The 47,505-nt window shown below is 70.4% G+C and carries 45 protein-coding genes and 1 pseudogene (1 of these 46 running past the window's edge); 18 read left to right on the top strand and 28 right to left on the bottom strand.

Annotation, left to right across the window (positions count from 1 at the left end):
- Window positions 1-138 precede the first annotated feature (138 nt).
- On the bottom strand, window positions 139-2,481 hold the full coding sequence (locus ACWCPN_RS22105; RefSeq protein WP_451208665.1) for a transglycosylase domain-containing protein: 2,343 nt from the start codon (window positions 2,479-2,481) through the stop codon (window positions 139-141).
- A gap of 237 nt (window positions 2,482-2,718) precedes the next feature.
- Here ACWCPN_RS22105 and ACWCPN_RS22100 point away from each other — a divergent pair, with 237 nt between their 5' ends.
- From ACWCPN_RS22100 to ACWCPN_RS22080, 5 genes are all read left to right on the top strand, one after another.
- Entirely contained in the window at window positions 2,719-3,669 is a 951-nt protein-coding gene (locus ACWCPN_RS22100) for an SPFH domain-containing protein (protein WP_451208663.1), read from the top strand.
- On the top strand, window positions 3,666-3,923 hold the full coding sequence (locus tag ACWCPN_RS22095) for a hypothetical protein (RefSeq protein WP_451208660.1): 258 nt from the start codon (window positions 3,666-3,668) through the stop codon (window positions 3,921-3,923). The genes ACWCPN_RS22100 and ACWCPN_RS22095 overlap by 4 nt, the downstream gene beginning before the upstream one ends.
- Before the next feature lie 163 nt (window positions 3,924-4,086).
- Complete coding sequence (locus ACWCPN_RS22090; protein WP_199211829.1) at window positions 4,087-4,611, top strand: PadR family transcriptional regulator; 525 nt, start codon at window positions 4,087-4,089, stop codon at window positions 4,609-4,611.
- On the top strand, window positions 4,608-5,297 hold the full coding sequence (locus ACWCPN_RS22085) for an ABC transporter ATP-binding protein (RefSeq protein ID WP_365120270.1): 690 nt from the start codon (window positions 4,608-4,610) through the stop codon (window positions 5,295-5,297). Before ACWCPN_RS22090 ends, ACWCPN_RS22085 begins: the two co-directional genes overlap by 4 nt.
- Window positions 5,294-7,663 (top strand): ABC transporter permease, encoded by a 2,370-nt coding sequence (locus ACWCPN_RS22080; RefSeq protein WP_451208656.1) that lies wholly within the window; start codon window positions 5,294-5,296, stop codon window positions 7,661-7,663. The genes ACWCPN_RS22085 and ACWCPN_RS22080 overlap by 4 nt, the downstream gene beginning before the upstream one ends.
- A 50-nt stretch (window positions 7,664-7,713) precedes the next feature.
- Here the strand turns inward: ACWCPN_RS22080 and ACWCPN_RS22075 are convergent, their stop codons facing one another.
- Complete coding sequence (locus tag ACWCPN_RS22075; protein ID WP_451208653.1) at window positions 7,714-8,667, bottom strand: LysR substrate-binding domain-containing protein; 954 nt, start codon at window positions 8,665-8,667, stop codon at window positions 7,714-7,716.
- A gap of 133 nt (window positions 8,668-8,800) precedes the next feature.
- Between ACWCPN_RS22075 and ACWCPN_RS22070 the strand changes: the two genes are divergently transcribed.
- The 5 genes from ACWCPN_RS22070 to ACWCPN_RS22050 all read left to right on the top strand — a co-directional run bounded on the left by ACWCPN_RS22070 (window position 8,801) and on the right by ACWCPN_RS22050 (window position 15,523).
- Window positions 8,801-9,355 (top strand): peroxiredoxin, encoded by a 555-nt coding sequence (locus tag ACWCPN_RS22070; protein WP_451208650.1) that lies wholly within the window; start codon window positions 8,801-8,803, stop codon window positions 9,353-9,355.
- A gap of 3 nt (window positions 9,356-9,358) precedes the next feature.
- Window positions 9,359-9,901 carry an alkyl hydroperoxide reductase gene (locus tag ACWCPN_RS22065; protein WP_199211824.1) on the top strand — a complete coding sequence of 181 codons (543 nt, stop codon included), beginning with the start codon at window positions 9,359-9,361 and terminating at the stop codon, window positions 9,899-9,901.
- A 324-nt stretch (window positions 9,902-10,225) separates the two neighbouring features.
- Window positions 10,226-10,765, top strand: a complete 540-nt coding sequence (locus ACWCPN_RS22060; RefSeq protein ID WP_451208646.1) for a hypothetical protein — start codon at window positions 10,226-10,228, stop codon at window positions 10,763-10,765.
- Between the two features lie 177 nt (window positions 10,766-10,942).
- Window positions 10,943-14,971, top strand: a complete 4,029-nt coding sequence (locus ACWCPN_RS22055) for an SGNH/GDSL hydrolase family protein (RefSeq protein ID WP_451208643.1) — start codon at window positions 10,943-10,945, stop codon at window positions 14,969-14,971.
- A gap of 99 nt (window positions 14,972-15,070) precedes the next feature.
- A complete protein-coding gene (locus tag ACWCPN_RS22050; protein WP_451208640.1) occupies window positions 15,071-15,523 on the top strand; it encodes a hypothetical protein in 453 nt (150 codons plus the stop codon).
- Here ACWCPN_RS22050 and ACWCPN_RS22045 read toward each other — a convergent pair.
- The 5 genes from ACWCPN_RS22045 to ACWCPN_RS22025 form a co-directional block, all read right to left on the bottom strand.
- Window positions 15,479-16,864: an AI-2E family transporter gene (locus ACWCPN_RS22045; protein ID WP_451208637.1), complete on the bottom strand. Its 1,386-nt coding sequence runs from the start codon at window positions 16,862-16,864 to the stop codon at window positions 15,479-15,481. The genes ACWCPN_RS22050 and ACWCPN_RS22045 overlap by 45 nt on opposite strands.
- A 158-nt stretch (window positions 16,865-17,022) precedes the next feature.
- A complete protein-coding gene (locus ACWCPN_RS22040) occupies window positions 17,023-17,718 on the bottom strand; it encodes an aggregation-promoting factor C-terminal-like domain-containing protein (RefSeq protein ID WP_199211821.1) in 696 nt (231 codons plus the stop codon).
- 397 nt (window positions 17,719-18,115) lie between these two features.
- Window positions 18,116-19,441 carry a PhoH family protein gene (locus ACWCPN_RS22035; RefSeq protein ID WP_199211820.1) on the bottom strand — a complete coding sequence of 442 codons (1,326 nt, stop codon included), beginning with the start codon at window positions 19,439-19,441 and terminating at the stop codon, window positions 18,116-18,118.
- Between the two features lie 386 nt (window positions 19,442-19,827).
- Window positions 19,828-20,601 carry an isoprenyl transferase gene (locus ACWCPN_RS22030; protein WP_199211819.1) on the bottom strand — a complete coding sequence of 258 codons (774 nt, stop codon included), beginning with the start codon at window positions 20,599-20,601 and terminating at the stop codon, window positions 19,828-19,830.
- A 615-nt stretch (window positions 20,602-21,216) separates the two neighbouring features.
- On the bottom strand, window positions 21,217-22,002 hold the full coding sequence (locus ACWCPN_RS22025; RefSeq protein ID WP_451208633.1) for a class I SAM-dependent methyltransferase: 786 nt from the start codon (window positions 22,000-22,002) through the stop codon (window positions 21,217-21,219).
- Between the two features lie 53 nt (window positions 22,003-22,055).
- Between ACWCPN_RS22025 and ACWCPN_RS22020 the strand changes: the two genes are divergently transcribed.
- Window positions 22,056-22,565 carry a DinB family protein gene (locus tag ACWCPN_RS22020; RefSeq protein ID WP_451208630.1) on the top strand — a complete coding sequence of 170 codons (510 nt, stop codon included), beginning with the start codon at window positions 22,056-22,058 and terminating at the stop codon, window positions 22,563-22,565.
- A gap of 25 nt (window positions 22,566-22,590) precedes the next feature.
- Here ACWCPN_RS22020 and ACWCPN_RS22015 read toward each other — a convergent pair whose 3' ends face one another.
- Together ACWCPN_RS22015 and ACWCPN_RS22010 are read right to left on the bottom strand one after the other, a co-directional pair.
- Window positions 22,591-23,076 carry a GNAT family N-acetyltransferase gene (locus tag ACWCPN_RS22015; RefSeq protein WP_451208627.1) on the bottom strand — a complete coding sequence of 162 codons (486 nt, stop codon included), beginning with the start codon at window positions 23,074-23,076 and terminating at the stop codon, window positions 22,591-22,593.
- Window positions 23,077-23,127: 51 nt separating this feature from the next.
- The gene (locus tag ACWCPN_RS22010; RefSeq protein ID WP_451208624.1) at window positions 23,128-24,000 is read right to left on the bottom strand and encodes an LLM class flavin-dependent oxidoreductase; all 873 of its coding nucleotides are present in this window, start codon (window positions 23,998-24,000) and stop codon (window positions 23,128-23,130) included.
- A 109-nt stretch (window positions 24,001-24,109) separates the two neighbouring features.
- Between ACWCPN_RS22010 and ACWCPN_RS22005 the strand changes: the two genes are divergently transcribed.
- Window positions 24,110-24,490: a DUF192 domain-containing protein gene (locus tag ACWCPN_RS22005; RefSeq protein WP_451208621.1), complete on the top strand. Its 381-nt coding sequence runs from the start codon at window positions 24,110-24,112 to the stop codon at window positions 24,488-24,490.
- Between the two features lie 78 nt (window positions 24,491-24,568).
- On the opposite strand, the gene ACWCPN_RS22000 is transcribed toward ACWCPN_RS22005, so the two are convergent.
- From ACWCPN_RS22000 to ACWCPN_RS21935, 14 genes are all read right to left on the bottom strand, one after another.
- Complete coding sequence (locus ACWCPN_RS22000) at window positions 24,569-25,192, bottom strand: OmpA family protein (protein WP_451208618.1); 624 nt, start codon at window positions 25,190-25,192, stop codon at window positions 24,569-24,571.
- A gap of 7 nt (window positions 25,193-25,199) precedes the next feature.
- Window positions 25,200-25,778, bottom strand: a complete 579-nt coding sequence (locus ACWCPN_RS21995) for a hypothetical protein (RefSeq protein ID WP_451208615.1) — start codon at window positions 25,776-25,778, stop codon at window positions 25,200-25,202.
- Window positions 25,779-25,811: 33 nt separating this feature from the next.
- Window positions 25,812-26,402, bottom strand: a complete 591-nt coding sequence (locus tag ACWCPN_RS21990) for a pilus assembly protein TadG-related protein (RefSeq protein WP_451208701.1) — start codon at window positions 26,400-26,402, stop codon at window positions 25,812-25,814.
- Complete coding sequence (locus ACWCPN_RS21985; protein WP_451208698.1) at window positions 26,399-26,629, bottom strand: hypothetical protein; 231 nt, start codon at window positions 26,627-26,629, stop codon at window positions 26,399-26,401. Before ACWCPN_RS21985 ends, ACWCPN_RS21990 begins: the two co-directional genes overlap by 4 nt.
- A 113-nt stretch (window positions 26,630-26,742) precedes the next feature.
- A complete protein-coding gene (locus tag ACWCPN_RS21980; RefSeq protein WP_451208612.1) occupies window positions 26,743-27,498 on the bottom strand; it encodes a response regulator in 756 nt (251 codons plus the stop codon).
- Between the two features lie 75 nt (window positions 27,499-27,573).
- Window positions 27,574-29,100 (bottom strand): sensor histidine kinase, encoded by a 1,527-nt coding sequence (locus ACWCPN_RS21975; protein ID WP_451208609.1) that lies wholly within the window; start codon window positions 29,098-29,100, stop codon window positions 27,574-27,576.
- 20 nt (window positions 29,101-29,120) lie between these two features.
- Entirely contained in the window at window positions 29,121-30,008 is an 888-nt protein-coding gene (locus ACWCPN_RS21970; RefSeq protein ID WP_351662225.1) for a DUF5936 domain-containing protein, read from the bottom strand.
- Between the two features lie 13 nt (window positions 30,009-30,021).
- The gene (locus tag ACWCPN_RS21965) at window positions 30,022-30,966 is read right to left on the bottom strand and encodes a type II secretion system F family protein (RefSeq protein ID WP_199211811.1); all 945 of its coding nucleotides are present in this window, start codon (window positions 30,964-30,966) and stop codon (window positions 30,022-30,024) included.
- A gap of 3 nt (window positions 30,967-30,969) precedes the next feature.
- Window positions 30,970-32,307 (bottom strand): CpaF family protein, encoded by a 1,338-nt coding sequence (locus tag ACWCPN_RS21960; protein ID WP_199211810.1) that lies wholly within the window; start codon window positions 32,305-32,307, stop codon window positions 30,970-30,972.
- An 18-nt stretch (window positions 32,308-32,325) separates the two neighbouring features.
- The gene (locus ACWCPN_RS21955; protein ID WP_199211809.1) at window positions 32,326-32,673 is read right to left on the bottom strand and encodes a TadE/TadG family type IV pilus assembly protein; all 348 of its coding nucleotides are present in this window, start codon (window positions 32,671-32,673) and stop codon (window positions 32,326-32,328) included.
- 1 nt (window position 32,674) lies between these two features.
- The gene (locus ACWCPN_RS21950; RefSeq protein WP_451208604.1) at window positions 32,675-33,058 is read right to left on the bottom strand and encodes a TadE/TadG family type IV pilus assembly protein; all 384 of its coding nucleotides are present in this window, start codon (window positions 33,056-33,058) and stop codon (window positions 32,675-32,677) included.
- 7 nt (window positions 33,059-33,065) lie between these two features.
- Window positions 33,066-34,313: an AAA family ATPase gene (locus tag ACWCPN_RS21945; RefSeq protein ID WP_451208601.1), complete on the bottom strand. Its 1,248-nt coding sequence runs from the start codon at window positions 34,311-34,313 to the stop codon at window positions 33,066-33,068.
- 12 nt (window positions 34,314-34,325) lie between these two features.
- On the bottom strand, window positions 34,326-35,033 hold the full coding sequence (cpaB, locus tag ACWCPN_RS21940; RefSeq protein ID WP_451208598.1) for a Flp pilus assembly protein CpaB: 708 nt from the start codon (window positions 35,031-35,033) through the stop codon (window positions 34,326-34,328).
- Window positions 35,034-35,094: 61 nt separating this feature from the next.
- A complete protein-coding gene (locus tag ACWCPN_RS21935; RefSeq protein ID WP_451208696.1) occupies window positions 35,095-35,922 on the bottom strand; it encodes a hypothetical protein in 828 nt (275 codons plus the stop codon).
- 359 nt (window positions 35,923-36,281) lie between these two features.
- Here ACWCPN_RS21935 and ACWCPN_RS21930 point away from each other — a divergent pair, with 359 nt between their 5' ends.
- Complete coding sequence (locus ACWCPN_RS21930) at window positions 36,282-37,997, top strand: chitinase (protein WP_451208693.1); 1,716 nt, start codon at window positions 36,282-36,284, stop codon at window positions 37,995-37,997.
- Between the two features lie 161 nt (window positions 37,998-38,158).
- A pseudogene (locus ACWCPN_RS21925) lies at window positions 38,159-38,614 on the top strand (RHS repeat-associated core domain-containing protein); the annotation flags it as partial.
- Between the two features lie 1,038 nt (window positions 38,615-39,652).
- Here ACWCPN_RS21925 and ACWCPN_RS21920 read toward each other — a convergent pair.
- Both ACWCPN_RS21920 and ACWCPN_RS21915 read right to left on the bottom strand, forming a co-directional pair.
- Window positions 39,653-40,537, bottom strand: a complete 885-nt coding sequence (locus tag ACWCPN_RS21920; RefSeq protein WP_451208595.1) for a hypothetical protein — start codon at window positions 40,535-40,537, stop codon at window positions 39,653-39,655.
- A 36-nt stretch (window positions 40,538-40,573) separates the two neighbouring features.
- A complete protein-coding gene (locus ACWCPN_RS21915; protein WP_451208592.1) occupies window positions 40,574-40,981 on the bottom strand; it encodes an ATP-binding protein in 408 nt (135 codons plus the stop codon).
- Window positions 40,982-41,189: 208 nt separating this feature from the next.
- On the opposite strand from ACWCPN_RS21915, the gene ACWCPN_RS21910 reads away from it, so the two are divergent.
- The 4 genes from ACWCPN_RS21910 to ACWCPN_RS21895 all read left to right on the top strand — a co-directional run bounded on the left by ACWCPN_RS21910 (window position 41,190) and on the right by ACWCPN_RS21895 (window position 45,143).
- Window positions 41,190-42,041: a helix-turn-helix domain-containing protein gene (locus ACWCPN_RS21910; protein ID WP_451208589.1), complete on the top strand. Its 852-nt coding sequence runs from the start codon at window positions 41,190-41,192 to the stop codon at window positions 42,039-42,041.
- 2 nt (window positions 42,042-42,043) lie between these two features.
- Window positions 42,044-42,253, top strand: coding sequence for a DUF397 domain-containing protein (locus ACWCPN_RS21905; RefSeq protein WP_451208586.1), 210 nt, complete (start codon window positions 42,044-42,046; stop codon window positions 42,251-42,253).
- A 35-nt stretch (window positions 42,254-42,288) separates the two neighbouring features.
- Complete coding sequence (locus tag ACWCPN_RS21900; RefSeq protein ID WP_451208584.1) at window positions 42,289-43,545, top strand: DUF1266 domain-containing protein; 1,257 nt, start codon at window positions 42,289-42,291, stop codon at window positions 43,543-43,545.
- 239 nt (window positions 43,546-43,784) lie between these two features.
- Window positions 43,785-45,143, top strand: a complete 1,359-nt coding sequence (locus ACWCPN_RS21895; protein WP_451208581.1) for a M14 family metallopeptidase — start codon at window positions 43,785-43,787, stop codon at window positions 45,141-45,143.
- A 57-nt stretch (window positions 45,144-45,200) separates the two neighbouring features.
- Here ACWCPN_RS21895 and ACWCPN_RS21890 read toward each other — a convergent pair whose 3' ends face one another.
- From ACWCPN_RS21890 to ACWCPN_RS21880, 3 genes are all read right to left on the bottom strand, one after another.
- Window positions 45,201-45,755 carry a hypothetical protein gene (locus ACWCPN_RS21890; protein ID WP_451208578.1) on the bottom strand — a complete coding sequence of 185 codons (555 nt, stop codon included), beginning with the start codon at window positions 45,753-45,755 and terminating at the stop codon, window positions 45,201-45,203.
- A 74-nt stretch (window positions 45,756-45,829) separates the two neighbouring features.
- Window positions 45,830-47,311, bottom strand: coding sequence for a GntP family permease (locus ACWCPN_RS21885; RefSeq protein ID WP_451208575.1), 1,482 nt, complete (start codon window positions 47,309-47,311; stop codon window positions 45,830-45,832).
- A gap of 145 nt (window positions 47,312-47,456) precedes the next feature.
- On the bottom strand, window positions 47,457-47,505 hold the end of the coding sequence (locus ACWCPN_RS21880; RefSeq protein WP_451208572.1) for a RidA family protein. The gene runs 362 nt beyond the window's last position; the window shows 49 of its 411 coding nt (coding positions 363-411); its start codon lies off the right edge, out of view; the stop codon is at window positions 47,457-47,459.

Below are 47,505 nucleotides of genomic sequence, written 5' to 3'. Positions count from 1 at the left end.
GGGGAACTGTACGGGCCCCCTGAAAAAACCACCGCAAACAACCCCAAACAGACGCTGGGGGTAAGACCGCAGGGCCTCCGGCCGCGGCCCAGGCTGGGGGGCGCCCGGACCGGTCCGGGCGCCCCTCTTGTCGTGCGTCTACTGGCCGACGTCACCGGCCGGGTCGAGCGGGTCCTCCGTGACGGGGTCCGTCGGCGGCTCGCTGGACGGGCTCTGGGACGGCGACTGGGAGGGCGACTGGCTCGGCGACCGCGACGGGGTCTGGGACGGCGACTGCGACGGCGACTCGGACACCGGTGGTTCGCTGCTCGGTGAGCTGGACGGGCTTTCGGACGGCGACTCGCTGACCGTCGGGGTGTCCGTCGGCTCGACGGCCGCGCCCTGGGTGGTGTCCAGGTCGAACTCGGACCTGCCCGTGACACCGAAGGTGTAGGTCGCCCAGATCTCCGCCGGCGGGCCGCCGCCGTTGACCCGGCCGCCGCCCATGGCGCCGCTGAGCGTGACGTGGTCGTTCTTCTTGACCGGCCTGCCGTCGCAGCCGGTACCGCCGGACTTGGCCGCCTCGCCGAACAGGCCGACGGAGGTGACGAGGTCCGGGGTGTAGCCGGTGAACCAGGCCGAGCGGTTGCAGTCGGAGGTTCCCGTCTTGCCCGCGACCTGCTGGCCGTTGCGCAGCGGGTTGCTCGCCACGGAGGTGCGGGCGGTGCCGTCGTCGACCACACCGGTGAGCACCGAGGTCACGCTGTCGGCGACCGTGCGGCTGATCACCTGGTCACCGACGGCATCGGGCATCTCGACCGAACGGCTCTTCTGCTCGGCCGACTTGACGATGCTGGGCGTGACTTCGCGGCCGTGGTTGGCGAAGGTGGCATAGATCCCGGCCATCTCCAGCGGGCTGGCGCCCATGGAGCCCAGGGTCTGCGCGGGCACGGCCTGCATGCCCTCGGTGTCCATGCCGAGCTGCTTGGCGGTGCTCATCACCTTGCCCATGCCCACGTCGACGCCCATCTGCGCGAAGACGGAGTTGACGGACTGGTTCATCGCCTGCTGGACGGTGATGGGCCCGTAGCTGCGGTTGTCCTCGTTGGGCGGTGCGAAGCCGACCTTGGCGCCGTGGTCGACGGCCTGGCGGCGGCTGGTGCCGTCGTAGACGGTGCTCGCCGTGATCGTCTTGCCCTCCTGCGTGGTGGCGTTCTGCGCCAGCGCGGCGGCGAGGATGATCGGCTTGAAGGTCGACGCGGGCTGGTAGTCCCGGCGGGTGGCGTTGCTGGTCCAGTGGTCGAAGTAGTTCTCGCCGCCGTACATGGCGACGATCTTGCCGGTCTTCGGGTCCACCGAGACGGCGCCGGCCTGGACGTCGTCGTCGACCTTGCGCTTCTTCGGTTCCAGCTTGCTGGTCAGCCGCTCCTTGACGGCCTTCTCCAGCGCGGCCTGCTTCTTGCGGCTGACGTTCAGCGTGATGGTCCAGCCCTGGCTGTCGACCTTGGCCGCCGCGTCGGACCTGGACAGGCCCTCGTCACGCATCAGCTTCTGGGCGAGCTGGTCGTTGGCGAGCCGGACCAGGTAGCCCTTCTGGCCCTCCATGCCCGGGGCGCCCTTGGGCTCCTCGGGCACCGGGAACTTCATGCCGTCGCGCTTGGCCTTGGGCAGCCAGTTCTCCTCGACCATGTTGTCCAGGACGTAGTTCCAGCGCGCCTTGACCAGCCGCTTGCCGGTGGGGGTCGCGGCCGCCCAGTCGTACTGGCTGGGCGCCTGCAGCAGGGCGGCGAGGTACGCGCCCTGCTGGACGTTGAGGTCCTGGGCGTCGACGCGGTAGTAGGCCTGGGCCGCGGCCTGGATGCCGTAGGCGTTGCGGCCGTAGTAGGAGGTGTTGATGTAGCCGGCGAGGATGGCGTCCTTGGACTTCTCGCGCTCCACCTTGAGCGAGATGACCAGTTCCTTCAGCTTCCGCGAGACGGTCTGGTCCTGGTTCAGGTAGAAGTTCTTGACGTACTGCTGGGTGATCGTCGAGCCACCCTGCTTGCCCCGCCCGGAGAGGGTGTTGACCAGGCCTCGGGCGGTGCCCTTGAGGTCCACTCCGGGGTCGGTGTAGAAGGACTTGTTCTCGGCGGCCACGAAGGTCCGCTGGACGTCCTTGGGCACCTTGTCCAGGTCCACGATCTCGCGGTTGACCTTGCCGTCACGGGCCAGGATGCTGCCGTCGCTGTACTTGTAGACGTTGCTCTGCCGCTGGGCGGCGATGTTGCCGGCGGGCACGTCGACCGCCATGTACAGCGCGAGGAAGGCGCCGATGGACAGCAGGCACAGTCCGAAGAACGTGCCGAGGATCTTCTTCCAGGTGAACAGCCTGCGTATTCGGCCCTTGGCGGGCTTGCCGCCGGGCGCCACCGCGGATTCGGCCGTGGACTGCGAGCGGTGGCGCTTGGGCGCCGCGCGGCGACCACCACGCTGTCGCGCTCGTCTCTCTTCCGCTCGTCCCATGAGTCCTACGCTCCCGCTTCCGTCTCAGTGGTCAGCTCCGAAAGCTAACACCCGTCTATATGACAAAGGGCGCCCGATCCGCTCTTTTACGGACGTGAGAATCAGCACCCGCCCCACAGGGAACCGACGGTTATCCCTGGCTTTGGGTTGCCCGGAGGCCTAAAGTGATATCACTTAGCTAGAAGCAAGCTAGACGTCCGAGGGAATAGGACGTCTTCGAGAACCGGGGGTCCCACCATGTCCGCAGCCGGCACGTCCGCACCCGACACCTCCACGTCCGCCGACATACCCGAGATGCCCGCACCGCGGGTCCGCGAGTTCCAGGCCCACAGCATCGGCGGCGGTCTCGCCCTGCTCCTCGGCCTGCTGGGGCTCGCCGCGGCCGTGGCGCTGTTCGCCGCCGCCTCGGCGGTGACCGCGAGCGGCGCCAAGGGCGGGCTGATCGTCTGCGGCCTGCTCGTCTTCCTCGCCGCCGTGATCGCGATGCGCGGCCTGAACACGGTCGCGCCCGGTGAGGCCCGCGTGGTCCAGCTCTTCGGCCGCTACCGGGGCACCATCCGGCAGGACGGCCTGCGCTGGGTGAACCCCTTCACCTCGCGCACCCGCATCTCCACCCGGGTACGCAACCACGAGACCGCCGTACTGAAGGTCAACGACGCCTACGGCAACCCGATCGAGCTGGCCGCGGTCGTGGTGTGGAAGGTGCGGGACACCGCGCAGGCCACGTTCGAGGTGGACGACTTCGCCGAGTTCGTCGCCACTCAGACCGAGACGGCCGTACGGCACATCGCCATCGAGTACCCCTACGACGCGCACGAGGAGGACGGTCTCTCGCTGCGCGGCAACGCCGAGGAGATCACCGAGAAGCTGGCCGTCGAACTGCAGGCGCGGGTGGAGGCGGCCGGGGTGCGGGTCGTCGAGTCGCGCTTCACGCATCTCGCGTACGCTCCCGAGATCGCCTCGGCGATGCTCCAGCGCCAGCAGGCCGGTGCGGTCGTCGTGGCCCGCCGGCAGATCGTGGACGGCGCGGTCGGCATGGTGGAGGCGGCGCTCGCCAGGATCGCCGAGCAGGACATCGTGGAGCTGGACGAGGAGCGGAAGGCGGCGATGGTGTCCAACCTGATGGTGGTGCTGTGCGGGGACCGGGCCCCGCAGCCCGTGCTCAACACCGGGACCCTCTACCAGTGACGGATCCGTCGTCGGAGGAGACGCCCGCGCGACGGGCCCGGCAGCGCAAGCAGGTGCTGCTGAGGCTGGACCCGTCGGTCTACGACGCCCTCGCGCGCTGGGCCGGGGACGAACTGCGCTCGGCCAACGCACAGATCGAGTTCCTGCTGCGCAGGGCGCTGTCGGAGGCGGGGCGTCTGCCGCGGGACACCGGTCCGCTGCCGCGGCGCGGGCGGCCGCCCGGGGGCCCCGCCGCCGGACCGCCGGCACCCTGAGCACGCGTACGTCCCGGCCGGCCCGCCCCCGTGCACACGGAGGCGGGCCGCCGTCGTTACCGAATCCGGACAACCGGCCCCCACCTGCGCCGCGCCACCGACCGCCAGGCACTGGACACTCCGCGTATACACCCGGCGTATACACCGTGTGTAGAGTTCTGCCATGTCCATCGGTCACACCCTCCTAGGGCTCCTGGAGTCCGGCCCCCGACACGGCTACGACCTGAAGCGGGCCTTTGACGAGAAGTTCGGTCACGACCGGCCGCTGCACTACGGCCAGGTCTACTCGACGATGTCCCGGCTGCTGAAGAACGGGCTCGTGGAAGTCGACGGGATCGAGTCGGGCGGCGGGCCCGAGCGCAAGCGGTACGCCATCACCGACGCCGGCGTCACCGACGTCGAGCACTGGCTCGCGACCCCGGAGAAGCCGGAGGAGTACCTCCAGTCGACCCTCTACACCAAGGTCGTCCTCGCGCTGCTCACCCACCGCGACGCCGCGGACGTCCTGGACACCCAGCGCGCCGAGCACCTGCGCAGCATGCGCATCCTCACCGACCGCAAGCGCAAGGGCGACCTCGCGGACCAGCTCATCTGCGACCACGCCCTGTTCCACCTGGAGGCCGACCTGCGCTGGCTGGAGCTGACCGCCGCGCGGCTCGACAGGCTCCGTGCGGAGGTGGCCCGGTGACCCCTCCCCCCGGCTCGCTGCTCGCCGCCGAGGACCTGCGCAAGGCCTACGGCCCGACGCTCGCCCTGGACGGCGCCTCGTTCTCCATCCACCCCGGCGAGGTCGTCGCGGTGATGGGCCCCTCCGGGTCCGGCAAGTCCACACTGCTGCACTGCCTGGCCGGGATCGTGCCGCCCGACTCGGGCTCGATCACGTACGCCGGACGGGAGCTCGCGACGATGGGCGACGTCGAGCGCAGCGCGCTGCGGCGCAGCGACTTCGGATTCGTCTTCCAGTTCGGGCAGTTGGTGCCGGAGCTGACCTGCGTGGAGAACGTGGCGCTTCCGCTGAGGCTGAACGGCACCTCCCGCAAGGAGGCCGAACGGGCCGCGCTCGGCTGGATGGAGCGGCTCGAGGTGGACGGTCTCCGGGGCAAGCGGCCCGGTGAGGTCTCCGGCGGCCAGGGGCAGCGGGTCGCCGTGGCCCGGGCGCTGGTCACCGGGCCACGGGTGCTGTTCGCCGACGAGCCGACCGGCGCGCTGGACTCGCTCAACGGGGAGCGCGTGATGGAGCTGCTCACCGACGCGGCCCGCTCCACCAACGCGGCCGTCGTCCTGGTCACGCACGAGGCCCGGGTGGCCGCGTACTCGGACCGCGAGATCGTCGTGCGCGACGGCAGGTCCCGGGACATGGAGCGGGCCGTATGAAGCAGCCGAGGGGGGATCTCCCGCGCGCGCGGGGGAGGTTCAGGGATCTCGTCATGGGCGCGCGGTTCGCCGTCACCGGCGGGCGTGAGGGCTGGGTCCGGATGACGCTGACGGCGGTCGGCGTCGGGCTGGGCGTCGCCCTGCTGCTGCTGACCACCGCGCTGCCGAACGTGTTCACCGCCCGCCACCGGGTCGAGCAGGCCCGCTACGACTACACGTTCTCCAGCACCACCCGGCCAAGAGCCGACAACACCGTGCTGGTCGCCGCGACCGACACCCAGTGGCACTCCAAGGACGTCCGGGGCCGGCTCCTCGAACCCGAGGGTGCGCGGGCGCCGTTGCCGCCCGGCCTCGGGCACTTTCCAGCGAAGGGCGAGATGGTCGTCTCCCCCGCGCTGCGGGATCTGCTCGCCTCGGACGGTGCCCGGCTGCTGCGCGAGCGGCTGCCCTACCGGGTCGTGGGGACCATCGGCGAGAGCGGGCTGATCGGCTCGCAGGAGCTGGCGTACTACGCGGGCGCCAAGGGCCTGGACCCCGACGCGGACGGCGGGGTACGGGTGGACCGGCTGACGCGCTTCGGCGATCCGCACCCGACCACCGAGAAGGCCGACCCGGTGCTGCTGCTGATGGTGCTGGTCGTCTTCGTGGTGCTGCTGATGCCGGTCGCCGTGTTCATCGCCGCGGCCGTGCGCTTCGGCGGCGAGCGGCGCGACCGCCGGCTGGCCGCATTGCGGCTGGTCGGCTCCGACAGCGGGATGACCCGGCGGATCGCCGCGGGCGAGGCACTGGCCGGATCCCTGCTCGGACTGGCCGTCGGTACGGTCTTCTTCCTGATCGGACGCCAGGTCGCGGGCTCGGTGGAGGTGCTGGGCGAGAGCGTGTTCCCCGGCTACCTCGACCCCTCCCCCGCGCTCGTCGCGCTGGTCGCGGTGGCGGTGCCGGCGTCCGCGGTCCTGGTGACGCTGCTCGCGATGCGCGGGGTGGTCGTGGAGCCGCTCGGTGTGGTGCGGACGGCCCGGCCGGCCCGGCGCCGCCTGTGGTGGCGGCTGCTGCTGCCGCTGGCGGGGCTCGCGCTGCTGTATCCGATGATCGGCAAGGGACGGGACAACGGCGGCTTCAACCAGTACCTGGTGACCGGCGGGGTGCTGCTGCTGCTGGTCGGCGTGACCGCGCTGCTGCCGTGGATCGTGGAACGGGTCGTCGCCCGGCTCGGCGCCGGCCCCGTCTCCTGGCAACTGGCGGTGCGGCGTCTGCAGTTGAGCAGCGGCACGGCGGCCCGCATGGTCAACGGCATCGCGGTGGCGGTGGCCGGCGCGATCGCGCTGCAGATGCTGTTCGCGGGCGTGCAGAGCCAGTACACCAAGAGCACCGGCCGGGACCCCGGCCGGGCGTCGATGGAGGTCACGCTGCCGGACCGCGGTGACGCCGCCGCCGTGGGCGAGGCGTTCCGGAGGACAGAGGGGGTGCGGGTGTCGGTGGTGCTGTCCACCACCACGGCGGCCGACAAGCGCCGGGACGCGGACAACCTGGTCGACCTCACGGTCGGTGACTGCGCGGCCCTCCGCGAGGTGGCCCGGCTGCCCTCCTGCCGGGACGGCGACGTGTTCACGCTGCGCAACCCGCACTACGACTCCTCGTACAACGACTCCGTGGCAGCCGTCGTCCGGCCCGGCCGGCAGCTCTACCTCGACCCGGACGGCTCGGACACGCCCAGCCTCCAGGTGCCCTGGAAGCTGCCGGCCGGCCTCCGGCAGGTGCCCTACCGCGAGGACGCGCTGCAGGACGGCGCCAACGGCCTGCTGGTCACGACGTCCGCGCTGCCCGCGAAGGCGCGGTCCGCGCTGCGCGGCCATGTCTTCGTCCGCACCGACGAGTCGGTGCCGGACGCGCCGGAGCACGTGCGCAACACGGCCGCCCGGGTGGCCGCGACCGCGAACGTGTTCACCTGGACGGCGACCGAGGAGTCCACGAAGTTCACCTCGCTGCGCACCGGCCTGTTCGTCGGCGCGGTCTGCGTGCTGGCGCTGATCGGCGCGAGTCTGCTGGTCTCGCAGCTGGAGCAGCTCCGTGAGCGGCGCAAGCTGCTGTCCTCACTGGTCGCCTTCGGCACCCGGCGCCGCACGCTGGGCCTGTCGGTGCTGTGGCAGACGGCGGTCCCGATCGTCCTCGGACTGCTGCTGTCCTCCGCGGTCGGCCTGACCCTCGGCGCGGTGCTGCTGAAGATGACGGCGACGCCGGTGACCGTCGACTGGGCGAGCGTGCTGGCCATGAGCGGCGCCGGCGCCGCGGTGGTGCTCGCGGTGACCCTGCTCAGCCTGCCCCCGCTGCTCCGGCTGATGCGGCCGGACGGGCTGCGCACCGAGTAGGCGTCCGGCGGCGTCCCGTGCGGGGCGCCGCCGGACCCCCGAAGCGGCGGTCAGGCTTCCAGCACCCGCACCGGCAGGGGCCGCAGCTCCTCGCGCAGGGCCGCCGCCAGTTCCTCGTACTCCGCTCCCCTGGCGGCGCCCGCGCGCATGGCGAAGGCGATCCGGCGGCTGGGGGCGGGGGCGGCGAAGTAGCCGGTGCGGAGCCGGCTGCCGCGGGTCGTCTCGACCTTCAGGGCGGTGCGCGGCAGCAGGGTGCAGCCGAGGCCGCCCGCGACGAGCTGCACCAGGGTGGACAGCCCGGCGGCCGTGGTGCTGACCGGCGCGTCCTCCCGGCCTGCCTCGCGGCAGATGTCGAGGGCCTGGTCGCGCAGGCAGTGGCCCTCGTCCAGCAGCAGCAGGTTCAGTTCCCGCAGCGCCTCGCGCGGGATGCCCTCGCGGCCGCCGAGCCGGTGGTCGGGCGGGGTGACGAGCGCGAAGTCCTCGTCGAACAGCGGGAGTTCGGTCACGCCGGGGACGCCGAGCGGGACGGCGAGCAGCAGCAGGTCCAGGCGGCCGGACTGCAGGCCCTCGACGAGGCTGGCGGTCTGCTCCTCGTGCACCTGGAGGTCGAGGTGCGGGTACCGCTCGTGGACCAGGCCCAGCACGGTGGGCAGCAGATACGGCGCGACGGTCGGGATCACCCCGAGCCGCAGCACCCCGGTGAACGGCGCCCGGACCGCCTCGGCCTCCTCCAGCAGTGCCCCGACCTCGTCCAGCACCGCCTTCGCCCGTACCGCCAGCCGCTCACCGGCGGGCGAGAGCAGCACCTTGCGGGTCGTACGCTCGAGGAGGGTCACGCCCAGGATCTCCTCCAGCGCCGAGACCGCGCCGGACAGGGCGGGCTGGCTCATTCCGATGGCGGCGGCCGCGTCCCGGAAGTGCAGATGCTCGGCCACGGCCGCGAAGGCACGGAGCTGGGACAGGCTGGGCTGGCGCCGCTTGCCACTCGCGCTACTGACGGTCACTGATAGATACCTCCGATCAACCCGACCGAGTGTAGCTATTTCCCGTATCAATGCACCCTGTGCCAACATCGACAAAGTCCAACCCATGGGTAGTGCCCGCGATCCGGGCGCTGCCTCGCTGCAAGGAGAGCGTGTGCTCACTGTCGGTGACAAGTTCCCCGAGTTCGAACTGACCGCCTGCGTCTCGCTGGAGAAGGGCAAGGAGTTCGACACGATCAACCACAAGACCTACGAGGGCAAGTGGAAGATCGTTTTCGCCTGGCCCAAGGACTTCACCTTCGTGTGCCCGACCGAGATCGCCGCTTTCGGCAAGCTGAACGACGAGTTCGCCGACCGCGACGCCCAGATCCTCGGCTTCTCCGGTGACTCCGAGTTCGTCCACCACGCCTGGCGCAAGGACCACGAGGACCTGCGCGACCTGCCCTTCCCGATGATGGCCGACTCCAAGCACGAGCTGATGCGCGACCTCGGCATCGAGGGCGAGGACGGCTTCGCCAAGCGCGCCGTCTTCATCGTCGACCAGAACAACGAGATCCAGTTCACCATGGTGACCGCCGGCTCCGTCGGCCGTAACCCCAAGGAGGTCCTGCGGGTCCTCGACGCCCTGCAGACCGACGAGCTGTGCCCCTGCAACTGGAGCAAGGGCGACGAGACGCTGGACCCGGTCGCGCTGCTGGCCGGTGAGTGACCCATGTCGCTCGACTCGCTGAAGTCCCTGGTCCCGGACTACGCCAAGGACCTGAAGCTCAACCTGGGTTCGGTCATCGGCAACTCCGACCTGCCGGCCCAGCAGCTCTGGGGCACGGTGCTGGCGACCGCCATCGCCTCCCGCTCCCCGATCGTGCTGCGTGAGCTGGAGCCGGAGGCGAAGGCGAACCTGTCGCCGGAGGCGTACACGGCCGCCAAGGCCGCCGCCGCGGTGATGGCGATGAACAACGTCTTCTACCGCACCCGGCACCTGCTGTCCGACCACGAGTACGGCACCCTGCGCGCCGGCCTGCGGATGAACGTCATCGGCAACCCGGGCGTGGAGAAGGTCGACTTCGAGCTGTGGTCCTTCGCGGTCTCCGCGATCAACGGCTGCGGCATGTGCCTCGACTCGCACGAGCAGGTGCTGCGCAAGGCCGGCGTCGAGCGCGACGTGGTCCAGGAGGCGTTCAAGATCGCGTCCGTGGTCCAGGCCGTCGGCGTGACCCTCGACGCGGAGGCGGTCCTGGCCCAGGCGGCCGAGTAACCGCTCCGGAACATCACGGCCCCCGCCCATCCTCTGGGCGGGGGCCGTCGTGCGTCCGGCGATGTGACAAGAACTACTCCCTCCGCTCCTGGCCGGAAACCATGAGTGAACACACCGCCGGACGATGCCCGGTTCACCCCTCCATGCGAAGAAGCTCCGCACGCCCAGAGTCATAGCGGAATTAGAATCTCCACTTTGCTTACGAATTACTTTCGACAGCCGCAAAGAGGATCTGATTAGCTCCCCGGGACCACGCTTATGCCGTCGATCTCCTTTCCGGCGGCAGCTCAAATGCAGCTCAAATGCATTCCATGGGGGGAACGCATGTCCATTCGCATCAGTCTCTCGGCGAGGACCGCGGCCGCCGCGGCAGCCGCCGGCCTGGGCCTCCTCGGTGTGACCGCGCCGCAGGTCGCCGCCGCCGACCGGCCGGCACCCGCCGTCTCCGTCAAGGCCGACCGGCACACGACCGCCATTGCCGCGGCGCAGCCCACCGCCGCCGCCGCGGGCGCGACCGTCTGCGGTACGGGATACAAGCTCTACAAGGCGGACATCCTGCCCGACGAGTCCCGCAAGGCGACGCTCTTCGTCTACGTCAAGGGCAGCAACCCCGCGAGCAACGACGCTCCCACCTGCGCCATCCTCGACAACAACACGCAGGGCGCGAAGTGGATGAAGATCAAGCTCTGCTCGAACTACACGGCGGAGGGCTGCGCGAGCGACGCCGGCACCTTCTCCGAGTACGCGGGCCCCGTCTACCGCAGCCACGGCGGCTGCGGCACGGTCACCTCGCTGATGAAGAACAGCTCCAGCTCGAGCACGTACCTCGTCAACAACGTCCAGGACAGCACCAACTGCAACTAGCAGGCGCCTGAACGGTGTGCCGGGACTTCACGCGTCGCCCGCGTGAAGTCCCGGATCGCTGAATTCGAATTCCCGCTCCCGTCCGTCCCGCAGGGCTGTCCCGTCCCGGGCGGAGGGGCATTTCGCCGTGCCCGGAAAGGCACGGGAACAACTCAATGAAATTCGGGGAAAGCTCCTTTGCGTTCCAAGAGACGAACTCGCGCGCCCCTGGTGGCCCTCCTGGCCTGCGCCGCCGTGACCGGCGGCATGCTCCAGGCGGCGCCCGCCGGCGCCACTCCGGCGTCCCGCCCCTCCGCCCGCGCCACCACACCGCCGCCCGCCCCCTCCGGCGGGGTACACGACCCGGGCGGGAAGCTCGGCCGGGGCTGGCGCGGCAGCTCCGACCGCGCGGTCACCGCCGCCGCCGACGCGGACGGCCTGCGGATCCTCGTCGCCGACAGCTCCAAGGCCTACGCGTGGAAGACCGTCGCGCTGCTGGCCGAGCCGGGCATGCCGGCGGACTCGTGGATCGGCAACCAGTGCCTGATGGACCGCTCGCACGCGGCCGTCGTCTACGCACCGCGCGCCTTCACCAACAAGCCGGACCTGATGCAGGGCGGCGCCTTCGCCGCCGTCGTCGACCTGACGTCCGGCAAGGTGACCAAGCTGCCCTTCACCGCGTCGCTGGCCTACTTCGACCCGTCCTGCAACACGGCCACGCACGAGGCCGCGTTCACCGGCTTCCGGGACATGAACGACGCGGCGAGCACCCGGACCCGGGTGATCACCGTGGACGTGTCCGGGAGGACGAGGGGCACGGCGGCGGCCCGCGGTGAGATCACCAGCGCCGTTCCGGTGAAGGACGGCGCGGTCGGCGCGCTCGGCAGCCGCCTGGTCCACCTCGACCGCTCCGGCAAGGTGAAGAACCTCGCGGACGCGGACAGTGCCCCCTTCGACATCCGGACCGCCGCCGACGGCCGGATCGCCTTCCTCGACCGTACGAGCGGGTCCACGGCGCGCGCCAGGCTGTACACCGGCCACGGCAGGCCGAAGAGCATCGCCACCGGCAGGCTCGGCGACCTCGACCTCATGCCGGGCGACGCCGGCCGGGTCTTCCTCACCGGCCGGACCAAGGACTCCCCCGCCACCGCGGGAACCGGCGTCACCCGCCTGAACGCCCCGGCCGGCACCGACGTGTCCTCGCAGGGCAGGCTCGCCGTCGAGCCCGTGCTGACGCCCGGTGTCCGCGCCGGCCTCACCCACATCAAGGGCGCGGGCAAGGGCTTCACCAAGTCCGCGGAACCCGGCTCGCGGACGGCGACGCCCGCCGACGAGGGCGGCAAGGCGCTGACGGTCACCAGCACCGCCACCACCACCGGGGCGAAGCTGACCCAGAGCGTGCGGCACGACGCCGTCGACGGCTCGGGGAACAACCCCTCCCCGGTCCTGGCCGCGGCCACCGGGAACCACCGGCCGCGGGGCGCCTCCCCCAAGGCGGGGCTGACCGCCGGCTCCCCGACGGACGACGACCGCTGGTGCGCCGTGTCCCGCAACGACATGAAGGTGCAGGCGCTGCAGCCGACGCCGAACCAGGTCGAGTGGGCCGTCGACATGGCGGTGCGCGGCAATCTGAGCGCGAGCTACATCCGCCAGGGCGGGTACCGCGCCCAGGCCGGTCTCGGCACCATCGACCCGCAGTCCCTGTTCCCGCTGCCGAAGCTGACCGGCGGCGGCAGGATCCCGGTCAACGTGCTCCTCGGCATCATGGCCCAGGAGTCGAACATGTGGCAGGCCGAGGGCGGGTCGGTCCCCGGGCAGATGGGCAACCCCCTGGCCGCCGTCGACGGCTACTACGGCCACAAGGCCGACCCCAACGACCCGGCCGCCTACTGGCAGATCAACTGGGACAAGTCCGACTGCGGCTACGGAGTCGGCCAGGTCACCGACGGCATGCGTCTGGCCGGGCACGAGAAGACGGGCGAGACCAGCCTGTCGCCCGCCCTGCAGAAACTCGTCGCGATCGACTACGCGACGAACATCGCCGCCTCCCTGAAGATCCTCGCCGACAAGTGGAACGAGGTGCACAAGACCGGCCAGAAGATCACCGTCAACAACGACGACCCGGCCTACGTGGAGAACTGGTTCACCGCCGTCTGGAACTACAACCTCGGGTTCAACCCGCCCTCCGAGGCCGGGAAGCATGCGGGGCACTGGGGCCTCGGCTGGTACAACAACCCGGCCAACCCGATCTACGCCAAGGGCTGGGGCCGCCCGTTCATGAACACGGACGTGGACCCGTACGCCGTCAAGGACGCGGCTCATCCGCAGGACTGGCCGTACGAGGTCAAGGTGATGGGCTGGTCCGCCTGGTCCATGGACACCGGCTTCTCCTACGCGACCTCCGGCCGCCAGGACTGGCCGGGTGAGTCCGGTTTCTCCTCCGCCGGCTTCCGCCCCGCCTACTGGAACGGTTCGGACCAGCCGTACCTGTACGAAGGCAGCGCTCGGTACAACCGGGTGCACGTCCAGCCCTCGCTCGACGCGTTCTGCAACTCCAAGAACGCCTGCGACCCCGACACGCCGCCGAAGTGCCCGGACGCCGAGTGCTACGCGCAGTACTGGTGGAACCAGCCCAACGTGACCTGGAAGAGCGACTGCGCCGCCACCTGCGGGCACGAGAACATCAAGTACCAGTCGCTGGTGCAGGAACCGGGACGCGGTACCCGTCTGCAGAACGGCACGCCGGTGTGCTCCGGCGCTCCGGCCGGCTCCAAGGTCGTCGCCTCCGTCCCGAACGGAACGCCGACCTGGAGCGACCAGAGCGACTGCGCGACGGTCTCCTCGGCGGGCAGCTTCCAGTTCTCCTTCAACCCCGGAACCGAAGGCCGTTTCCAGGCGAAGGCCGACCTGCATTCGGTGGGCGGCGGCTACGGCGGCCACTACTGGTACACCCACACGCGCGACGCCGCCCACTTCGGCGGCCCCAGCGGCTACATGACCATCGACGGCACCTGGACCCTCGGCCAGAGCCTGAACTGGGCGCGCGTCCTGGTACACCTTCCCGACACCGGGGCGCAGACCCGGCAGGCCTCCTACAACGTGCTCGGCACGGACAGCAAGAGCCCCAAGCGGGTCGTGCTGCAGCGCGCGGGGGGCTGGGTCAGCCTCGGCGCGTTCCACTTCACCGGCACCCCGCGGGTGGAGCTGTCGAACGCGACCGATGACGGAACCGCCGACGAGGACATCGCCTGGGGTGCGGTCGCCTTCCAGCCGCTCGCGGGCAAGCCGGCCAACTCCGTCGTCGCGATGGGCGACTCCTACTCGTCGGGTGAAGGCGCCACCGCGCCCGGCGGCGCCGACCTCTACGCCGAGACCGACCACCCCGACAAGCTGAGCGACAAGCAGATCGACAAGTGCCACCGGTCCAAGCTCGCGTGGTCGAGGCAGGCGACGCTCCCCGGATACTCGAGCTCCATCGGTGCCATGTCCGACAACCTCGACCCGAAGATGGACTACCACTTCGTGGCCTGCTCCGGAGCGCGCACCTACAACGTGCTCGACGAGGGTCAGTCCAGCGAGGTGGCCCAGATCGACTCCGGGTACCTGGACCAGAACACCACGCTGGTGACGATCAGCATCGGCGGCAACGACGCCCGCTTCGCCGACATCATGAAGAAGTGCATCGACCTGCCGGTTCCGTCGCTCACCACGTGCCCGTACTCCGAACTCGACAACGTCGACCCCGCGACCGGCGACAAGACGGGCGGCTCCACCGGTGACCTGAAGGACTGGGCGCCGAAGTGGCTGCACGACGACGTGCGGCCGCAGATCGTCAAGGTGCTCGACGCCGTCCACACCCGGGCGCAGAACGCGAAGGTCGTCCTCATGGGCTACCCGCGCCTGGTGGAGAAGGACCACGGCTGCCTCCCCGGGGCGTACGAGACCGTGGAGAACGACTGGGTGCGTTCACTGGCCGACACACTCGCGACCGAGATGAACGGGGCCACCCAGGACGCCGGTTCGTGGGCGGTCTTCTCCGACCCGCGGAACAACTTCGACGGCAAGGGGGCCTGCGGTGATCCGGAAGGCATCCACGCTCTCGTGGAGACCGGGCGGGAGCAGGCGGACAACGACGCGCCGAACCCCTCCATGCAGTCCTTCCACCCCAAGCCGGCGGGGGCCCGGCTCTACGCGGACACACTGGAACAGACCCTCAGGAGCATGTGACGGAGCGCTGATCGAGAACCGCTGATCTCTGACAACCGATCCGGGGGCCTGAGTATCCGAACTCAGGCCCCCGGCCGTCGACTGGGGAAGACTGCTGTCATGAACACCCTCGCCACGGAGCCCCCGCACGCGGTCCCGCGCGTGGCCGCAGCCGCCGTCACGGGCGCGGTCCTGGCCGCCGGTGCCGTGCACCACCTCGCATGGGTCAAGCGCCACAGCGACAGGGCGTGCGAGACGACGGACGGCGTCTGCTTCACATGGTGGGACCTGACGGCCCTTCCGTTGATCATCGCGGTCGCCCTGATCACGCTGATCGTCGTCTACAAGCGGCTGGACATACGGCCGCGGCTCGCCGTGATCCCTCCGACGGTCCTGCTGGCTCCGCTTCCCTTGTCGGCGGCGCAGACGGCAGCGGGGTGGTGGGCCGCCGTGGTGGCGGGCGGAGCCTGGTCGGGCTGCCTCGCGCTCACGGCGTGGAACCGGTTCCGCGTCCTCGGGGTCTCCGCCTCAGGCGCGCTGCTGCTCGCGGCCCTGGTCGTCCTCTACCGCTGAGGACACGTCCGACGGCACCCGCGACGACTCGTCGTCCGGTTCCCGGGCGGCCGCGGGTGCCGCCTCGGAGTCCACGGGCACCCCGTCCGGATCGAGCGGGGGTTCCTGTGAGTACTGGCGCAGATACCCCACCACCGTGTTCGTCACCGCGACCAGCGGGACGGCCACCACCGCGCCGCCGATGCCGGCCACCATGCCGCCGGCCGCCACCGTGAGGACGACGGCGAGCGGGTGGACGCGGACCGCGCGGCCCAGGATGAAGGGCTGCAGGACATGGCCCTCGATCTGCTGGACGGCGAGGACGACCACCAGGGTCATCAGCGCGGTGAAGACACCCTGGGTCACCAGGGCCACGATCACCGCCAGCGCCCCGGAGGCGACGGCGCCGACCAGCGGGATGAACGAGAACAGGAAGATGAACACGGCCAGCGGCACGGCCATCGGCACGTTGAGGAAGTAGATGCCGATGCCGATGAAGATGGCGTCGATGAGGGCGACCAGCACCGTGCCCCGCACGTAGGCGGTGAGGGTGCGCCAGGCGCGCGGGCCGGCGCCGGCCACGCCCGGGCGGGCCGCGGCGGGCACCAGCTTCAGGAACCACTGCCAGATGCGCTTGCCGTCGTAGAGCAGGAACAGCGTGGAGAAGAACACCAGCAGGATGCCGGTCAGCGCCTCGACGACGACCTGGACGCCTTCCAGGCCCGCGGACGTTATCTGGTCGGTGTTCGCGCCGATGGCCTCGCGGAGGTTCTTGGCGATCTGGTTGATCTGCTTGTCGGTGACGTGGAACGGGCTCTTCAGCAGCCAGTTGCGCAGGTCGTCGATGCCGCTCTGGATCTGGCTGGAGAGGGTGTCGATGTTCTCCATGACCTGCCAGGTCACGAACCAGCCCATCAGCCCGATGACGACGAAGCCGAGGATCGCGGTCAGCGCGGTGGCCGGGCCGCGCGGCACCCCGTGCCGCATCAGCCGGGCGACCGTCGGCTGGAGCAGCGCGGTCACCAGCAGGGCGATGACGAAGGTGAAGACGACGATCTGGATGGCGCTGATGACCCGCATCAGGACCCACACGGTGCCGGCCAGGATCAGCAGGCGCCAGCCCGCCTCCGCCGCGACCCGCACGCCCCAGGGCACGGCCTGGGCAGGGTCGGGCCGTGGTCCGGCCGGTGCGGCCCGCCGGGGTGCGGGCGGTGCCGGGGCGGCGACCCGGTCGGCCTTCCGGCCGGCGCCGGGGTCGGACCCGGTGTCCCTGTCCACTTCGGCGCGGCGCTCGTCCAACCGCTCACTCATCTCGGTCAGTCCGGCACCCAGCCGGCCCAGCCACCCTGGCACTCGCGACATGATCCGTCCTCTTCCCCCGCCTCCCGGGAGTACGCCACCGCTCACCCGGGAGCCGTCCGCATACGACCGTACAGTGCGAAAGCCCCTCCCCGTAGGACGGGGAGGGGCTGCGCGAGGTTGATCGGGGGCCGGGCCGCTGCCGTGGACCGGCGGCCGGCCTAGTACCAGCTGTTGGCCTGCCAGAACGACCAGGCGCCACAGGGGCTGTGGTACCGCTCGTTCATGTAGTTGAGGCCCCACTTGATCTGGGTCGCCGGGTTGGTCCGCCAGTCGGCACCGGCGGAGGCGTACTTGCCGGCGGGCAGGGCCTGGAAGAGACCGTAGGCACCGGACGAGGCGTTGACCGCCTGGTAGTTCCAGCTCGACTCGTGGTTCACGATGTTGCTGAAGCACTGGAACTGGTCGGCCGCCACCATCTGACGTGCCATCGCCTGGATCTGCGCCACGCTGTAGCTGCTCTGCACCGGGAAGCTCGAGGAGTCCCGGGTGGAGCGGGTGGCCGCGGCCTTCGCCTCGGCGCGCTCCTTGGCGGCTGCCTCGGCCGCCTTCTCGGCTGCCGCCTTCTTGGCGACCGCGGTCTCGGCGGCCGCCTTGCGGGCGGCTTCCTCCGCGTCCTTCTTGGCACTCGCGTCAGCGGCGATGGCCTGCGCGTCTGCCTGCTGCGTCAGGGACGCGGTCTGCACCTGGGCCTGCTGACCCGCGGGTATGTCCGCGAGGAGCGTGGTGTCGGCTGCCGTCGCCTCGGCGTCGTTGTTCTGCGCGGTGCTGCCAGAGGCAACACCGACGACGCTTCCGACGGCGGTGACCGCGGTGGCCGAGGCCACTGCGAATCCCCGGACCGAAATCCGGCTCACACGGTTTCCTTCCAGCATCGCCCGCTTCGGTGACCCTGGCGGACGCAATCGTGCCCCTGACACTGGCCTCCCAACTGCGGGGTCACGGGAGGCGCGGGCCCGGTGGGCAACTCCCGCGAGGGGAGCGCCGCGTGGTGCGCGGGCGGCATACGACGACGCTATGGAGTTGGAGCGCTGCTTCTGTGGTGCCATACCGCTGGGGGTACAGGTGTGTCGTATGCGGGGCCTGACAGGAGTGAGACTCTGCCGTAACCAGACACCGGGTGGCAATTCCGAGTTGAGTGTGAAAGCTCACACCTCGTTTGGCCCAGGGGTTTTCAGGAAACCCCCACACGCGAAGGCGCCGCCCGGCTAGGCTCTTCGCCTTTGCCGAACGGCGCCCAGGGGGCTACTCCCCTCAGATATGGCCCTCTTCGAGCATTTCGGTCACAAGGGCCGCGATCTGGGACCTCTCGGACCGGGTCAGCGTGACATGGGCGAAGAGCGGATGGCCCTTCAGCTTCTCGACCACGGCCACGACTCCGTCGTAGCGGCCGACCCGCAGATTGTCCCGCTGGGCGACGTCATGGGTCAGGACGACCCGTGAATTGGCGCCGATCCGGGACAGAACGGTCAGCAGTACGTTCCGCTCCAGGGACTGCGCCTCGTCGACGATCACGAAGGCGTCGTGGAGGGAGCGGCCCCGGATGTGGGTCAGGGGCAGGACCTCCAGCATGCCCCGGGCGGTGACCTCCTCGATGACCTCGCGGCTGGTGACGGCGGAGAGCGTGTCGAAGACGGCCTGCGCCCACGGGCTCATCTTCTCGGCCTCGGAGCCCGGCAGATAGCCCAGCTCCTGCCCGCCGACCGCGTACAGCGGCCGGAAGACCATCACCTTCTGGTGCTGACGGCGCTCCAGTACCGCCTCCAGGCCCGCGCACAGCGCGAGCGCGGACTTTCCGGTGCCGGCCCGGCCGCCCATCGAGACGATGCCGACGTCCGGATCGAGCAGCAGGTCGAGCGCGATGCGCTGCTCGGCGCTGCGGCCCTTGATGCCGAACGCCTCCCGGTCGCCGCGCACCAGCCGGACGTTGCCCTCGGCGGTCACCCGGCCGAGCGCCTTGCCGCGCTCGGACTGGATGGTCAGACCCGTGTGCACCGGAAGACCGGAGGCCTCCGGGACGTACACGTGCCCTTCCTCGAAGAGGAGGTCCACCTGTTCACCCGGAAGGGTGAGTTCGGACATTCCGGTCCAGCCGGAGTTCTCCGTGATGGCCAGCTCGGCCCGGTACTCCTCGGCCAGCAGACCGACCGAGGAGGCCTTGATCCGGAGCGGCAGGTCCTTCGAGACGACGGTGACGTCGTACCCCTCGGCCTGCAGGTTGCGGGCCACCGCGAGGATGCGTGAGTCGTTGTCCCCCAGGCGGTAGCCGGTGGGCAGCACGCTGGGATCCGAGTGGTTGAGCTCGACACGGACGGTTCCGCCCAGTTCACCGATCGGAATGGGGGCGTCGAGGCGACCGTGCTTCACCCGGTAGTCGTCCAGCAGGCGCAGTGCCTGGCGGGCGAAGTAGCCGAGTTCGGGATGGTGCCGCTTGGCCTCCAGTTCCGTGACCACGACGACGGGGAGCACGACCTCGTGTTCCTCGAAGCGGGTCAGGGCGTTGGGGTCGGCCAGCAGGACGCTGGTGTCGAGGACATAAGTGCGCCGATCTGGCTTGTGGCGCTTTGTGCTGGTCACCACGGAAGGACGTACCCCCTCGGATGAGGTCGGGGAGCGACGAAGCGGAAGCCGGGCCGGGAGGGCGGGAGCATTGCGACCGGCCCCCGGCCGCCGCGCAGGACGGGCCGGACACCGGACCTCCGCGGCTGCTTCCGTACGGTGACCGCACGGTCGGGCTGGTGCAAAGGGCCTCCCGGGCGGGACGGCCCCGTGCCGCCCGCTGAGATCCGACACCCGTGGTTCGGGCGTCGACCTGCTTGCCTTATGCCCTGCGAAAAGCGCCGCCATGCAGAAGTGGCCGACAGCGCACCGGTGAACTCCTTGTTACTTCCCACCCAACCGGGGTATACGGGACGCCCCGCCGGTCTGGTGGCCGGCGGGGCGTGAGGTGGGGGCGGTGTGCGGCGTCAGCCGCCGTAACGGCGGTGACGTGCGGCGTAGTCGCGCAGCGCGCGCAGGAAGTCCACCTTGCGGAAGGCCGGCCAGAAGACTTCGCAGAAGTAGTACTCGGAGTGGGCGGTCTGCCAGAGCATGAATCCGGACAGCCGCTGCTCACCGCTGGTACGGATGACGAGGTCCGGGTCGGGCTGGTCACCCGTGTAGAGGTGACGGCCGATCATGTCTACGTCGACCGTTTCGGCGAGGCTCTCCAGCGACGCGCCCTTGTCCTGGGCGTCGAGGAGCATGGAGCGCACGGCGTGGGCGATCTCCTGGCGGCCGCCGTAGCCGATGGCCACGTTGACCACTATCCCGTCCACATGGGCGGTGGTCTCCTCGGCCTCCTTCAGGACGCCCTGCATCCCGGCCGGCAGCAGGTCGCGGGTGCCGACGTGGTGCACCCGCCAGCGGCCGTCGGCGGCGAGGGTGCGGACGACGTCCTCGATGATGCCGAGGAGCGGGACCAGTTCCTCCTGCGGCCGGTCGAAGTTGTCGGTGGACAGCAGCCACAGGGTGACGACCTCGACATCGGTCTCGCTGCACCAGCCGAGGAACTCCTCGATCTTCTCGGCGCCGGCCCGGTGGCCGTGGACCGTGGTGGAACCGGCCGCCTTCGCCCAGCGGCGGTTGCCGTCCATGATGACGCCGATGTGCTTGGGCACCTGAGCGTGGTCCAGGTGACCTTCCACCCGGCGCGCGTAGAGCCCGACGAGCAGGCCACGCAGCTTGTCGCGCAGGTTCACGGGAGAGACCCTTCGGGGTTCGAGCGGGTTTCGAGGGTACCGCCGCCGGCGGCTCGGCCCCCGGGGTGGGGACGCCGGCCCTCTGCCGGGTGGTTCCCGAAGAAAAAACGGGCCGGTCCGTGGGGGGGAGACGGACCGGCCCGAGGGGGGGTTTCCACCATAACCCTTCGTGAGGGCGGACGCGTGCATCGGCGTGCCACAACTACTCTCCGGAATCGGACGGCGACGCCGAGGTGGTCGCGGAACGCTGGATTCAGAGGCTTCGCATGGCCGGTTCACAGCGGATTCTCAGGAAATCGGGTGCCGAACGGCGAGATCAAGAGGGTTTGGGCCGTCTTGGTGAACGCTCGGCGAGTTGTCCCGGGGTCCCTCCGACGGGCTACCGGCGAGCGAACGGCCGCTTGACGCCCTCACGGCGGATCCTGCGGGCATCGCGGCACCGCGCAGCCCCCTCCACCGCGCGGTGCCGCCCGCGCAGCTTTGCTGACGCGAATTACCTTGGCCTGAACCTACGTGACGGAGGAGACGGATGTGAACCGCCCCCGATAACGATGTGGAAACCGCGGGGGAAGCGCGGGTGAACCAGGGGCCGAAGAGCCCGTTTGCTCCTCCTGCTCAGGAGGCCGGCTTCCGGACATCGAAGAGGTGCCGGGCGCTGTGCGCCACGAACGGCCCCTCCTTCCCGATCCGCGCGTGCAGGGCGCGGAGTTGGGGCTCGTACGCCTCGGCGGTGAAGCCCGGGACCATCCAGACCACCTTGCGCAGGAAGTGCACGACGGCGGCGATGTCGTGGAACTCCATCCGCAGCCGCTCCGCCCGCAGCTCCACGACCTCGAGCCCGGCCGCCTCCGCGGCCTCGCGTTCACCCTGGGGATCACGGCCCCGGCGCACGGACTCCGGCTGGGGCCCCAGGAAGTACTCGACCAGCTCGAACACGCTGCCGGGCCCGACGTGCTGGGCGAAGTACGTGCCGCCCGGCCGCAGCACCCGCGCGATCTCCGCCCAGTGCGGGGTCACCGGATGCCGGCTGAGCACCAGGTCGAAGGTCTCGCCGGCGAACGGCAGCGGCGCGTCGTCCGGCGCGGCCACGACCACCACGCCACGCGGCCGCAGCAGGGCGGTGGCCCTGGCGACGTTCGGGGGCCACCCCTCGGTGGCGGCGAGGAGGCGCGGCCGGTTCGTCCCCGCCCCGGCCAGGGCGAAGTCCAGCACCTCCCCGCCCCCGGTCTGGACGTCCAGCGCGGACTCGGCCCGCGCCAGCCGCTCCCCCGCCGACCGGGCGTACCCCCAGGAGGGCCGCGCCTCACTGGCCCGCCCCTCGAACCAGGAGAAGTCCCAGCCGTCGGTGGGCACGGCGGCGCCCTCGGCCACCAGGTCCTCGAAGGAGCGGTTCTCTGTCATGGACGCCATCGTCGCAGCCTCGCTGTCGGAGGGTCCTGCTAATTTCCGCGTCCATGACGAACTCACACGCCGGCGGTGCCGGGGCGGAGAAGGACATCCTGCGCGCGAGCCTGGACCGGCACCGGGACGCCGTGCTCTGGAAGCTCGACGGCCTGGACGACGAACAGCTGCGCCGCCCCATGACGCCGACCGGGACCAGCCTGCTCGGCCTGGTCAAGCACCTGGCCTCGGTCGAGTACGGCTGGTTCGTGGAGACGTTCGGCGGCGAGGTGGAACCCCTGTGGTTCGATCCGTACGAGGGCGAGGACATGTGGATCGCTCCGGACGAGACGACGGACCGGATCGTCGCCCTCTACGGCCGTGCCCGGGCCGCCGCCGACCGCATGCTCGCCGGTCTGCCGCTGGACACCCTGGGCCGCCCCGCCTGGCGGGACGAATCCGTCTCCCTGCGCTGGACCCTCGTCCACATGACCACGGAAACCGCCCGGCACGCCGGCCACATGGACATCGTGCGCGAACTGATCGACGGGGCCACGGGCGTCCACCGCCCGGCGGCCGGCTGATCTCCGGTGGCCGGGGCGGTGTCCGTCACCGGCCTTCCGCCGGAGGGTGCCGGAGGGCGAGCACGACGAACACGTCGTCGCCGTCCCGGTCCGTGCCGACGTGCTCGAAGCCGTGCTTCTCCAGCAGGCGGACGGAGGCGGTGTTCCCGGAGAAGGGGTCGGCGTACAGCGGCCGCACCCGCTCCAGTTCCAGGAAGAGGCCGAGGGCGCGCGTCCCCACGCCGCGCCCCCAGTACGGGCGGCCCAGCCAGTAACCGACGAATCTGCGCCCGTCCTTCGCGGTCCAGGACACGACACTGCCGGCCACCTCGCCGTCGACGGTGACCGTACGCACGAGGCTGTCGGGGTCGCGGATGATCCGCTCCCGCCAGTGCTTGAGGAAGGCGTCCAGCGGCCGCGGGGTGAACTTCGACCGCCGGACCGCCTCCGGGTCGTTCTCGTAGGCATGGAGGACGAGGAGGTCGTCGTCCCGGACTTCACGCAGACTCACATCGTCGTGTTCGTCGGTCATGCGGTGCAGTGTGGCACCCGCCACTGACAACGCCCCTCCCTCCGCGGCCCGCTACGGCACGAGGGGCCGCACCTCCCGCGCGGCGAAGCGAACGAAGCCCTCGGGGTCCGGCTCGTCACCGGTCGGCTGCAGGACGACGGTGTCGGCGCCGGCCTCGGCGATCCGGCGCACCGCCGCGGCCACCGCCGCCGCGTCCCCCGCGACCCCGAGGTCCGGGACCGGCTCCAGCCCTTCGGCGGCGAGTTCCGCGCGCAGCCGTGCGGCGGCGTCCGGGCCGGTGGCGGTCAGGAGGTACACCACGAGCCGGTGCCGTCCGGCGCGTCCCGCCTCCCGGCGTGCCTCGTCGATGGTCCGCCGGGCCTGCCGTACGCCGTCGGGCGAGGTGGAGGCGGTGAGGAGGACGCCGTCGGCCTTCTGCCCGGCGAGGCGGAGCGTGCGGGGGCCGGTGGCGCCGGCCAGTACGTCGAGCGGCCGCTCCGGGGGCCAGTCGAGCGCGACGCCGTCCAGGCGGACGTACCGTCCCTTCACGTCGAGCCGCTCGCCGCGCAGCAGGGCGCGCAGGGCGTCGAGATGCTCGCCGAGCAGGGTGAGGGGCGAGGCGGCACGTGCGCCGACCTGCCCCATCCAGTCCTGGACGCCGTGCCCCACGGTCAGGACGGCCCGGCCGGGGAACATCCGCTCGAGCGAGGCGGCCTCCATGGCGGTGACGGCGACGTTCCTCAGCGGCACGGGCAGCAGCCCGATCCCGACCCGCAACCGCTCGGTCCAGGCGAGGGCGGCGGCGGCCGTCGAGACACCTCCCTCCAGGAAGCAGTCCTCCCACAACCACAGCTCCTCGAGCCCCGAATCCTCCGCGGTCCGGGCCACTTCACGGAGCCGTTCGGGAGGGAGCTGAGGCCGGAACACCACGCCGAGTCCAGTCATGGGGCCTTCCTAGCGGGCGGCGGTGGACGGGACAACTCCTTTACGGGCGCGCCCGGCAGCGCTTCTCCTCCCCTCCCCCCGGGTACGGTCACCGCGGAGGTGGGACCGGATGGCGCGTTGGCGGAACGGGCGGGGAAGGCTGGTGATCCGGCCGAGCGGGGGCGGGGCGGCGGTCACCGTCCCGCTGGAGGTGGCGACGTCCTACCGGGCGCGGACGAGGGGTCTGCTGGGCCGCGACTCGGTCACCGGGGTGATGCTGCTGTCCCCGGCGAGCAGCGTGCACACCTTCCGCATGCGCTTCCCCATCGACGTCGCCCACCTGGACCGCCACCTCACCGTCCTGGCCGTCCACACGATGCCCCCCGGCCGGCTGGACCGCCCCCGCCTACGGTCCCGCCATCTGCTGGAGGCGGAGGCGGGGGCCATGGCGGGGTGGGGGCTGGTGGTGGGGGCGCGGGTCGAGATCGACGTCGGTGATCGAAGTCCGTGATCCCGACGCCGCGCCCGCGTACGCCTCCCCTACGAGGATGGCGTCTCTGAGCGCCCGTCCGTACAGGCGCCTCTCCGGTCAGTTCTCCGTGCGCGGGAAGGACACCTCCACGCGGCGGTTCTTCTTCCTGCCCGCCTCCGTCGAGTTGTCGGAGATGGGGTACTGCTCGCCGTAGCCGCGCACCTCGAAGGTGACGTTCGGGTCGTTCAGATCCTGGTCGAGGACGGCCTGTACGGCGTTGGCGCGCTGCCGGGACAGGACGTCGCCGTGGGCGGAGGAGCCGAGGTTGTCGGTGAAGCCGAAGACGCGGACCCGGGTCGCGTTCTGCTTCTTGATCTCGTCGGCGATCGTCGCGATGCGGGCCTTGGCCTCGCCGCCCAGCTTGGCGCTGTCCTTGCCGAAGAGGACTTCGGCCTGGAGGGCGAAGGTGACGTCGGCGTTGGTGTCCTCCCGCCGCTCGTCCCCGCTCTGGTCCTCCACGACCGACTTGATGTCCAGCACCTTGGCCTCGGCGAGGGTGGCCCCCTCGGGAAGCTTGAGGTCCGGGTCGGTGGGGTCGACTTTCACGGGTGCGGTGGCGGAGGGTTCCGTGCCCGGGGGTTCGCTGGGGGAGGTGTCGTCGGCGCGGGCCAGGGAGAGGTTGGCGGCCGCGAGGAGGAGGGCTGTGGTGAGGGTGAGGGTGAGGCGGGGTGTGGTGGTCACTTTGGCCTCACCCGGAGATCTGGATGGTGGCGCTTGAGAAGGTCGGCAACTGGAAGCTGACCTCGGCTGTGCCCGCAGGTGGTGCCGGGAACTGCATGAAGATGGGGACAGTGTCACCCGTCTTGACGGTCTGCACGCCGGTGGTGGTCAGTGGGCGTCCTTCCGTGTCACGGAGCACGTAGTAGCGCTTCCTGCCCTTCGAGTCAACCAGGGTGGCTCCGCCGAAGGACTGCCCGTTCTTCATGATCTCGGTCTCGTTGCCGCTGAGTTGTGATGAGAGAACCGCGTCCTTGCTGCCGTCGTTCTTGAGTTGCGCATTGACGGTGACGAAGCCTCCGGCATCACGCTCTGCCGACGTGATGGCCAGGGTCAGGCCGTCGGGACCGCGCAGCTCGGCCAACGGATCGGCAGCCTGGCCTTCCTGAGCACTCGGCCTGGAACCGCCGCTCTTCGAAGCGGATGTCGACGCATCCGGTTTGGCGTCGTCGCCGCTGCCACCGCAGGCGGCCGCACCGAACACCAGACCGGTCGACAGGGTGAGCGCGAACAGCCCCCTGCGGGCCTGCGCAGCGAACCGAATGCTCATGACTCTGCTTCCTTCTTCAATCGTCGTGCGTTGTCAGTCGGCCAGGTGAACGTCGAAGAGCTCTTCGGGCTTCGGCAGTCCGGCGCGGTCCTCTGGATCCGGTTCCCAGTCCCCGTCCTTGCAGTTGAGTCGCGGCAATGCCTCGGCCGCAACGTCTTTACCGGGAAGCTCGACCGTGCAAAGAGGTTCGATCACAGCCGTCGCGGACTTGGTCGACTTGATGTTCTCGGTCCCGGGCACGACGGAGTCTCCGACCGACTTGTTGGTCTGGACTTCAACTGTGTATCGCAGGAGTTCGGGGTCGCAAGAGTTCAGCCGGGCATCGTTCTCCGCCGCCAGTTGTTCCGCTCGCCAGCACGGGTCGTCCACACCGTTGCCCTCGAAGATGTCGGTCCATTTGGCGGGGTCGGAGAGAGCGTCCACCCACAGGCCGGCGAGCTGGTCGCGTGCCTCTTGGGCGGCGGCGAGGGCCGCCGCGTCGGCCGCCGTCTGGGCGCCGCCCCGGTTCACCGCAGCCTGGCCGACCGCCAGGTAGGCGAACGCAAGAAAGAGCAGGCCTGCCACCACCGTGATGTAGATGGGGAAGGCCTGCCCGGAGTCGCCGCTGACTCGCCGGTCGATCAGGTGATCTCCGTGATCTTGGTCTTGATCTTGTCGAGAATGGTCTTGCCGATATCCGTACCAGTGATCGCCAAGACGATCGCGACCACGACCGCGATGATGCCCAGATACTCGACGGCCGTCTGCCCCTTGTCCCCGGCCCGTCGCTGAATCGCTGTGACCGTCGTGTTCTTCCAGCCATTCACGCGCACTTTGGTCGCCACAGCCGTTTTCAGCAACAGATCGCTCACGGTGCTTCCCTCCGCCTTCGCTTCCGACCCCGGAAACGTACGTCCCGACAAGTTGCCCCCCGAAGGGCCCCAGGACCCATTCCCGGGCCCAGCCCAGCTCCCGGTCGGCCATTTCACGCCACCCCCAGCCACTTGGCCGCCGCCTGGGACCTGGTCGTGCTGTGGAGCTTGGCGAAGATGCGGTTGATGTGGTTCTTGACGGTCTTCTCGCTGATGAAGCAGGCGGCGGCGATCTGCTGGTTGGTCATGCCGGACGCGATGAGGTCCATGATCTCCGCCTCCCTGCAGCTGAGTTGGAACCGCGACCGATACGACTGTCCCACATCTGATTGCAGTTGCGAAAGGTTCTGGGGTGGAATCAAGCCTAGGACAGACGGTAGTTCAGGCTCCACATGTGCAGGTGCACTCGCCCGCAGCCCGTTCACCAACGCCCGCGCCGCTCCCGGCGTCACGTGCGGCCGTCCCTCGCGTACGTCGCGCACCGCCCTCACCAGCTGCTCCGTCGTGAACTCGCCGTGCACCAGGTAACCCCCCGCCCCCAGCCGCAGTGCCTCCCGCACGGTCTCCGTCTCGTGGCTGTACGTCAGCATCATGACCGGGGCCAGGCGTACCAGGTGGGGCAATGCCGAGATTCCGTCGACGCCGGGCATGCGGACGTCGAGGAGGACGACGTCGGGGCGGTGGAGCAGTGCCGCCTCGTACGCCTCGCGGCCGTCGGCCGCCTGGGCCACCACCGTGGTGTCCTCGCGGTCGGAGAGGAGGGCGGTGAGGCCCGCGCGGATGACCGGGTTGTCGTCGGCCACCACGAGGCGGAGGGGTGCCGTGACGGTGGCCGGCGGGAAGTCCGGGCCGGGGTCCAGGTGCTGCATCGGGTGCCTCCTCTCGGGCTCGAAGGCTTGAGGGTTCGAGGGGTCAAGGGCTCAACGGTTCGAGGGTTCGAGGGGTCAAGGCTCCTCGGGTGGGACGTCGGGGCGTGCGGGCGCCGGTCGGGCGGGCCGTGCCGGCTGGGCGGGCCACGCCTGCCATGCCGACCGTGCGGACGCGGCGGGCTCGGTGGGCCCCGTGGACCGCAGGGGCAGTTCCACCCTCACCTCCGTGCCGCGCGCGTTGCCGCCCCTGCCGACGCGGATGCGGGCCCCCGCCGCGGCGGCGCGTTCGACCATGCCGAGCAGGCCGAAGTGGCCGGAACGCCGCAGGCTGTCCAGCGTCGTACCGGGGGGCAGGCCCTCGCCGTCGTCGTGGACGGACAGGCGGAGCAGATCGCCCTCGACCCCGGCGGTCAGCTCCACGCGGGTCGCGGACGCGTGGCGGTGGGCGTTCTCCAGTGCCTCCGTGGTGATGGCGAGGAGGTGACGGGCGAGGGATGAGGGCAGGGGCGGGAAGGGGATCCGGGGGTCGTCCGTGCGGCGGCATGTCACCGGCAGGCCCGTGCGGGCGCTGAAGTCGGCTGCGCGGGACCTCGCTTCCGGCCAGAGGTCCGTGTGCGGCGCCGCCGCCGGGGCGTCCTCGCGGCGCAGGTCCTCCAGCAGTTCCCGGGACTCCGCCGCCGCCCTGCGGGCCGAGCGGGAGACCAGGTCGGCCTGGCGGCGGACCCGGGCCGGGTCCGGGGCGTCGGCCGAGGCGGTCGCCGCCAGGCCGTCGGCCGCCAGGGACACGCCGTACAGCGTCTTGGCCACCGAGTCGTGCATCTCGCGGGCCAGCCGGGCCCGTTCCGCGTGCACCGCCTCCGTCGCCGCCAGCCGGGCCTGTACGGCCGTGAGGGCCTGCGTCGCGGCGCCGTAGCGGAGCATCAGGTTGCGCAGGGTCGAGCCCATCGCGCCGGTGACGACACACAGGCCGGGCAGCAGCAGGGACTCGGCGACGCCCGCCCGGTGGTCGGCCTCGAGGGTGGCGTGCACGAGCAGCAGGATCAGGGACTGGAGCGAGGCGAAGCAGGCCGCGCCCCGCCAGCCGTAGACCAGGCCGGCGAGCAGCGGGGTGCAGACGCTGACGTAGGCGAGGGTGGTGTCCGGGCCGGCGGAGATCAGCGGCAGGGAGCCGAAGAGGGTGTCGGCGGCCAGCAGGCTGGGGTGGCGCAGCAGGAGGGGGCCGAAGCGTTCCCAGTCGCGGAAGAGCACGTAGGACACCATGAAGGTGACGACGACGGCCGCGCCGACGAGACGGACGCCCAGCCCGGGGGACGCGTTGAGCAGGGCGGCCGGGGCGGCGAGCACGATCATGGCGAGGCGGAACCCGAAGACCTGCCGGCACATCGCCTGCAGGGCGCGGATCTGCAGCTTCTCGGGGTCGGGCGGTGGCGGGAGCGCCCGGCCCGGCACCGGGTCCGCGGCACCGCGGGCGCCGTCGGCGGGTCCACGGCCGGCACCGCCGCCCGCCGCGGGCCCCCCGGCCACGGTGTCCGGGCCCGCTCCCGTGTCCCCCGTCCGGCCGCGCCAGTGCCGGCGGCCCGTGGTCCCCCTCGCCGGCGTCATGGTCGTCACCTCGCCCCCGCCTACTCGCCCGTCAGGGAGCCGAAGTCGACGCCGGAGCCCAGCAGCAGACCCGCGCCCAGCAGCAGCATCGTCGCCGGGACCATGAACGTGGTGATCATCAGCGTGGCCTTGGGGACCGCGCGGGCGGCCTTGCGGCGGGCGTTCTGGGCGTCCGTGCGGCGCATGTCCTTGGCGAGGGAGACGAGGGTGTCGACGATCGGCGCGCCCAGTTCCTCGCCCTGCTGGAGCGCCGTCACGAACATCGCCACCTGTTCGGAGTCGTTGCGGCGCCGCAGCTCAGCGAAGGCCTGGCGGCGGCTCATGCCGAGGTCCATCTGGCGCAGGGTGATGCGCAGTTCGTCCGCCCAGGGACCCTCGTACCGGGTGGCCACCCGGTCCAGCGCCTGGCGGAAGCCGAGCCCCGCGCTCACCACGACCGCGAGCACGTCCAGGAAGTCCGGCAGGGTCCGCTCGATGACGTCCTTGCGGACCCGGATCGCCGACCAGATGCCGACCTCCGTCCAGAACGCCCCGAACAGCAGCAGGAGCAGGGCGACGAACCACTGGCCGCGCAGCAGGAAGACCAGGAAGCCGACGCCGCCGAGGGCGCCGTACACCGCGCGCCGGGCCGCGTAGCGGTCGATGGTGAGGCCGCCGGGGTTGCCGGCGAGGTCGATCCTGCGGCGGTACCGGGCGACCAGGCGCGGGCCCATCAGGCGGAGCACGGCCGGCGCGTAGCGCATGCCCATGCGGTCGATCACGGAGTCCACCGCGCCGGTGCGGGTGGCACCCACCTCGAGGGCGAGCGCGAGGTCGCCGGGGAGTTTCGCGTCCGCGCGGTACATCCGGACGCCGGCGAAGACGCCCCAGACGCCGAGGCCCATCAGCAGGGCCAGCAGGTATGCCATCAGGTCAGTCCCCTCACACGTCGATCCGGCTCATCCGGCGGATGAGGACGAACCCGACGGCGTACATGGCGAAGGCGATGATCACGCAGGCCTGGCCGACCGGTGATCCGGTCATGCGGTCGAGGGCGCCGTCCTTGACCCCGTTCATCAGGAACAGCGCGCCGATGCCGAGGACGGGGACGGCGTACGACGTCATCGTCACCTGGGAGAGCTGGGTGCGGATCTCGCGCCGGGTCTCCTTGCGCTCCTCCAGGGTCTCGGTGAGGTTGCGCAGGGCCGAGACGACCTGGCCGCCCGCCCGGTTGGACAGCACGAGGGTCGTGACGAGCACGACCAGTTCGCGGGAGGGGAGCCGGTCGGCGAGTTCACCGAGCGCGTCGTCGAGGGAGTGGCCGATGGCGAGCTGGTCGGAGACCTTGGCCAGTTCCTCGCCCGCGGGTGCCTCCAGTTCCTCCGCCGCCATGCCGATCGCGGTGCGCAGCGCGAGGCCGGCCTGGGTGGCGTTGGCAAGGATGCGGGCCAGTTCGGGGAGCTGGTTGATGAAGCGCTCGATGCGTTTCTGCCGCTGCCAGTTGAGGAACTGGACGGCCGCCCAGACGCCGAGCAGCCCGGCGAGGGGGCCGAAGAAGGGGGCCAGGGTGGCCTGTCCGATGAGCCAGAGCGCGGCGACGGTGGCGAGCATGTAGGCGAAGAACTCGCCCGGGGTGACGTCCAGGCCGGTCGCGGCCAGCCGCAGCTCCAGTTTCCGGCCGAGTGCCGTGCGGCGCAGCCGGCGGTCCAGGGTGCGGAAGCGGCGCCGGCGGCCGGGGGCGGAGTCGGCCCCGCTGTGCGCGAGCCGGTCGATGAGGGCGGCGCGCTGGGCCCGGCCCGCGGCGTAGCTGTGGATGCCGGCGACGGCCAGGACGCAGGTCAGCAGGGCGACACCGGTGGTGAGCTGTACGAGCGTATGGAGTTCCATGGGCTACCTGGCTTCTCGGGTGGCGAGCTGTTCCGCGAAGTGGGCGACGCCGAAGGCCTGCGGGATGGGCTGGCCCGCCATGTGGAGGCGGTCGGCGGCGCGGCGGGGCAGCGGGTGGTACTCGAAGGCCCCGTGCACCTGGCCGTCGGCGGTCATGGGCCGCGCGTGGAAGCGGGCGGCGGTGACGAGCCGGTACGGGTCGCCGCCGTGGCTGTCGAGCAGGGCGATCTCGGTGATGCGGCGGGCGCCGTCGGCGAACCGGGTGAGCTGGACGATGACGTCGACGGCGCTGTTGATCTGGTCGTGGAGCGCCACGAAGGGCACCTCGACGTCGGACATGGAGGCGAGGGTCTGCAGCCGGGTGAGGGCGTCCTCCGCGCTGTTGGCGTGCACGGTGGCGAGCGAGCCGTCGTGGCCGGTGGACATGGCCTGGAGCATGTCGAGGGACTCGCCGCCGCGGACCTCGCCGACCACGATGCGGTCGGGCCGCATGCGCAGGGAGTTGCGCACCAGGTCCCGGATGGTGACCTGGCCCTTGCCCTCGACGTTCGGCGGGCGGGACTCGAGCCGGACCACATGGGTCTGCTGGAGCTGGAGTTCGGCGGAGTCCTCGATGGTGATGATGCGCTCGTGTGCCGGGATGAGACCCGACAGGGCGTTGAGCAGGGTGGTCTTGCCGGTGCCGGTGGCCCCGGAGACGATGATGTTGAACTTGGCCTGCACCAGCCCGGCCAGCAGGAACACCATGGGCTCGTCGAGGGAGCCGAATCCGGTCAGCTCCTGGAGGGTGAAGGAGCGCGGGAAGCGGCGGATGGTGAGGATGGGGCCGGTCAGGGACAGCGGCGGGATGATGACGTTGACGCGCTCGCCGGAGGGGAGCCGGGCGTCCACCATCGGGTTGGACTCGTCCACCCGGCGGTTGACCGTCGAGACGATGCGCTCGATGGTCTGCATGAGCTGGTCGGCGGAGGCGAAGCGCAGCGGCAGCTGCTCCACGCGTCCGCCGCGTTCGACGAAGATCGCGTCCGGGCCGTTCACCATGATCTCGGTGATGGAGGCGTCCTCCAGCAGGGGTTCCAGGATGCCGAGGCCCAGTGCCTCGTCCACTACCCGCCGGATGAGCTGGGAGCGCTCGGCGGTGGAGAGCACCGGGCCCTCGCGGCTGATGATGTGCCCGAGCACCCGCTCCAGCCGCGCCCTGCGCTCGGCGGCGGCCAGCGAACTCATCTCGGCGAGGTCGATCTCCTCCAGCAGCTTGGCCCGGTAGGAGGCGACCAGATGCCCGTCCTCTCCCCGGGTGCCCTGCTCCTCGGGGGAGTTGATGCGTGCCCGCAGGCTCATGGGTTCGCCTCTCCTCGGTCAGTGGTCGCGGGGCATGGTGGCGGACTTCTCGGCGGGGTCGAAGTGCCAGCCCGGGACGATCGAGGGGATGGAGACTGAGGCGGTGACGGTGACCGAGTCGTCCCCTCCCCCGCTCGGACCGCACGTCACGGTCAGCCCGCCGCTGACGGCCCTCGCGCACGCCGACTGGGCGGACTGCCCCAGCGACTCGGCCCGCGCCCCGGCCCGCGCGGCCGTGCCGGCCTGCTCGGCGGCGTAGGCGATCGCCCCGATCTGGAAGCCGGCCAGCCCGACGATCAGCAGGACCGGGATGAACCCCAGGTACTCGACGGCCACCTGACCGCGGTCGCGCCCTCTGCGTGGCATGTCAGTCCTTCACCTCCTCGACGGCTCCGGCGTGACCGTGCACCGTGACGGGGAAGTCGACGGAGCCGGGGAAGAGGACGGGGACCTTCAGCGAGACGTCGGCGGTCACGAAGCCGTCCCCGTCGCACCGTGTCACCTCGGCACCCTCCCGCCAGGCTCCCGACAGGTGCTTCAGCGCGGCCTGTTCGCACGCGCCGAAGCGCTCCCCCCGGGGGGCGGCCGTCCCCGCCCGCACACCCTCGTCGGCAGCATTCCCCGCGAGGATGTAGGCGTACCCCACGAGCACGCACTGCCACATCAGCACCAGCGTGAGCACGATCAGCGGGGTCATCCCCAGGAACTCGACGGCGACCTGGCCCCGGTCGTCACCGCGCAGGCGTCTCATCGGACCCTCACTCCTTCCGCCGCCGGAAGCTCACCGATCCCCGGTCGCCGCGCGGCCGGCCGCTCCGGTGGGACGGCCCCTCGGGCGCCTTGGCGAGGCCCAGTTCCCCGGCGAGCGCCCAAAGGGCCTGCTTGACGGTGCTTCTGCCGTCGAGTTCGTGGACCCGTCCCGCGTCCACGACCGCCTGCAGTTCGCGGAAGTTGGCGGGTACGGCCGTGCGCGCCAGTGCCGTTCCGGTGATGCGCTGCACCAGCGGGGGCTGGATCTCCGTGGCGCGGGTGTGGCGGTTGACGACGGCGGTGGTCTCCTCGGCCTTGCGGATCTGCAGCCGGTCCCACATGCGCACGGTCCGCTTGGCGGCGCGCACGGCGACCACGTCGGGCGTGGTGACCAGCAGCGCGGTGTCGGCCGTCTCCACCGCGGCCGCGCTCGCCGCGCCGAGCTGGGCGCCGCAGTCCACTACGACGACCTCGTAGCGGGAGCGCAGGGCGCCGATGATCTGGCGGGCGGCGCGGTCGGTGACCTCCTCGCCGCGTTCGCCCTCGGCGGGGGCGAGGAGCAGGGCGAGTCCGGTGTCGTGGCGGAAGACGGCGTCGGCGAGGACGCGCGGGGAGATGTCGTTGATGGCGGCCAGGTCCACCACCGAGCGGCGGAACTGGACGTCCAGGTAGGAGGCGATGTCGCCGGTCTGCAGGTCGAGGTCGACCAGGGCGGTGGGCCGGCCGGAGGCCTGGGCGGCGAGCGCGAGCTGGATGGCGACCAGGGTCGCGCCGACGCCGCCCTTGGCGCCGCTGACCGTGACGACGGTGCCGCCGGCCCCGACCGGCGTCTCGGCGCCGTGCCCGAGGTGGCGGCGCACGCCGGTCGACCACTGGGCCACGGCCTGCACCCGGTTGGCGAGTTCCTCGTACGACAGCGGGAGCGGGACCAGGCCGCGGGCGCCGGAGTCCATGGCGGCGGCGAACAGGCCGGGGCTCGCGTCGGTGGTGACGAGGATGACGCCGACGGCCGGGAAGCGCAGGGCGACCTCGCGGATCAGCTCCAGCGCGGGGACCGGGCCGATGCGTTCGTGGACGACGACGACCTCGGGAAGTTCGTCGACCGACTCGGCGGCGAGCCGGGCGAGGGCGTCGACGAGCTGTGTGGAGTCGGTGACGGGCGGCTGCGGTTCCGCGTCGGGGAGCTGGCTGAGCAGCGTGACGAGGGAGCGGACGGCGTCAGGGTCGGCGCCGGCCGGGAGGATCCTGGTGGGCATGCGGACCGCCTCTCACTTGTCCGTCGCGAGTTCGTACGTGCGGTCCTTGTCCGGGACGCCGGTCTGGCCGCCGGGTGCCACCAGGGCGAGCCGGACCCGCTGGGCGAAGGACTCGGCGTAGGTGATCCGCTGGGCGTCGAGGGTGGACAGCGCGAAGGTGATCGGGACGGCCTCGGTGGGCTCCCGGCGGTCCTTGGCGGCGTCGGGTTCGAGCGCGGTGATCCGGCCGACGTCGAGGACGCGGGCGTTGGTCACGATGATCTTCGACTGGTCGGGGTCACCCTCCTTCTTCCCCTCGAAGGTGGCGTAGACGTTGACGCGCGAACCGGGGGTGATCTTGCCCGCCACCCCGGTCGCCGCGTCGATCATGATGGCGACCTCCTGCTGGCCCGGCTGGAGGGCGGGCCGGTCGACGATCATGTCGGTCTGGAGCAGGGAGCCGGCCCGCAGGGTGGTCACGGCGATCTTGCCCCGGAGCTGCCGCAGGTCGGTGACGGCGTTGCCGGACAGCCACCGCTCGGGCATCTCGGTCTTCTCGAACTGGCCGGTGCTCAGCGCGGTGTACGGCTTCACGTCGGACTTGACCCGGTAGGCGGTGACCTCGGGCCCGACCTTGGAGTTCACGTCGTGGACGACGGAGAGCACGCCGGCGAACGCGCCGAGAGCGCACAGGACCGACAGGAGCAGGAGTATCACGCCGCGGCGCTGACGGGAGTTCATGAACCGTGCAACCTCATTGGGGGAATCGGTCGAGCGGGATGTGATCTGGCGTTCGTGCTGGTCAGGCGGGTGTTCGCGGCTCCAGGGCGCGCGGCGCGGGCGGCTCGTGGACGGGCGGGGCGGCGGAGCAGAACACGCAGCGGTCGCCGATGACGTCGAGGCCGCACCAGTGGCAGGCGGACTGCCTTACCGAGGTGACCAGTTGGTAGAGGACGGACAGGTCGGCTAGGTAGCTGCAGAACTCGATCACCCGGCCCGTACCCCACCAGCGCGGTGACTCGGCGGGCAGCGGGGTCTCGCGCAGCGCGTGCGCGGTCCACTCCTTGGCGAGTCCGGCGATCCAGTCGCTCTGCAGCTGGCCCTTGGCGACGAGCATCCAGGTGCCGAACTCGGGGCCCTTGAGCCGGGCACCGGGGGCGACCCGGACGAGCTGCGGCTCGGGATGGGCGACGACGGCGAACTGGCTGCCCGGTACCCAGGACTTGGCGTGCGCCTTGAGCCCGACCGGCACCCGGTCCAGCCGGGCGACCGAGCCGAGGACGGCACCGGCGTGGATGTAGTGGGTGAGCAGCCGGCCGGCCGAGGCGAGCACGCCCGGACTGAGGTCGCAGGAGGCGAGCTGCCGCAGCTGCCGGGCGAGGACGGCGATGCCGAGCGGTGGGAGCTCGGGCCGGAAGACGGCGACGCGGTCGCTCTCCAGCAGCGAGCGGAGGGTGTGCAGCCGCCGTACGACCGGCTCCGGGGTGGCCTGCGAGCACACGACGACCAGGTACCCGTACTGCTCGGTCAGCGCGTTCAGTTCGGTGAGGGTCTGCTCCAGCGGGCGCCGGTCCAGGTCGTGCAGCACGACGGCCGGCATGGTCCGTTCGTCCTGCGCCGGCAGCGCCATGTCGGCACTGGTCACGGCAATGGCAGTTGGCACGCGCAGCTCCCCGCTCCTTCACGCCCCGCGGCTCGTCGGTGTCACTCCAACGCTCCGGGACGACTTCATTGCGTGACTACCTGAGCACTGTATCCACGCCCCAATGACCGGAGAACAGCGTTTGTGTAGCTCGTGTGGAACTCATCGGGCACAAGTGGCGCCAAAACCGGACAGGTTGAGCGCTCGACCGGAGACGGTTTTGGTCTGGACCTCTTGACAGCCGGATTGGCCTAGACCAACTTGTACGCCAACGGTGGCCACCGTCCCCCGCACCACCCTCCCCACCGACTCCCCCACCGGAGGCCCCTGTGGACCGTGCATCAGCCATGCCGTCGGACCGGACCGGACGCAGACGCCGGACCCGCGCCGGCACCTGGTCCGCCGTCACCGCCCTCGCCCTCGCGGTCGCGGGCCTGGCCACGACCCCCGCCTCGGCCGCGGACGTCAACAACACCCGCAACGCCGGCTTCGAGTCGGGCCTGGGCAACTGGACCTGTACGGCCGCGAGCGGCACGACGGTCTCCGCCCCCGTCCACTCCGGTGCCGCGGCCCTCAAGGCCACCCCGGCCGGCCAGGACAACGCCCAGTGCAGCCAGTCGGTGGCGGTGAAGCCCAACTCCACCTACTCGCTCAGCGGGTGGGTCCAGGGCGGCTACACCTACCTGGGCGTCACCGGTACGGGCACGACGGACGTCTCGACCTGGACCCCCGACACCACGTCCTGGAAGCAGCTCTCCACGACGTTCACCACAGGCGCGTCCACGACGTCCGTCACGGTGTACACGCACGGCTGGTACGGCCAGGCCGCGTACTACGCCGACGACATCTCCGTCTACGGCCCCGACGGCGGCGGTGGCGGCGACCCGGCCCCCACCGTTCCCGCCGCGCCCTCCGGCCTGACGGTCTCCGGCACGACGTCCTCCTCCGTCTCGCTGTCCTGGTCGGCCGTGTCGGGTGCCACCGGCTACAACGTCTACCGCAACGGGACCAAGGTGACGGCGGTGACGGGCACCTCGGCGACGGTCAGCGGCCTCACCGCGTCGACCTCGTACTCCTTCCAGGTCACGGCGACCAACTCGGCCGGCGAGTCCGCCAAGTCGGGCACGGTGACGGCGACGACGGCGGCCACCGGCGGCGGTGGGGGTGGCGGCGGTTCGCTGCCCAAGCACGCCGTGACCGGCTACTGGCAGAACTTCAACAACGGGGCGAAGGTCCAGAAGATCTCCGACGTCCCGTCGGCCTACGACATCATCGCGGTCGCCTTCGCCGACGCCACCACCACACCGGGCGCGGTCTCCTTCAACCTGGACTCGGCGGGCCTCGGCGGCTACACCGTCGACCAGTTCAAGGCCGACATCAAGGCCAAGCAGGCGGCGGGCAAGAAGGTCATCATCTCCATCGGCGGCCAGAACGGCACGGTGTCGATCAGCGACTCGGCCTCGGCGGCGAACTTCGCGAACTCCGTCTACTCCCTCATGCAGACGTACGGCTTCGACGGCGTCGACATCGACCTGGAGAACGGCCTCAACGCCACGTACATGACGCAGGCGCTGCGCTCCCTCTCCTCGAAGGCGGGCTCGTCCCTGATCATCACGATGGCCCCCCAGACCATCGACATGCAGTCGACGTCGAACTCCTACTTCCAGACGGCCCTGAACATCAAGGACATCCTCACGGTCGTCAACATGCAGTACTACAACAGCGGTTCCATGCTGGGCTGCGACGGCAAGGTCTACAGCCAGGGCTCGGTGGACTTCCTGACGGCCCTCGCCTGCATCCAGCTCGAAGGCGGCCTCGCCCCGTCCCAGGTCGGCCTCGGCCTGCCGGCCTCGACGAGCGGCGCGGGCAGCGGCTACGTCTCCCCGACCGTCGTGAACAACGCCCTGGACTGCCTGAGCAAGGGCACCGGCTGCGGCACCTTCAAGCCCTCGAAGACCTACCCCGACCTGCGCGGCGCGATGACCTGGTCCACGAACTGGGACGCCTCGTCCGGCAACGCGTGGTCGAACGCGGTGGGGGCGCATGTGCACGCGATGCCGTGAGGTGAGCTCCCGCTGAAATGCGGCGGCCGCGGACGCCCGGATCCGGGGGGATCCGGGCGTCCGTCGCGTGCGTGAGTCGCATGTCCGCATCGCGGCACGTCCGACGCCGGACACATTCGGCCAGAGCCCCTTCACCGTGACGGGTACCGCGTTGCGTTCGGCTCTGCGAACAGACCACCACCTCCGCCGACCTTCCCCACCCGGCACCCTCACCTGGGACCACCAAGGCCTGCGCCCCTTGGCCCAGACCGAACGCATCACAACGTCCGACACCCCCCAGGACGAAATCGACTCCCGCTTCTTCGCCATCGTCACCGACCTGGTCGGCACCCCCAGCGAACTCATCGACGAACACGGCGACATCGCCTGGCGCACCCGAAGCACCGTGTGGGGCACCACGGCCTGGGCAGCCAAGAGCACGGCATACACACCTCTACGCTTCCCAGGCCAGTACTACGACCCGGAGACCGGCCTCCACTACAACTACTTCCGCCACTACGACCCCGACACCGCCCGCTATGTCACCCCCGATCCGCTAGGGCTCGTCCCCGCCCCGAACCCAGTCACCTATATCCGCAATCCGCACACTTGGGGCGATCCACTAGGATTGTCACCGGATTGCATCGAAAAACAGAACACATATCGAGGGGATTCCCAACGCAGACCCGGAGGGCAAATAGGCCCTGGCGTCAGCATCGAGCACGTAAAGCAGGAACTTGGGCGCGCGGGAATGTCCGTATCGGATTACGACATAGTGCACGTCCCGGAGATCAGAACGCCAGACAGCGTCGCATTCGGAAACAGCCCCCACACCATAGATGGGTCGCCGATGAAAGGCCCTCGCGGACTCCCCTTGATCGAAATATCCGACATCGGGCTTCGTGATCTGGATGAGGCAGGGGCAACCATCCACCACGAGATCTACCATCACAAGCACTTCGAGCTAACCAGAAGGTCCCCCAACCCATGGGGAGGCTCAGAAGAGTCGGCCGAGGAGTACGGACAGCGCACGCTGGAAAAGTTCAAGCGACAGAAGGGCTAGGTCGTGTACGGATTTACGCGGGAACAGGAAGCGAAATTGACGTCCGGCCCGAGGTTCACCGAGCAACCCGAAGAACGAATTTGCCCTGCCTGTCAAACCAGAGCTATTCGCGTGTACATTTCACGGTACTCTACATCTAGCAGAGCATCGCGCATCACCTATGCATGGTGTGCCAACTGCCGCCGATACAAAGGATGGACGGGTCCGGATAGCGACGGGCTGCGATTCAACGACCCCCTCGAAGAGCTTGCGCCGGAGGAGCGTCTTTCCCTGAAAAGAGACCCCGACACCCTATTCAGGCATCTGGATGAACTTTGGGATTCCGGGGAACTCCCACAAAATTTCAACCGCGCGGGATAGGCGCCAATGGGGGATACATCCGGATGCACGTACAGCAGGCGCGGCCGTGGCCATTTGCCATGACTCAGAGATTGGGGTGGGCGCCATCGAGGATTTGGCCACTCAACCCGACTTCCGCGCCCCCCCTGATTACTCGCGCAGCGCTTTGAGGCGGCTTGGCGGAGCGCATCTTGGGTGACGCGGGAGCCGGAGTCCGATGAACGGTAGGCTTTTGTCGCAGTGGCCGCCTCGCCAGAGCGAGGCGTGCTTTGCCTCAGCCCGCAGCGAACAGCTCCGCGGCGTCCTTGGCGTGCATCGCGCGCTGGGCCCACACTTCGAGCTGGTTCAGGTCGGTGCAGGCGTTCACCTGGTCACGGACGGCGTCCGGGACCTCGATGCCGCGCCACTGCAGCATGTGGAGGATCATCTCGGCCGTAGCCTGGACCCTCCCCTCTTCGCGGCCTTCTTCGCGTACCTGTTCGGCCAGCGGGTGGCGCCAGAAGTACTGAGTCGCTGTCATCAGGTCCCTCCACATCTGCTTCGCCTGGGGGTCGGCCAGGCAGGAGTCGACGAACTGCACGAAGACCGCGGCGGTTTCGTCATCGATGGTCTGTAGGGCGGTGGCCAGGGATTCCAGTATGGCGGGGGCCTGCGGGCCACGCCCGTGTGTCATGGCCGAAAGCACCGCAACGGGTACGTCCCTCACGGCCGACTGCTCGTCCGCGATCACCGGCACGTTGTCCGGGCCCAGCACGAGCGGCCGCACCGTCAGCGAGTGCCAGTCCCGAAACCCCAGCCGGATCGGACGCGAGGCCCACTTCGCGGTGGCGCTGTTCTGCGTGACGACGATGAGCACCGGCTCGCAGCGGTACTTCTCGTAGAGGTAGGAGAGGTAGTACGGCCAGCTCCCCCTCTTACGGTCGTCCACCTTCCCCTGTGACTCGATCACGAAGAGGTACGTACCCTCGTCCGTCTCCGCGCGCAGCAGCGTGTCCACACGCCGCTCGACCGGTTCGATCTCGGTGAGATCCACGTTCAGCGCCGCGATCTGCCTCGGCTCCGGAAACGGCACATGCAGCACCCGCTGTAAGGCGCGGGTCAGCAGCGTCGGGTCCTTCTGGAAAATCCGGTGCAGCGCCTCGTGCGACGAGCCGACCATCGGCTCTCCCTTCTGTCTGTCGACGTGATCAACGAGCTAGGCCGCCGCGAGTTCGCACCACACGAACTTCCCCCGGTTCCCGAACCTCGCCGACGGCTGCCAGCCCCAGAAGTCCGCGCACGCCCTGACCAGGGCCAGGCCCCGGCCCCCCTCCCCCAGTTCGGCGACCTGCTCCAAGGGCGGGAACGGCTCCGGCGGGCCGGGGTCCGTGTCCCACGCGCCGATCCACACCACCCCCTCCGCCGAGCGGCGCACCCTGAGCGCGGCCGGCCCCTTCGTGTGCCGTACCGCGTTCGACACCAGCTCCGTCGCCAGGAGCTCGGCCGTGTCGACCAAACCGATCAGGCCGTGCATCGTCAGGATCAGACGCAGGGTGCGGCGGGAGATCGTCACCGCTCTGAGGTCGTTGGGGATGTAGAGGGTGTAGTCCCAGGTTTCGGGCATGACTCATCGACTCCGGTGGGGTGAAAGGTCCAAGGGCGTGCGGTGGCATTGCCGCAGGCGTCATGGCAGGACGATGCGGTGCACTTCCGCGGAGCAGTCGTTGCATCACTGACGGTAGGGCCACATTTTGGGACGCTGCAAGTCGTTGCCGTAATCTACCCCTCGAACGAGGCGCGGCCTCATAGCAGTTGAAGCGATGGAGGAAGCCATGCCGCGCAGGCAGCAGCCCACCGCACGACAGGAGCGTCTGGGTGCGGAGCTGCGGAAATTGCGCGAAGCCGCAGGGCTGAAGGGGCGCGAGGCAGCCGCGCTGCTCGGGACGGACTCAGCGCAGATGAGTCAGATCGAGGCCGGCACCGCCGGTGTGAGTGAGGAGCGGGTACGACGGCTCGCGGCTCAGTACGCCTGCACGGATGCGGGATTGGTCGAGGCTCTGGTGGGGATGGCGACCGACCGGAGCCGCGGCTGGTGGGAGGACTACCGCGGCCAACTGCCAACCGCTTTCATGGACTTGCCTGAACTCGAACACCACGCCCACTACCGCTGGGACGTGGAGTTTCTGCATGTCCCGGGCCTTCTGCAGACCGCCGCGTACGCTCGCTCCCTCTTCGCCTACGTCAACCCGGAGTTCCCGGACAGTGACGTCGAGCGCTGGGTGGAGCACCGGATGAAGCGCAGGGTCATCATCGAGCGCGCGGATCCCGTGGCCTACGAAGCGGTGGTCCACGAAGCGGCGTTGCGCATCCGGGTCGGGGACCGAGTAGCGGCGCGTGAGCAGCTCACCCGCGTTCTGGAGCTCTCCGAGGCCGACCATGTCACGGTACGCGTCGTCCCCTTCGATCTCGACGACTTCGGCGGGGCCGGAAGCGCCATGGTGTACGCGGGTGGGCCCGTGCCCAGGCTGGACACCGTCGTTCGCGACGGCCCGAGTGGTCCGGTCTTCCTCGATGCGGAAGCCCAACTCAAGAGGTATCGAACGCTCTTCCGTAGGGTGGAGGCGGTGTCACTCGATCCCCACCGGTCGCGTGACTTCATTCACCGGCTGGCGAAGGAGCTGTGAGCATGCTGACCCCCGACACATGGCGGAAGTCGTCCTTCTCCGGCGGGGGACAGGGAGACGCCTGCGTCGAGATCGCCGAAGGCACCACCCACATATCCGTCCGCGACTCCAAAGCCCCGGCCCGAGCCACCCTCACCTTCGCCGCCGAGGCGTTCGCCCCCTTCATCGACGCCCTGAAGAGCCCGGACTCCGGCGCCGGTGCGGTCGACTAGCTCCACAGAGACTCACAACTCGAGAGAGGCACACCATGTCGTTCGGTCCGCCGCCCGCGGGTTTCGGGCCTGCTGCGCCGCCTGTCTGGACGCCGCCGACGGAGATCGAGCAGGCCCTGATGGAGGCGAAGGCGCGGGAGGACTGGGCGGCGTACTTCGAGACGCTCGCGGACAGCCGGCTGTACTTCGAGATACGGCGGGACGGGGCGGATGCCGAGCCGAGCAGGACGATCCCGGTCTTCGGGCACGATCCCCGGGTCGCCGGCGGGCGGGTGTGGGCCGTGTACACCGAGGGGATGCTGCCCGTGCCCGATCCGCACCGGGTGCTCGACTGGCAGAAGCTCGGGTGGTTCGCCAAGGTGTGGGCGCCGACCGATCCGGCGATGATCGTGGTCAACCCGGGGACTCCCTGCGAGGCGTTCCTGCCCTCCGCGCCGCCGCACTCCGCCGCGTGGGCCCAGTACGGCGCGCGGGAGAGGGCCCCGCTGGACCGGGCGCGGGTGCTCACGCTGCGGGTGGGCGGTCCGCAGGACGGGCCCGTCGCCCGGGGGCTGGCGTGCGGGGCGCTGCTGATCGTGCGGGACGGGCTGGCCTGGAACGCCATGGCGTATCACGGGAACGGCTACACCTCGGAGCGGCGGCTGCTGCGCGAGTGGTGGGGTGTCGGGAGCCGGGAGGAATGGCAGGGGCAGCAGCGGGCGCTGCTCGATCCCGACGGCGCCAATCCGGTCTGGGAGTTCGCCCTCGAGCTGCGGCGGACCATCGCGCGTGACTTCGGGGGGCATGTCGACACCGGCTACTGGCGGGACGCCGTCGCCCGGGTGCTGCGCGCGCGGGCCGGCGGGGAGACCGTCCTCACGCCGGACGGGGTGACCACCACGCCCACCGTTCCGGAGGCGGAGACCGAGGCGCGCATCAAGGGGGTGCAGCACCTGATCGGCCGCATCACCCGGTACGAGGCGCGTTTCCGGGCCGACGGGATCCTGGACGGCAACCGGTACGTCACCTCCGTCGACGCCTGGAACTTCGGGCGGGCCTCCGGCATGGCCCGTTGGGGGCTGGGGGCGCGGTACTGCTCGCTGCAGGAGGCGGAGGGCGCCGTCGTGGAGGCGGGCCGGGCCGCCGCGCGGTCGTACAAGTCGTGGCGGGACTTCGCCGCCGGGTACATCCTCGGGCGCTGTCTGCACTTCGACGACGAGGAGTTCGGGAACTGGTACACGGACATGGTGGACGTCCACCGGGTCCTGATGTCCGATCCCGAGAGCCCCTGGCTCACCGTCTCCTTCCGATGAGCCCGACGAGGCCGTAGCGCACGGCTCCGGCGAGTTTCGGCCGGAGCCCGCTTCACCCTCGGCCATGTCTTGACCTGATCATGCCAACGCCGGACCATGAGCGCCAGCCCCGCACAGCGGACCCACAGCTACCGGCTCCCCGGGTCCGCACCCGCACGTCGCACTGAAGCACCCCAGCTCCCAGCTCCACTCCCCCACTTCCGGCGACCCCGGAATCCCTGGAGACCCAAGGAGAGTTCATGCGACTTCGCATCCGCGGCTCCGGCGCGCGCGGCGGCAGGCGTACCGCCGCGCTCGGCGCGCTGCTGGCCCTCGCTCTCGCCGCGCCCGTCTCGGCCACCGCCACGCACGCCACCGCCGAGAGCGCCCGGAAGTCCGCCCCGGCGTCCGGTGAGGACATCCGGCAGTACGAGATCCACCGGAGTACGGACCCCGTGACGCGTACGGCCATCCAGGCCGCCGGTGTCACCGTCGACGAGGCCGACGAGGAGACCGTGGTCGTCTCCGGCCGGGCCGACCAGATCCGGCGGTTGCGCCGGCTCGGGTACGACGTCACACCCCTGGGATCCGCACCCGACCGGGCCGGCGCCCGCGGCGAGCAGCGGCTGTACGACTTCCCGAGCGCCGACTCGAAGTACCACAACTACGCGGAGGCGAACGCCGAGATCGACCAGCGGATCGCCGCCCACCCGGACATCATGAGCAAGCGGGTGATCGGGAAGTCCTACCAGGGCCGGGACATCGTCGCCGTCAAGGTCAGCGACAACGTGGGCACCGACGAGGACGAGCCCGAGGTGCTGTTCACCTTCCACCAGCACGCCCGTGAGCACCTGACCGTGGAGATGGCCCTGTACCTGCTGCGCGAGTTCGCCGCCGGGTACGGAAGCGACTCCCGGATCACGAATCTCGTCAACAGCCGGGAGATCTGGCTCGTCCCCGACCTCAACCCGGACGGCGGCGAGTACGACATCGCCACCGGGTCGTACCGGTCGTGGCGGAAGAACCGGCAGCCCAACTCCGGTTCCTCGTACGTCGGGACCGACCTCAACCGGAACTGGGACTACAAGTGGGGCTGCTGCGGCGGCTCTTCGGGGACGAAGTCGTCCGAGACCTACCGCGGTTCGGCCGCCGAGTCCGCGCCGGAGGTGAAGGTGGTCTCCGATTTCGTGCGCAGCCGCGTCGTCGGGGGCAAGCAGCAGATCAGGGCCGGCATCGACTTCCACACCTACAGCGAGCTGGTGCTGTGGCCGTTCGGGTACACCTACTCGGACACGGCGGCGGGGATGACCGCCGACGACGCCGCCGCGTTCAAGGCCGTGGGTCAGAAGATGGCCGCGAGCAACGGGTACACACCGGAGCAGTCGAGCGATCTCTACATCACCGACGGGTCGATCGACGACTACCTGTGGGGCACGCAGAAGATCTTCGACTACACCTTCGAGATGTATCCGACCTCGAGCTGGGACGGCGGGTTCTACCCGCCCGACGAGGTGATCGAGCGGGAGACCTCCCGCAACCGGGACGCGGTGCTGCAACTGCTGGAGAACGCCGACTGCATGTACCGGTCCATCGGGAAACAGGCCCAGTACTGCGGCTAGGGCGCGCGCGGGGGCGGGGGCGCCGGTTCCACCCGGGCCCCCCGCCGCCACGCGGCCCTACGCCTCCTCGAAGTACGCGTCGAGGACCGCGTCCAGCTGCGACTCCCACTCGGCGAAGCGGGACCTCGACGTGGCCTCGATCTCGATCGGGTACCAGCGGCGGTCCGGGGTGTGCACCGTGATGGTGAAACGCTTGCCGAACCGGGCGGACTCGGTCTCGACCGCGGCGATCTCGTCCCAGCGGAACTCGCAGTCCTCCTCGTCCAGGCGGAGGCGGACGCCTCGGTGGTCGGCCGCGAACCGGGCCCGGCGGTCGGAGGCTTCGAAGACGGGGGCGCCGTCCTCGGGTTCACTCTCCTCCGCCGGTTCCTCCTCCGGTCCACCGTCCGCCGAATCGGCGGATGCCGGCTCGGCGGACGCCTCGGCGGACTCCGGGGTCGCCGGCTTCGCGTCCTCGGTATCGGCCTCGGCCGTCGGCCTGGCGTCCGCCGGTTCCGGTTCCGGTTCCTGCGCCGGTGCGGTGATCCCCGGAATGAAGGCCGGGTCGAAACCGGCGCCCTTGACGGGCTCGCCCTTCAGGGGCTGGCTGCTCGATCCTATGCGCTGGTCCACGGCGGCAGTATGGACGACATTCCTGTGCCGGAACCAGTCAGCTCACCTCTCACGCCGGTTCACACAGGTCACACTTACACAAACAGGCTCACCACCCCGGCCACCGCGAACCCGGCGACGGACAGCACCGATTCCAGCACCGTCCAGGTGCGCAGCGTGTCCCGCTCGGTGATGCCGAAGTACTTCGCGACCATCCAGAAGCCGCCGTCGTTGACGTGCGAGGCGAAGATGGAGCCGGCCGACACCGCCATGATGACGAGGGCGACGAAGGCCTGGGAGTGGTGCCCCTCGGTCAGCAGCGGCGCCACGATGCCGGCCGTGGTGACGATGGCCACCGTGGCCGAGCCCTGGGCCACCCGCAGCACCACCGAGATCAGGTACGACAGCACGATCACCGGCAGGCCCACGCCGTTGAAGGTGTCCGACAGCGCCTGCGCCACCCCGCTCGCCTTGAGGACCGCGCCGAAGACCCCGCCCGCGCCGACCACCAGCAGGATGTTGCCGACCGGCTTGAGCGACGAAGTGGACACCCGCTCCAGGGACTTGCGGGACCAGCCGCGCCGGATGCCGAGCAGGTAGTAGGCGAGCAGCAGGGCGAGGGTGAGTGCGACGAAGGGGCTGCCGACGAACTCCAGCACCGAGCGGCCCGCGGAGGGGTCGAGGGCGATGGAGGAGAAGGTGGCGGCGAGGATCAGCACCAGCGGCGTACCGATGATGGCGAGGACCGTACCGAGCGGCACCGGCTCCTCCTGCGGCCGCACGCCCTGCGCGCGCTGCTCGGCGAGGACGGCCTGCCGGGCCTCCTCGGCGGCCTCGACCATGTCCTGCGGTACGGCGACGAAGATGCGCCTGCCGATCCAGGCGGAGTACGCCCAGGCGGCGAGGACGGCCGGGATGCCGCAGACGACGCCCATGAGGACGACCCAGCCGAGCTGGACGTGCAGCAGTCCGGCGGCGGCGACCGGGCCGGGGTGCGGCGGCAGGAACGCGTGCGTCATGGAGAGGCCGGCGAGCAGCGGCAGGCAGTACAGGAGGATCGACCTGCCGCTGCGCTTGGCGGCGGCGTAGACGATCGGGGCGAGCACGAAGATGCCGACGTCGAAGAAGACCGGGATGCCGAAGATCAGGCCGGTCAGGCCCATCGCGAGGGGTGCCCGGCGTTCGCCGAACAGGTGCAGCAGGCGGGAGGCCAGTACCTCGGCGCCGCCGCTGACCTCCAGGATCGCGCCGAGCATCGTGCCGAGCCCGATGATGATCGCGACATGGCCGAGGATGCCGCCCATGCCGGACTCGATGGTGGAGACGGCGTCGGAGCGCTGGACGGTGCCGAAGAGTTCGGTGACCGAGAGGCCGGCGAGCAGGCCGACGGTTATGGACACGGCGAGCAGGGCGACGAAGGGCTGCAGCCGGACCTTGATGATCAGGAAGAGCAGCAGGGCTATGCCGATGGCGGCGACGGTGAGGAGCCCGGCGGTGCCGTCGACGAGGAGGAGCAGGCCTCCGGTGTGGGGTGGGGCGGCGGGCGCTGGAGCGGTTGCGGCGAGCGAATGGGACATTCGGGGGACCTCTTCGTAAATGCATACTGCTTTCGGGCAGGGGGGATCGCGGCACGGCGCCGCGAGTGCGGTGCCGTGCCGTGTGCCGTGCGTGTGCTGGTGGTGCGAAGGGGTGGTGCCGGGGCGGGTGGTGCCCGGGCCGCCGTCAGCTCAGGACGGCGAGGGCGTCGATCTCGACGAGGAGGCCGGGCGGC

The organism is Streptomyces sp. NPDC002386, assembly GCF_053593175.1.
This window is presented reverse-complemented; position numbering and strand designations above follow the sequence as displayed.

Bases quoted from the DNA above. Each gene is read 5' to 3' on its own strand.
- ACWCPN_RS21965 (WP_199211811.1), bottom strand. From the start codon at position 30,966: ATGGAACTCCATACGCTCGTACAGCTCACCACCGGTGTCGCCCTGCTG.
- ACWCPN_RS22020 (WP_451208630.1), top strand. From the start codon at position 22,056: ATGACGAACTCACACGCCGGCGGTGCCGGGGCGGAGAAGGACATCCTG.
- ACWCPN_RS21895 (WP_451208581.1), top strand. From the start codon at position 43,785: ATGCGACTTCGCATCCGCGGCTCCGGCGCGCGCGGCGGCAGGCGTACC.
- ACWCPN_RS22025 (WP_451208633.1), bottom strand. From the start codon at position 22,002: ATGACAGAGAACCGCTCCTTCGAGGACCTGGTGGCCGAGGGCGCCGCC.
- ACWCPN_RS22010 (WP_451208624.1), bottom strand. From the start codon at position 24,000: ATGACTGGACTCGGCGTGGTGTTCCGGCCTCAGCTCCCTCCCGAACGG.
- ACWCPN_RS22065 (WP_199211824.1), top strand. From the start codon at position 9,359: ATGTCGCTCGACTCGCTGAAGTCCCTGGTCCCGGACTACGCCAAGGAC.
- ACWCPN_RS22005 (WP_451208621.1), top strand. From the start codon at position 24,110: ATGGCGCGTTGGCGGAACGGGCGGGGAAGGCTGGTGATCCGGCCGAGC.
- ACWCPN_RS21920 (WP_451208595.1), bottom strand. From the start codon at position 40,537: ATGGTCGGCTCGTCGCACGAGGCGCTGCACCGGATTTTCCAGAAGGAC.
- ACWCPN_RS22080 (WP_451208656.1), top strand. From the start codon at position 5,294: ATGAAGCAGCCGAGGGGGGATCTCCCGCGCGCGCGGGGGAGGTTCAGG.
- ACWCPN_RS21945 (WP_451208601.1), bottom strand. From the start codon at position 34,313: ATGCCCACCAGGATCCTCCCGGCCGGCGCCGACCCTGACGCCGTCCGC.
- ACWCPN_RS21905 (WP_451208586.1), top strand. From the start codon at position 42,044: ATGCTGACCCCCGACACATGGCGGAAGTCGTCCTTCTCCGGCGGGGGA.
- ACWCPN_RS22050 (WP_451208640.1), top strand. From the start codon at position 15,071: ATGAACACCCTCGCCACGGAGCCCCCGCACGCGGTCCCGCGCGTGGCC.
- ACWCPN_RS21900 (WP_451208584.1), top strand. From the start codon at position 42,289: ATGTCGTTCGGTCCGCCGCCCGCGGGTTTCGGGCCTGCTGCGCCGCCT.
- ACWCPN_RS21980 (WP_451208612.1), bottom strand. From the start codon at position 27,498: ATGCAGCACCTGGACCCCGGCCCGGACTTCCCGCCGGCCACCGTCACG.
- ACWCPN_RS22015 (WP_451208627.1), bottom strand. From the start codon at position 23,076: ATGACCGACGAACACGACGATGTGAGTCTGCGTGAAGTCCGGGACGAC.
- ACWCPN_RS21930 (WP_451208693.1), top strand. From the start codon at position 36,282: ATGCCGTCGGACCGGACCGGACGCAGACGCCGGACCCGCGCCGGCACC.
- ACWCPN_RS21910 (WP_451208589.1), top strand. From the start codon at position 41,190: ATGCCGCGCAGGCAGCAGCCCACCGCACGACAGGAGCGTCTGGGTGCG.
- ACWCPN_RS21885 (WP_451208575.1), bottom strand. From the start codon at position 47,311: ATGTCCCATTCGCTCGCCGCAACCGCTCCAGCGCCCGCCGCCCCACCC.
- ACWCPN_RS21975 (WP_451208609.1), bottom strand. From the start codon at position 29,100: ATGACGCCGGCGAGGGGGACCACGGGCCGCCGGCACTGGCGCGGCCGG.
- ACWCPN_RS21955 (WP_199211809.1), bottom strand. From the start codon at position 32,673: ATGCCACGCAGAGGGCGCGACCGCGGTCAGGTGGCCGTCGAGTACCTG.
- ACWCPN_RS22105 (WP_451208665.1), bottom strand. From the start codon at position 2,481: ATGGGACGAGCGGAAGAGAGACGAGCGCGACAGCGTGGTGGTCGCCGC.
- ACWCPN_RS22045 (WP_451208637.1), bottom strand. From the start codon at position 16,864: ATGTCGCGAGTGCCAGGGTGGCTGGGCCGGCTGGGTGCCGGACTGACC.
- ACWCPN_RS21915 (WP_451208592.1), bottom strand. From the start codon at position 40,981: ATGCCCGAAACCTGGGACTACACCCTCTACATCCCCAACGACCTCAGA.
- ACWCPN_RS21935 (WP_451208696.1), bottom strand. From the start codon at position 35,922: ATGGCGCTGCCGGCGCAGGACGAACGGACCATGCCGGCCGTCGTGCTG.
- ACWCPN_RS21960 (WP_199211810.1), bottom strand. From the start codon at position 32,307: ATGAGCCTGCGGGCACGCATCAACTCCCCCGAGGAGCAGGGCACCCGG.
- ACWCPN_RS22060 (WP_451208646.1), top strand. From the start codon at position 10,226: ATGTCCATTCGCATCAGTCTCTCGGCGAGGACCGCGGCCGCCGCGGCA.
- ACWCPN_RS22090 (WP_199211829.1), top strand. From the start codon at position 4,087: ATGTCCATCGGTCACACCCTCCTAGGGCTCCTGGAGTCCGGCCCCCGA.
- ACWCPN_RS22100 (WP_451208663.1), top strand. From the start codon at position 2,719: ATGTCCGCAGCCGGCACGTCCGCACCCGACACCTCCACGTCCGCCGAC.
- ACWCPN_RS21995 (WP_451208615.1), bottom strand. From the start codon at position 25,778: ATGAGCATTCGGTTCGCTGCGCAGGCCCGCAGGGGGCTGTTCGCGCTC.
- cpaB (WP_451208598.1), bottom strand. From the start codon at position 35,033: ATGAACTCCCGTCAGCGCCGCGGCGTGATACTCCTGCTCCTGTCGGTC.
- ACWCPN_RS21970 (WP_351662225.1), bottom strand. From the start codon at position 30,008: ATGGCATACCTGCTGGCCCTGCTGATGGGCCTCGGCGTCTGGGGCGTC.
- ACWCPN_RS21950 (WP_451208604.1), bottom strand. From the start codon at position 33,058: ATGAGACGCCTGCGCGGTGACGACCGGGGCCAGGTCGCCGTCGAGTTC.